This window comes from Myceligenerans pegani (assembly GCF_014892515.1).
GTDB classification, from domain to species: domain Bacteria; phylum Actinomycetota; class Actinomycetes; order Actinomycetales; family Cellulomonadaceae; genus Myceligenerans; species Myceligenerans pegani.
On record NZ_JADBGR010000071.1, the window covers coordinates 1 to 42,597 of the forward strand.

The following is a 42,597-nucleotide window of genomic DNA, read 5'->3' on the forward strand; positions in this document are numbered from 1 at the left end:
CGGCGGCGGCCGCGCCCACCGCCGACGCCGTCACCGCCAGCACGGCGCCCTCCACGGTCGCGGCGGCCTGCACCGTGGCGGGGTCCGCCCCGCGGGAGACGAGGAGCGCCACCTCGCCGTCCCGGACCGTCGCGAGCAGGCGCGCCACCTGTACGAGCGCCACCAGGCCGGTCAGGGCGAGAAGGACCAGCGCCACGAGGGCGACGGCGTCGGCCGCGCGGATCGCGGTGAGCGTGGTACGGGCCGTGTCACCGAGGCTGCCGAGGGCCTGGAAGCCGCGGATCGCGACGGCGTCGTCGTCGGCCAGGGCGGCGTCGAGGTCGTCGGCGAGGGTGACCGACCGCTCCAGGTCGGCGGGCGTGACCCGGTCCGCGTCCGGAACCACGAGCCAGCGGGCGAACGGGGTGGTGTCGAGGTCCTCCAGGACGCTGCCGGCGAGGAGGATCGGGCCGGCGACGGTGCCGTCGCCGCCGGTCGTGGTGAGCGGGTCGCCGAACCAGCGGGACACGCCGGCGTCGGTGAGCCGCCACAGTCCGGAGACGACCACCGAGGTTCCCGTGCCCCCCGGGTCCTCGTCGTCGGCACCCAGCCGGAGGGTGTCGCCGACCTCGATGCCCGCGGCCTCGGCGGCTGCGGCGTGGACCGCCACCTGCGGCGGCTCGCCCTCCGCTGCGTCCTCGGGCCAGGTGCCCTCGGTCGTGTCGGCGATCCCGGGATCCACGCCGACCCATTCACCCGAGGGGACGTCGCCCGGCCGTTCGGCGCCGGCGTCCGCGAGGAGCGCCGGGGTGGAGACCACCCAGCGGTCCTCCAGCAGCGCGCCGTTGCCGGCGACCGGCACCCCTTCGGTACGTGTCTCGCGGTACACCGTGTACGGCGTGCCCCCGAGGCGATCGTCGACGGCCTCCGCGACCCGCGCGTCCTGCGCGGCGGCGGCCGCGGCTCCGTCGGCGAGCCGCGTCACGAGGAGCAGCCCGCGCCCGGCGGGCGACGCGGCGGCGAGCCCGGTGCGGGCGTCGTCGACGCCGGCGGCACGGACGTACCCGACGGTGACGCCGAGACTCGCGGCCAGCCCCGCCACCAGCAGCCACACCAGCAGGAGCAGCCCGCGATGGGCCGCGCTCCGGCGGGCAAGAAGCGTGGAACGGCTCACGCCCGAGAGGTTAGCCGAGGAAACCGACATGCCCTGCACAACCGGTGCACGGCCGGACCGGCCGTGCCCGGCGGTGGCGCCCGCCGGCGGCGTGGTCAGCGCTGGGAGACCGGGGTGAAGGCGCGCTCGGTGGCGCCGGTGTAGACCTGGCGCGGCCGGCCGATCTTCGTGGCCGGGTCGTTCGCCATCTCCCGCCACTGGGCGATCCAGCCCGGCATGCGGCCGAGCGCGAACAGCGGCGTGAACATGGCGGGGTCGAAGCCCATCGCCTTGTAGATGAGGCCGGTGTAGAAGTCGACGTTCGGGTAGAGCTTGCGCTCCACGAAGTAGTCGTCGCTGAGCGCGATCTGCTCCAGGCCCTGGGCGATCTCCAGGAGCTCGTCCTTGGCGCCCAGCTTCTCGAGCACCTCGTCGGCGGACTTCTTCACGATGGCGGCACGCGGGTCGTAGGACTTGTAGACCCGGTGGCCGAAGCCCATGAGGCGGACGCCGTCGGCCTTGTTCTTGACCTTGTCCATGAAGGTCTCGACGGTCTCGCCACCGGAGCGGATCTTCTCCAGCATCACGAGCACCGCCTCGTTGGCCCCGCCGTGCGCCGGACCGGACAGCGCGTTCACGCCGGCGGCCACCGACGCGAACAGGGTCGCGTTCGAGGACCCCACCACCCGCACCGTCGACGTCGAGCAGTTCTGCTCGTGGTCGGCGTGCAGGATGAGCAGCTTCTCCAGCGCGTCGACGATTGCCGGCTCCGCCGCGTACTCGCCGCCCGGGCCGCCGAACGTCTGGCGCAGGAAGTCCGCGACGTAGCCGTTGGACGCGTCGGGCGCCACGAGATCCTGTCCGGTGCGACGGCGGTGCAGCGCCGCGGTGATCGTCGCGGTCTTCGCCAGCAGCATCGCCGTGGCGGAGTCGACCTGGGCCTCGTCGCGGGGGTCGACCACCTCGGGGTACCAGGCGGCCAGCGCGTTGATCGCGGCGGCCAGGGTCGCCATGGGGTGCCCGTCGGCCGGGAGCGCTGCCAGGAACGCGCCGAACCCGTCGGGCAGGCCCGCGTGCTTGCCGACCTTCTCCTCGAAGGCCGCCAGCGCCTCGGCGCCCGGCAGTTCCCCATCGATGAGGAGGGCGGCCACCTCGAGGAAGCTCGCCCCCTCGGCCACCTGCTCGATCGGGTAGCCGCGGTACCGCAGGATCCCCTGGTCGCCGTCGATGTAGGTGATCGCGGACTCGCACGACGCCGTGTTCGTGAACCCGGGATCGAGCGTGACGAGGCCGGTATCCCTGAGCAGCGTGTTCACCTTGAAGCCGCTGGCGCCCTCGCTCGCGGCGACGACGGACAGAGGTCGGGCGGTGCCGTCGACGACGAGTTCGACGGTGGACTTGGCGTTCGCCGGCGTGGTGGACGTCATGACTTCCTTCCTTGAAGCACGCGGTGCGCTGTCCCTTGTGAGGGAGCAGGGCAGCGTCGACCTGAAGCAAAACCGTACCGTGTCAAGGCTTTGTGAATCCAACCCGTAGGTCAAGAATTTGTGAGTCGGGACACAACGTCCGCCACCTGCGCGTCCGTCGCCGTGAGCGCCGTCCGCACATGATCCTCACCGGCCCGACCGTAGAGCCCGCCCGGCGCCACGAGCACGCCCCGCTCGGCGAACCGCTCGGCCCCTGCCCGCACCCACAGGTAAAGACCCGCTTCGGAGTGGTCCACGACGAGCCCCGCACGTTCCAGCGCGCCCGCCAGCGCCCGCCGCCGGGCCCCGTAGATCCGCCGCTGAGCGGCGACGTGCTCGTCGTCGCCGAGCGCCGCGACCATCGCGGCCTGCACCGGCGCCGGGACGATCAGCCCCAGGTGCCTGCGCCGCGCCAGCAGCTGCCCGACGAGTTCGCCGTCCCCCGCGACGAACGCCGCGCGGTACCCCGCGAGGTTCGACTGCTTGGACAGCGAGTAGGCCGCCAGCAGCCCGACGTGGGAATTGTCACAAACGCGCGGATCGAGGATGCTCGGCACGCCGCCCCGGTCGCCGGACCCGCCGGCGGGGGCCCACGGCCCCCAGCCGAGCTCCGCGTAGCACTCGTCGGAGACGACGACGGCGCCGATCTCCCGGGCCGCCGCGACGACCCGGCGCAGCTCGGCGACGTCCAGCACCCGCCCGTGCGGGTTGGCCGGGCTGTTCACCCAGACGAGACGCACGTCGTCGCGCCCGGCCCAGGCATCGACGTCGTCGGTGGCGAGCGCCGTCGCCCCGGCCGCGGCGGCGCCCACGGCGTAGGTGGGGTACGCGATCTCGGGATGGACGACGACGTCGCCCGGACCCACCCCGAGCAGCGACGGCAGCAGGCCCACGAGTTCCTTGGAGCCCACCGTGGGCAGCACCTGGTCGAGCTCGAGGCCGGGCACGCGGCGCCGCCGGGCGAACCATTCCGCGACGGCGGCACGCAGCTGCGGCGTGCCCGCCGTCGTGGGGTAGCCGGGTGCGTCGGCGGCGGCCGCGAGCGCCTCGCGGACGAGCGGCGGCGTCGGGTCGACGGGCGTGCCCATCGACAGGTCGATCATCCCGCCGGGATGTGCCCGCGCGGTCGCCTCGAGCTCGGCGAGGGTGTCCCAGGGGAACGTGATCCCGGAGAGGTCGGCGAGCCCCATGCTGCGCGGGCGAGCCGGGTCAGGCCTGCGGCGGGAGGGCCGCGATCATCGGGTCGTCCTTGTCGATCAGGCCCATCTTCGCGGCGCCGCCGGGCGAGCCGATCTCGTCGAAGAACTCCACGTTGGCGCGGTAGTAGTCCTTCCACTCCTCGGGGACGTCGTCCTCGTAGTAGATGGCCTCGACCGGGCAGACCGGCTCGCAGGCGCCGCAGTCGACGCACTCGTCCGGGTGGATGTAGAGGGAGCGGCTGCCCTCGTAGATGCAGTCCACGGGACACTCCTCGATGCACGCCTTGTCCTTGACGTCGACGCACGGCTGAGCGATCACGTAGGTCACTGCGGGACCCTTCCTCGGGGAACGTACTCGATGTACTCGGGCCGGACCGCATCTGCGGGTCGTGCCCGGTCCGACCCTAGTATTCCAGGAGCGGCGTGCTCGCCGCGTCCACCGTCTCATTCCTCGGCGAAGGCAGCACGTGAACTCCGACACACCCCGGCCCGTCCCGCCCGCCGGCCGGCCCTGGCGTGGGCTCGCTCCCGGGACGCGCGTCGTCGTCCGGCGGCGGCTCGCGGCGGCCGAGTCCGCCGCGGCACGCGCGGACCGCCGCGGCGGGGTCTGGACGGACGTCATCGGCTTCGTGCTCACGGTGTCCGACGACGGCCTGCGCGTGCGCACGGACCCGCGCCCCGGACGCGGGGAACCGCAGGAGCTCTGGATCCCGGCCGGCCTCATCACCTCGGCAAAGCCCATCCCCCGCCGACCGGAGCGCCACGGCTGACCGGCCGGCCGCCGCGCGCCTCACGCCTCAGCCGGGCACGATCGGCGGCTATGCGTTCGCCACCAGGCCCAGGTCCGCGACGTTCGGCTGGCCCGGGTGGTGCGGGACGATGCGCACCGTGTACCCGAAGGGGCCGGAGGACCCGAGGTCCACCTCGCCGGCGAACGCGTGCCGGCCGGCCTCGTAGGAATCGGTCAGGGCCAGCGGATCCGCGTCGAAGTCCTCGATCATGTCCGCCTCGGAGACCCGCCCGTGCACGATCTGCACCTCGACGTCGTCGGGGGTGAGCGAACCCAGCGAGACGTACGCCCGCACCGTGAGCCGGTCGCCCACCCGGGCGGCGTCGGCGATCCCGGCGGACTCCACGTGGTCGACGCGGACCTGCGGCCATCCCGCCCGCACCCGGGCCTTCCAGGCGGCGAGGTCCCGTGCCGCGGCGAAGCCGTCCGCGCCGAGCGTCCGCCCCGACGCGGCCGCCGGCGCGTACAGGCCGTGCACGTACTCGCGGACCATGCGCGTGGCCTGCACCTTCGGACCGAGCGTCGCGAGCGTGTGGCGCACCATCTCCAGCCAGCGCCCGGGGACACCGTCCGCCGTCCGGTCGTAGAACAGCGGAGCGACCTGCGACTCGATCAGGTTGTACAGGGCCGCGGCCTCGAGGTCGTCGCGGCGGTCGGCGTCGTCCACGCCGTCGGCGGTCGGGATGCCCCAGCCGTTCTCGCCGTCGTACCACTCGGCCCACCAGCCGTCCTCGATGGACAGGTTGAGGCCGCCGTTCAGGGCGGACTTCATGCCGGACGTGCCGGACGCCTCCAGGGGACGCAGCGGGTTGTTGAGCCAGACGTCGCACCCCGGGTAGAGGGCCTGTGCCATCGCGATGTCATAGTTCGGGAGGAAGACGATGCGGTGCCGCACCGCCGGGTCGTCCGCGAATCGCACGAGCTGCTGGATCAGGCGCTTGCCCTGCTCGTCGGCCGGGTGCGACTTGCCGGCCACCACGAGCTGGACCGGGTGCTCCGGGTGCAGCAGGAGAGACCGGAGCCGCGCCGGGTCGCGCAGCATCAGGGTCAGCCGCTTGTACGTCGGCACCCGGCGCGCGAAGCCGATGGTCAGGACGTCCGGCGAGAACACGTCGTCGATCCAGCCGAGCTCGGCGGGCGAGGCGCCGCGCTCGCGCCAGGACTTGCGCACGCGCCGGCGCACCTCCGCCACGAGCTCGCCGCGCATCTCGGCGCGCGCGGCCCACAGGTCGGCGTCGGACACCCGGCCGGGATCGAGCCAGCCGCTCGACGCCTCGGGCGCGGTCAGCTGGTCCAGCCCGAGCCGTTCGGCCTGCAGCCGCGCCAGGCGCGGCGCGACCCAGGTGGGCGAGTGCACCCCGTTGGTGACCGAGGTGATCGGAACCTCGCGGGCGTCGAAACCGGGCCACAGCCCCTCGAACATCTCGCGCGACACCTGGCCGTGCAGGAGCGAGACGCCGTTCGCGCGACCGCCGAGCCGCAGCCCCATGACCGCCATGTTGAAGACGGTCGGGTCGCCGCCCTCGTAGTCCTCGGCGCCGAGCGCCAGGACCCGCTCGACCGGCACGCCGTCCATCTGGTTGTCGCCCCCGAAGTAGCCGCTGACCAGCTCCTTCGCGAACCGGTCGATGCCGGCCGGCACGGGGGTGTGGGTCGTGAACACCGTCGCGGCGCGCACCGCCTCGAGCGCGTCGTCGATGCCGAGGCCCTGGGCGACCAGTTCCCGGATCCGCTCGACGCCGAGGAACCCGGCGTGCCCCTCGTTGGTGTGGTAGACCTCCGGCTCCGGCGCGCCGGTCAGCCGCGACCAGACGCGCAGCGCCCGCACGCCGCCCACGCCGAGCAGCAGCTCCTGCTGCAGGCGGTGCTCGCCGCCCCCGCCGTACAGGCGGTCGGTGACGACACGCGCCGCCTCGTCGTTCTCGGGCACGTTCGAGTCCAGGAGCAGCAGCGGCACCCGGCCGACGGCCGCCACCCAGATGTGGGCGTGCAGCCTGCGGCCACCCGGCAGCCCGAGCGAGACCTGGGCGGGCGTGCCGTCCTCCTCGCGCAGCACCGTCAGCGGCAGACCGTCCGGGTCCAGCAGCGGATAGGTCTCGAGTTGCCAGCCGTCGCGGGTGAGGGACTGCTTGAAGTAGCCCGCGCCGTACAGCAGACCGACCCCCACGATCGGCACGCCGAGATCCGACGCCGACTTCAGGTGGTCCCCCGCCAGGATGCCCAGGCCGCCGGAGTACTGCGGCAGCACCGACGTGATGCCGAACTCGGGCGAGAAGTACGCGATGCCGCGCGGGAGCTCCGCCCCGCCGGCGGACCGCTGCTCCTGGTACCACAGCGGATCGTGCAGGTAGCGGTGCAGCTCGGCCGCGGCCGCCCGCGTGCGCCCCACGAAGCCCTCGTCCGCCGCCAGGGCGGCGAGACGCTCGGAGCCGAGCGCCGCGAGGAACGCGACGGGATCGCCCTTCACATCCGCCCAGAGCTCGGGGTCGACCTCGGCGAAGAGCTCGCGCGTGGGCGCGTGCCAGGACCAGCGCAGGTTGTGGGACAGCTCGTCGAGTGCCGCGAGGGGCTCCGGAAGGACCGTGCGTACCGTGAATCGGCGGATCGCTCTCACGGGTACGAACCCTACGCACTCGCGGGCGGCGACACACCCGGTGTTCATGGTTCGCCTGACCACGCCCGATGGACGACGCGTGAACCTTGCGCAAGCCGTTGGCGTGCCCCCGTGCGCGCGGCAACCCGGGATCGATAGCGTGGCGGTGTGAGCAGCGTGCACAACTCGGCAGGCGGCGTCGGCCGCGCGAGAACCGGCGGCATCGGCCGCATTCCCGTCATCCAGGTCTCCCCGGTGGTCGAGGGCGGGCGATGGCCCGCCAAGGCCGCCGTGGGCGAGGTCGTCCCCGTGACCGCGACCGTGTTCCGGGAGGGGCACGACGCCGTCTCGGCCACCGCCGTGCTCGTCGCGCCGGACGGCACGGACCACTCGTGGGCGCCCATGACCGACGTCGCCCCCGGGCTGGACCGGTTCCGCGGCTTCCTGCAGCCGGACGACACGGGCGACTGGTCGTTCCGCGTCGAGGCCTGGAGCGACCCGTACGCGACGTGGACGCACGACGCCACCATCAAGATCGGCGCCGGGATCGACGTCGATCTCATGCTCGCCGAGGGCGCCCGCCTCTTCCGCCGCGTGCTGCGCCCGGCCCGGCGCGACGCCCTGATCGCGCCGCACCGCACGGCGGCCGACACCGAGTTGCTCGCCGGGACGCTCGCGGCCCTGGAGGACGACTCCCGCCCGGCCGCCGTCAGGCTCGCCGCGGCGACGTCACCCGAGGTGCGCGACGCCATGGCGCGGGCGCCGCACCGGGAGCTCGTGTCGGCGTCGGACACGTACCCGCTGCGCGTGGCCCGGCCGCTCGCCCTGGCCGGCGCGTGGTACGAGATGTTCCCGCGTTCGGAGGGCGCCCACCGGAAGCCGGACGGGACGTGGGTCTCGGGCACGTTCGCCACGGCCGCGAAGCGCCTGCCCGCGATCGCCGCCATGGGGTTCGACGTCGTCTACCTCACTCCCGTGTCCCCGATCGGCACCACGTTCCGCAAGGGGCGGAACAACACGCTCGACGCCGAGCCCGGTGACCCGGGCAGCCCGTACGCCATCGGCTCGCCCGACGGCGGCCACGACGCCATCCACCGCGACCTGGGCACCGAGGAGGACTTCGTGGCGTTCGTCGAGGAGGCCCGGGGCGCCGGCCTCGAGGTGGCGCTCGACGTCGCGCTGCAGTGCTCCCCGGACCACCCGTGGGTGACGGAGCACCCCGAGTGGTTCGTGGTCCGCGCGGACGGGTCGATCGCGTACGCGGAGAACCCGCCGAAGAAGTACCAGGACATCTACCCGCTCAGCTTCGACACCGATCCGGACGGGCTGTACGCCGCGGTCCTGGGCGTCATCCGCACCTGGATCGACCGCGGCGTGACCCTGTTCCGCGTCGACAACCCGCACACCAAGCCCCTCGACTTCTGGGAGTGGCTGCTCGCCGAGGTGCACGCCACGAACCCCGAGGTCATCTTCCTCAGCGAGGCGTTCACCAAGCCGGCCATGATGCAGACGCTGGCGCGGGTCGGCTTCCACCAGTCGTACACGTACTTCACGTGGCGCAACACCAAGCAGGAGATCGAGGAGTACCTCACGGAGGTGTCCGGGCCGCTCGGTTCCGTGATGCGGCCGAACTTCTGGCCCACGACCCACGACATCCTCACGCCCTACGTGCAGCACGGCGGGGTGGCCGGGCACGCGGTGCGCGCGGTCCTCGCCGCGACGGGCTCGCCGTCGTGGGGCATGTACTCGGGCTACGAGCTCGTGGAGAACACGCCGCGGCCGGGCGTCGAGGAACACATCGACAACGAGAAGTACGAGTTCCGGCCCCGGGCGTGGGAGCGGGCCGCCGAGTACGGGATCGCGTCGCTGGTCACGCGCCTCAACGCGATCCGCCGGGAGCATCCCGCGCTCCGCCAGCTCCGCAACCTGACCGTGCATCCCACGACGAACGACCAGGTAGTGGCCTTCTCGCGACGAATCGGCGCAGAATTCGTCCCCGGCGCGCGAAACGGTTCGAAGGGCAGCACCATGGAGCCAGGGGGCAGCACGGTCGCTGGGCGCGGCGCCGGCGTGGGCGCCGTGCCCGTCACCACCCCCGTACACGACGACGTGATCGTGGTCGTGGTGAATCTTGATCCCTGGAACTCTCAGGAGTCGCTCGTGCACCTGGACCTGAAATCCCTCGGCCTCACCCCACCGGAGGGCGACGCGGACGCCCCGTTCTACGTGGCGCACGACCTGCTCTCCGACGAGACCTACGGCTGGGGCGCGACCCCGTACGTCCGTCTCGACCCCGCCCACCGCGTGGCGCACGTCCTGCACGTGGCGCCCGCCGGCACGGACCCCGGTGGCACGGGAGGCATCTCATGACCACGTTCGGGCCGGGCGGCCCCGCCGAGCAACCGGACCGCGAGACGAGCCGGCCCGCGCCCGGCACCGAGCGGGAGGTGCCCCGGCCCGTCACCGCGCCCATCCCCGTGCAGGCGCTCCCGCCCCGGCGGCAGCCCCAGGTCGAGTCGCGCCGCCCGGGCCTGTCGGACGACCCGGAGTGGTACCGCAGGGCCGTGTTCTACGAGGTGCTGGTACGGGCTTTCTCCGACCCGGGCGACGCCGGGATCGGCGACCTGCGCGGCCTCATCGACCGGCTCGACTACGTCGAGTGGCTCGGCGTCGACTGCCTGTGGATCCCGCCGATCTACCCGTCCCCGCTGCGCGACGGCGGGTACGACGTCGCGGACTTCACCGCCATCGCGCCGCAGTACGGCACGGTCGACGACTTCCGCGACCTGGTCACGGCGGCCCACGAGCGCGGCATCCGCGTGGTGATCGACCTGGTCATGAACCACTCGAGCGACCAGCACCCGTGGTTCCAGGCGTCGCGGTCGGACCCGGACGGGCCGTACGGCGACTTCTACGTGTGGAGCGACGACCCGGAGCGCTACCGGGACGCCCGCATCATCTTCGTGGACACCGAGACGTCGAACTGGACCTTCGACCCGGTGCGGCGGCAGTACTTCTGGCACCGCTTCTTCAGCCACCAGCCGGACCTGAACTTCGACAACCCGCTCGTGGCCGAGGCGATGCTGGACGTGGCCCGGTTCTGGCTGCGCCTGGGTGTGGACGGGTTCCGGCTCGACGCCGTCCCGTACCTGTTCGAGGCCGAGGGCACCAACTGCGAGAACCTGCCCGAGACGCATCGCTTCCTGCGACGCGTCCGCAAGATGGTCGACACCGAGTTCCCGGGCCGGATCCTGCTCGCCGAGGCGAACCAGTGGCCGCAGGACGTGGTCGAGTACTTCGGCACCGAGGACGAGCCCGAGTGCCACATGTGCTTCCACTTCCCGGTCATGCCGCGGATCTTCTACGCCATCCGGGACCAGCGGGCGAACCGTCTGCGGGAGATCCTCGCGGACACCCCCGCCATTCCGGCGGGCGGGCAGTGGTCCACGTTCCTGCGCAACCACGACGAGCTCACCCTCGAGATGGTGACCACGGAGGAACGGGCCGCGATGTACGGCTGGTACGCACCGGACCCGCGCATGCGCGCGAACGTCGGCATCCGCCGCCGGCTCGCGCCGCTGCTGGACAACTCGCGCAAGGAGATCGAGCTGGCGCACGCCCTGCTGCTGGCCATCCCCGGTTCGCCGTGCCTCTACTACGGCGACGAGATCGGCATGGGCGACAACATCTGGCTGCCCGACCGCGACTCGTCGCGCACCCCGATGCAGTGGACCCCGGACCGCAACGCGGGCTTCTCCCACGCGGACCCGGGCAAGCTGTACCTGCCGCTGGTGCAGTCGCTGGTGCACCACTACCAGCACGTCAACGTCGAGGCGCAGCTCGCGCAGCCGACGTCGCTGCTGCACTGGGTGCACGGCATGCTCGCGGTGCGCCGCCTGCACCCGGCGTTCGGCACGGGCGCCTACCAGGCGGTCGACTGCGACGACGAGGCGATCATCGCCTTCACCCTCACCGCCGAGTCCGAGACCATCCTGGTCGCGGCCAACCTGTCCGCGACCGCGCGCTCCGCCACGCTGAAGCTCCCCCGGTACACGGGCTGGACGCTGACCGACGTCTTCGGCGGCGCCGGGTTCCCCGACGTGTCCGACGGCGGCACCGTCACGATGACCTGGGGGGCACGCGACTTCTACTGGCTGGTGCTCGCGCAGGGCGGCGTGGGCCACGCGAGCACGGGAGGAGTGTGACGATCATCGACCAGGCGCGGACCGTCATCGTGCACGACGGGGCCGGTCCCCTGCCCGACGGCGTGCTGCGCCTGCTCGACGGCTGGTTGCCCGGCCGGCGCTGGTACCCGGTACCGGGCGACGGCGTGCGCCACGTGCCGTGGCTCACGGTGGAGCTGGCACTCCCGGCCGGGGCGCCGCCGGACGTGGACGCGGACGTCCCCGGGCTCGCCGCCGGCCACGCGACCGTCGTCGTGCCGCTGCTGCGCCTGGCCGGGCCGGGCCTGGCCGAGGACGAGGGCGCGATCGTGATCCAGGTGCCGCTCGTCCTCGTCCGGGAAGGGAGCGGCCGGTCGCCGGGCGGGGGGCCGGCGCCGATCGGCGTCGTCGACGGCCCTGACGGCCCGCTCACCGTGTACGACGGCGGTGCCCACCCCGCGGCCTGGCACGCCTACCTCGCGGCGGCCCTCCCCACGCACCTGCCGCTCCCCACGGAACGGTCACGTCCTCCCGGGACCGCCGCCGGGCGGTCGGTGGGTTCGTCCCGATCCGCCGACGACGCGGACCGGCCGATCGTCCGGCCGGAGGGCGGGTGGCTGGACGGGGCGCGGCCGCTCGGCGGGGAACAGTCCAACACGTCCGTGCTGGTACCCGGGCTGCGGGCGGAGGTCCCGGGGTTCCCCGGGGAGCAGGCGGACGGTGTGATCCTGAAGATCCTGCGCACGGTCCCGCTGGGCCCGCACCCGGACGTCGTCATCCCGGAGGCGCTCACGCGGGCCGGCTGGGACGGCGTTCCCCGCTTCCTCGGCGCGGTCGAGCTTCCCGTGCCGCCCCCGGGGCCCGGGCCCGCCGCGGACTCGCTCGGCCCGGCCCCGCTCGGCCCCGACGTGCTCGACCCGGACGGACCCGGCCCCGACGTGCTCACCCCGGACGTGCTCGCCCCGGAACCGCCCGTGCCGGGCACGCGCAGCGCCGGCGCGCCCGGCACGGACCAGCCCGGCGCGGACCACCTGGGCGACCGGGAGGCCCACGCCCATCTCGCCGTCGTCTCCGAGCTCATCGCCGAGGCCGACGACGGCTTCGAACTGGCCTGCGCCCACGCCCAGGAGGGCGTCGCGTTCGACGAGCGCGCGGCCGAACTGGGCGCCGTCGTCGCGCACCTGCACACCGCGCTGGCCGGCGCCCGCCCGACGGACGCCACGCTGGACGCGAGCGGGTTCATGGGTGTGCTCCGGCGCCGGGCGGCCGAGGCGATCGCGGACGTCCCGGGGCTCGCGCCGTACCGCGGGGGTGTCACCGCCTTCTACGACGAGGTGAGCGGGCATCTCGCCCGGGTCGCCGCCGAACACCCGGTGCCGCTCCAGGCCATCCACGGCGACCTGCACCTCGGTCAGGTCCTGCACGCCCGCTCCGGGTGGAAGGTCCTGGACTTCGAGGGCGAGCCGCAGCGGCCGGTCGCCGAACGTACCGCACCGGATCTCCCGCTGCGGGACGTCGCGGGCCTGCTGCGGTCGTTCGACTACGCGGCCGCCGTCGGCGAGGCGACCGACCCGGAGTGGTCGGCCCGGGCTCAGCTCTCGTTCCTGGAGGGCTACCGGCAGTCCCTCGGCGAACCCGAGGGCCGGGACGAGGTCGGGTCGTCGCGGGACCACGGCGGCGCCGTGCCGGGTGCGGTGGTGCCCGGCGGCGCGCTCGACGTCGCCACGGCCTCGCTCCTCCTTCGTGCGCTCACCCTCGACAAGGCGCTGTACGAGGCCGTGTACGAGGCGCGCCACCGTCCCGGCTGGCTGCACATCCCGCTGAACGCGGTCGCCCGCGTCCTGGACCGCTGACGCCGGCCTCGTGGTCGTCCGGCTCCGAGGTCAGCGGAACGTGCCCTGCGCCACCGAGCCCTGGAGCCGGCGCTGGAAGAACACGTACACCACGAGGACGGGGATGACGGTCATGACCACGCCCGCGTACAGCGCGCCGAAGTCCACCGCGTATCCCGCCTGCGAGGCGAACTGCGCCATGCCCTGCGTCAGCACGTAGTTGTCGGTCTCGGTGTTCAGCGCCACGGGGAGCAGGAACTGGTTCCACAGACCGAGGAAGTTGAAGATCGCCACGGACGCCATGCCCGGCCGTGCCATGGGCAGCATGATCTGGAAGAACGTGCGCCACTCCCCCGCGCCGTCGACCTGCGCCGCCTCCGACACCTCGTGCGGCAGGCTCCGGAAGAACGAGTACAGGAAGAACACGGTGAACGGGAACGCGAAGGCCACGTACGTGACGATCAGCCCCGGCAGGGTGTTGAGCAGGCCCGCGTTCCGCAGCACGAAGAACAGCGGCACGATGGCGAGGAACACCGGGAAGGTGAGGCCCGCGAGCATGAGGTTGTAGATCACCTTGTTGCCCGGGAACCTGAAGCGGGCCAGGACGTACGCCGTCAGCGCGCCGAGCAGCATGACGAGGAACAGCGCGCACCCGACCACGACGATCGTGTTGAGGAAGTACCGGCCGATGCCCGCGTCGGTCCACGCGTTGACGTAGTTGTCCAGGCTCGGGTCCGCCGGCAACGAGAAGGGCGAGGCCAGGATCTCGCTCGTCGTCTTGAACGACGACACGAAGACCCACAGGAACGGCACGACGACCAGCACCGCGCCGAACATCAGCAGCACGTGGCTCGTGGTGGCCGCCGTGCGGTCGCCCGCCGTGCCCGACGCCGTCCGCCGCGGCGTGCCCGACGGCGGACCGCCGAGATCTCCGCGCGCCGGGTTGCCGGTCTGCTCCGCCACGACGCTCACAGGACTCCTCCTCGTGCTCCGCCGCGGCCACGCGCCTCGTTCCTCGGCCCGTACCCTCCGCGACGCCCTTCGCCGGCTCCGGTGCTCATGCGTGCCCCCTCACGTCGTCGCGCCCGCCGGTGATCCGGTCCACGAGGAACACCGCGCCGGCGAACAGCAGCGTCACCAGCGCGAGCACGACTCCCATCGCGGTCGCGTAGCCGAACTGCCCCTTGCTGAACGCCGTCTGGTACAGGTCCTGGCTGATGACGAACGTCGAGTAGCCGGGCCCGCCCCCGGGGTTCATCGCCTGCATGTAGACGAACGAGTCGATCGCGGCGATGCCCAGGTAGATCCACGCCGTGCGCACGTTGTCGCGGATGAGGGGCACGGTGATGGAGATCGCCGTGCGGAACCGGCCGGCGCCGTCGAGCCGCGCGGCCTCGTAGATCTCGCCCGGCACCCCCTTGATGGCGGCCACGAACAGCACGGTGTAGAAGCCGACGAAGCTCCAGATGATCACGAACATCGACGCCCCCATGGCGGTCCGAGAGTCGCCGAGCCAGGGGAAGTCGGTCATGCCGTCCAGCCCGATGCCGGTCAGGACGCCGTTCAGGAGGCCCCGCGAGGGGTCGTAGACCTGCGCCCACACGAGGCCGATGACGATCGCGGGCACGCAGTACGGGAAGAACGAGATGACGCGGTAGAAGCCCGCGCCCCGCACGCCGCGCACGCCGCCCGTCGTGGAGCCGCCGACGGTGACCATGGTCGCCACGCCGATCGCGAGCACGATCGTCACCGTCGGAACGATGACGGCCAGCAGGGCGCTGTTCAGCGCGGCGCGCATGAACTTGTCGTCGCCGAGCAGGCGGGCGAAGTTGTCGAGCCCGACGAACGCCATGTCGGCGGTGAACCCGCTCCAGTCCGTCATCGAGAAGTACAGGGCCTGCGCGAACGGCGAGATCACGAAGATCACGTACACCGTGAGCGGCAGGAGCAGGGCGACCGCGAAGAAGCTCGCCCTGTCGAAGGAGATCCGGCGGCGGCGCCGTCGGCGGCCCGGCCCGGGGGCGTTCCCGGGCCGGGGCGTCGCGACCGGCGGCACGACGCCGCCGGGGGCCGCCGGGTGTGACGTGCCGGACACGGTTCAGCTGACCTCGATCTTCTCGACCGAGTCGTCCGCGGCGATGTCGTCGCTGATCTTCTGCAGGCCGTCGGTGATGCCCTTGACGTCCATGTCGCCGGACAGGAACGCGTTCCAGACGACGAGCTGGTCGGCGTTCATGCCGTAGTAGTCGACGAACTGGTAGTTGAAGATGTTCTCGCCCGCGGCGTCGAGCATGCTGGTCTGGGAGACGAGCGCCGTGGACCCGAAGCCGTCCTCGGGCACGATCCCGCGGACGATCGTGGGTGCGAGGCGCGTCTCGGAGAAGTTGGTCGCGGCCTCGGCCGAGAGCATGGCGCGCAGGATCTCCTTGCCACCGGCCGGGTTGGCGGCCTCGCTCGGCACGATGAACGGCTCGCCGGCTCCGGCGCGGATCGCCTCGTACGGGAGCGTGGGGCTGTCGGACACGGTCGGCGTCGGGAAGCCGGTCATCTGGAAGTCGTTCGCGGTGGCGTCCTTCATCTCGTTCTCGATCCAGCCGCCCGACGGGTACAGCAGGGCGTCCTGATCGTTGCTCCACCGCGCCTGCGCGGCGGTGAACTGGGTGCCGGCGCCGCCGGGAACGAAGTAGCCCTTCTGCACGATCTCGTGCAGGGCCTCCAGCACGCCCTGCATCGCGTCGTGCGACCAGGCGTTGGGCTCCAGGTTCTCCAGGGCGAGCCGGACCTCGTCGCCGCCCTCCTTGATGGCGGAGTCGAGCGCCATCGTCTGGTAGTACGTGGCGGCCTCCTTGCCCCAGACGAAGAGCTTCTTGCCGGCCCGCTCCGCCTCCGCGCCGAGGTCGATCGCCTCCTGCCAGGTGGCGGGCGCCGTCCAGCCGTTCTGGTCGAAGAGGGAGGCCGAGTACCACACGGCGTACACGGTCATCACGTAGTTCAGGGCGACGAACCGGCCGTTGTAGGTGCCGGGATCCTTGACCGAGGGGTACAGCGTGTCGGCGATCGTGGTGCCCTCGTAGTTGGGCGCCTCGAAGACGTCGTCGAGCTCCTCGAGCTGGTCCGCGATCGTGTTGAAGCCGATCGAGCCGGCGCCGGAGTTGTCGACGAGGTCCGGCGGGTTGCCGCCGACGAAGCGGGGCTGCAGTTCCTGGGCGATCTGCGTGGACGGCGAGACCTCGAAGGTCACGTCGGGGAACTGGCCGTTCGCCTGCTCGGCCGCGAACTCGACGTAGTCGAAGCCGTAACCGCCGTTGAAGATGACGGCCTCGACGTCGGAGTCCTCGACCAGGCCGAACGGATTGTCGGCGGTCATCTCGCCGGCCGCGGTCTCCTCGCCGCCGCCACCGCTCGGGACCGCGCAGCTCGCGAGCGACCCGCCGAGTGGCGCCAGCAGGGCGGTGGCGACGGCGCCGCGCACGAAGGTCCGGCGATCCAACGCCGCCTGCGCCAGCCGACCTTCGGTGAACTTGTTCGTGGACATGCAAGTCTCCTCTTGTCGATCCCCGGTCGCACGGCTCTGTGCAAGGTGCGCGTGACGGCCGTGTCACCCCGGCAGAACGAATATGTTAGCCGTCCTACCACTTAGGGTGAACCTAGTCACAGAGCGCACGGAATAGCAAGCGTGTCACCGTCACGTCTCGGTAACGCACAGTTCAGGAACCGTCGGCGACCCCGCCGGCCGCGGCGGTGCCCGGACAGGTTACGGAGCGCCGACCAGCTGGTTGAGGGAGCGCAGGACACGGGGAGCCGTCAGGACGGCGGCGTCCGGCAGGGCAGCAGCCGCGCCACCCGCGTCCGGCAGAGCAGTCACCTCCGCCGAGCCGAGGCCGTCCGCCTCCGCCGAGCCGCCCACGCCCGCGAGGGCAGCCGCGCCGCTCGCCCCCACCCGCACGCCGAACGTCGTCGTCTCCCCCGGCAGCAGCGTGATCAGCGCCCGGTCCGCCACCGCGCCGGGATGCGCCTTGTCCGCGAGCAGCGTCAGGTCGCGTACGAGGTTCCGCGCGGTGACCCGGACCACGACACGCCCCTCGCCGGCCGGCTCGACCCGCGCGTCCAGGTCCGGCGGCGCGAGTGCCGAGTCGCGCGGCTCCGCGAAGAACCAGGTGCCCCGCACCCCGTCGACGCTCGCGACGATCAGCTCGCTCCCGGCGTCCCCCGGCGTCGCGACGTCAGCCGGGATGGGCACGGTCACCGCGCCGCGCGGCGCCGCGGCGAACGACGACTTCGCCGCGGCGAGCTCGGTGCCGTCGTAGGCCAGGCGCCGCACCACCAGGCCGCCGTCCCACGGCTCGTCCCGGTCGTTGACGACGACGGCGGCCAGGCCGGCGCGCGCGCCCGCGGGCCCGTGGTGGCCGGCGGGCACGGTCGCCGCGCCCGCACCGCCGTTGCCCACGTCCGCACCGCCCACATCCAAACCGCCCACATCCGCACCGCGGCCGCCCCCGTCCGCGACGTCGCCCGCGCCCGCCGGCCGCGGCTGCACCGTCACCAGCCGGTCGGCGTGCGCGTGCGCCAGCGCGTACAGCAGGGGCTTGGGCCGCTCGTCGCCGTCGACCGCCGCCCACGACGTCACCGGCCAGCAGTCGTTCAGCTGCCACACCACGGACCCCGTGCAGCGCGGGGCCCAGGATCGCAGGTGCTCGACCGCGGTCCGCACGGCGGTCGCCTGGTTCCACTGCATCGCCCAGTGCCAGTCCTCCATGTCGTCGGGCAGCGGGACGTGCGGCACGAGGCCGGCCGTGAGCTTCTTGTTGCCCTCCATCGCCTTCTGGTGCACCTGCATGCCCGGGGACTCGGGCGTCAGCGGGGTGTCGCCGACCGAGCGCCGCAGCGTGGTCCAGGTGGGCGGGGCCTGCCAGCCGAACTCGGCCATGAACCGCGGCACCGTGTCGCGGTAGTGGGGCCAGTCGAGCTGGTTCCACAGCTCCCACGAGTGCATGGAGCCGTGCTCCGGGTCGTTCGGATGGCGGTCCAGGCTTCCCGACCACGGGCTCGACGGCGTGTACGGCCGCGTCCCGTCCAGTTCCCCGACGACGCGCGGCAGCAGGTCCGTGTAGTACCCGAGGCCCCATGTCCTGCCGTCGAGGCGCAGCTTCCAGCCCCAGTCGTGGTAGCCCCAGATGTTCTCGTTGCTGCCGTTCCACAGGGCGAGGCTCGGGTGCGGCGCGAGGCGGGTGACGGCGTCGCGTGCCTCCGCCTCCACCTCGCCGCGCAGCGGTTCCTCCTCGCTGTAGGCGGCGCAGGCGAACGCGAAGTCCTGCCACACCAGGAGGCCGCGCTCGTCGCACTCGGCGTAGAAGTCGTCCGACTCGTAGAGCCCGCCGCCCCACACCCGCAGGAGGTTGAGGTTCGCGAACTCGGCCTGGTCGAGCCGCCGCGCGTACCGCGCGCGGTCGACGCGGTGGAAGAAGACGTCGTCCGGGATCCAGTTGGCGCCCTTGACCCAGACCGGGCGGCCGTTGACGACGATCGTGAACGGCGTGCCGTCGTCGTCCGGCGTCATGTCCAGCGCGACGGTCCGGAACCCGGTACGGCCGCGCCACCGGTCGAGCGGACGGGCGGCGTCCGGCTCCGTGCCGGCACCCTCGACGATGCCCGACGACGCGTCGCTGACCGGCGGGATGTCGCCACCCGACGTGTCCGACGGCGGTCGTGCCGCGGTGAGCGTCACCTCGACGTCGTACAGGGGCTGGTCGCCGTATCCGCGCGGCCACCACAGGGCGACGTCGTCCGGTCGCAGGTGGACGACGGCGGACGTCTGGCCGGGCTCGATCGCCACGGTGCCCGAGCCGCCCGGCAGGGCGCCGCCGCCCGGACCGCGCACGACCACGGACGCCTCGAGGCCCGGCGCCGGGGCGGTGGCCTGCTCGATGTCCACGTGCTCGATGTCCAGGTGCACGTCGAGCACGCCGGCCGGCGCCGGGCCCGACAGGTCCGCGGTGGCGAGCGGCCGCACGGCCGCGAGCCGCGCCACGGACCAGGACTCCAGGCGCACCGGCCGCCAGATGCCGGCCGTGGCCGCGTCGATCCCCCAGTCCCAGCCGAAGTTGCAGGCCGCCTTGCGGATCGCGTTGAACGGGTGGTGGTTCACCTGCGGGCGCTGCCCCAGCGCGAGGCTCTGCGCGTCGGCGTACCGCACCGGCGAGTCGAAGCGGACGACCAGTTCGTTGTCGCCGTCGCGCAGCACGTCCGTGACGTCGAACCGGTAGGTACGGTGCTGGTTCGCGGTGCGGCCGACCTCGGTCCCGTTCAGGGTGATCACCGAGACCGTGTCGAGGCCCTCGAGGACCAGGTCGTGCCGGTCGGCGGGAGCGCCGCCGTCGGGCCGCCACGGGAACACCGTGCGGTACTCCCAGTCGCACCGGCCGATCCACGCGAGGAGACGCTCGTTGTCGTCCACGTAGGGATCGGGCACGAGCCCCGCGGCCATGAGGTCGGTGTGCACCGTGCCGGGAACGGCCGCGGGCACGCCCCGGCCGTCGGGAGCGAGCGCCCCCGCGAGAAGCTCCGCCGGGGCGGGCCCGCCGGCGTAGCGCAGGGTCCAGCCGTCGTGCAGGTCGCGGACGCGGCGGGCGATGCGCCCGCCGCGTGAGACACCCGCCGGCGTGGCGCCGGCCGGCTCGTTGCTGTCGGTGGAGGTCTGTGTCACTTGGTGGCTCCGGAGGTCAGGCCGCTGTAGATCTGTCGCTGCAGCAGGAGGAACGCGATGAGGGTCGGGACGATCACCAGCACCGCACCGGCGGAGATGATCTCCCACTGCGCGCCGAACGGGCCCATGAAGCGGAACAGCGACGTGGAGACCACGCCGAGGTCCCGCGAGGGCATGTAGAGGAAGGGGATGTAGTACTCGTTGTAGATCGCGATGCCCTTGATGATCACGACGGTCGCGATCGCCGGGCGCAGCAGCGGGAACACGATGCGCGCGTAGATGGTCAGCCGGTTGGCGCCGTCGAGCATCGCCGCCTCGTCGAGGGAGCGCGGGATGGACCGCATGAACTGCAGGAAGATGTAGATCGACACGATGTCGGTCCCCATGAACAGGATGATGGCCGCCCAGCGAGTGTTGAACAGGCCGAGCCCGTTCACCACCTGGAACGTGGCCACCTGGGTGGTGACCGCCGGTACGAGCGTGGCGAGCAGGAAGGCACCCAGCACGAGGCGGCGGCCGCGGAAGTCGAACCGGTCGACGGCGTACGCGGTCATCGTCCCGATGAGGATGGTGCCCACGAGGGACACCGCGAGGATGATGGTGGTGTTGGCGAACCCCTGCAGCATCCCGCCACGGGTGAACGCGACGACGAAGTTCTCGAGGTTGAGCCAGTCGCCGGGCGGGGCCAGCGGGTCCGACGTCGCGAACTCCTCCCGGGTCTTGAACGCCGCCATGAACACGGTGATCAGCGGGATCACCGCGCAGGCGACGGCGATCAGGAGACTCGTGTACTTGAGCGCGATGCCGAGCGGTGTGGTCAGGGGGCGCAGGGCGCGCCAGGCGTTCCGGACGCGCCGGCGCGCGGCCTCGACGCGTCCGGGTTCGGGCAACGGCCCGGTCACCGCCAGGAGCGGCGACACGTACCGGATCGCTTCCCGGTCCGTCGCTTCGGGCCGTGTCGTGTCAGGCCGGGTCACGTCAGGTCCACCTTCTCGTCGGGGAAGATCCGGCGCTGGATCCACGTGATGACCAGGACGACCACCAACAGCACCACGGCCATGGCCGAGGCCAGGCCGAACTTGCCGAACTGGAACGCCTGCTGGACCGTCTGGATGACAAAGGTCGTGGAGCCGTTCGCCCCGCTCGTCATGATCCAGGGGATCTCGAACACGGACAGCGACCCGGAGATCGCCAGGATGGTCGTCAGGCCGATGATCTGACGGATGCCGGGCGCGATGATGAACCAGAACTTCTGCCAGCTCGTCGCGCCATCGATGTCGGCGGCCTCGTAGAGCTCGTTCGGGATGGACTGGATCGCGCCGAGGAACAGCACGAAGTTCAGCCCCATGAAGCGCCACACACTCGTCGCGGCGAGCGAGACGTTCACGAGCGACGGGTCACCGATCCACTGCGGCGGCTCGGCGACGCCCACGACGGCGAGGAGCGCGTCGAGCGTGCCCCCGGGCCGGAGGAGGAACAGGAACACCAGCCCGATCGCGACACCGTTGATGAGGTAGGGGAAGAAGATCATCCCCTTGAGGAAGTTCCGGAACCGCGTGTTGAAGCTCAGGATCGTCGCGAAGTACAGGGCGAGGACCATCTGAACCGCCGCGCCCGCCAGGTAGTACAGGCTCACGAAGAAGACCTTGAACATCTCCGGGTCGGTGAAGATCCGGACATAGTTGTCCAGGCCCACCGGCTCCTTGACGGGATCGAGCCCGTCCCAGGACGTGAAGCTGTACCAGACCATGTTGGCGACCGGCACGTAGGTGAACAGCACCAGCAGGCCGAGCGGCACGACCAGGAAGAGCCACGGCGTGATCGGCAGACCCCGGCTGGGGCCGCGGCCGGGCCCGGAGGCCTGGCCGCGGCTCAGGAACGCGCCGATCCGGCGGGCGCCGGTCGCCTTCTCGGCGCGCGCCGAGAAGGCGTCGGTGACGACTGCCATCGTCCCGCCGTCACTCTCCGACCGACGCGCGCGCGTCGGCCCAGCGCTGGTCGAGGTCCGCGAAGAACGACTCCTTGTCGCCGTCCGCGGCGCCGCGCGCGATGTCGACCATCTCCTGCCGGTAGATGTTCCCGTACAGGTCGATCTCGGAGGCCGCGACGATGTCGGCCTCGTACGACTCGCTGCCCGCCGGCGCCGGCTCCATCTCGACGTACTCGACGCCGGCCTCCTCGAAGTCGCCCAGGGTCTCCGGCTCCGGCCCGTCGACGAGCGGTGAGATGCCGCCCTCGTCGTACGCGTAGCCCGATTCCTTCGCGAACCAGTCGATCCACGCCCGCGCGGCGGCCTTGTGCTCGCTGTGCACGTTGATCGCGTTCTTGTAGTCGCCCGCGATCTGCGCGTGGAACGTGCCGTCCACCTGGTACGGGAACGGCATGTAGCCGATGTCGTCGGCCGAGCCGCCGGCGTCCTCGGCGGCCTGCTGCATCTGCGTGATCGCCCACGAGCCGAGCAGCATCGTCGCGACCTGACCGGTCCCGAGCAGGGTCTTGGACTCCTCCCAGTTCGTCGTCGTGGGGTCCTCCTCGGACAGGCCCTCCGCGACGATGTCGTAGAGGAGGCCGTCGGAGATGCCGTGCCACTCGTCCTCGGCCCACGGGGTGTCGCTGTAGGCGACGTGCGTGTTCTGGTACGCGGGGTCGCCCATCACGCCGCGGTTCCCGTCCCACTGGCTCAGCGGCCAGCCGTCGGCGTAGTTGGTGTAGTAGGGGATCGCGTCGGTCGTGTCGCGGATGGCGCGCAGGTCGTCGAGGAACTCCTCGGGAGTGGTGGGCAGGTCCGTGATCCCCGCCTCCGCCCAGACCTTCTTGTTGTAGACGAGGCCCTGCGTGTTCACCGTGATGGAGAGGCCGTAGACCTGGCCGTCGTACGCCTTCTCCTCCACGAGCCGGTACTCCTGGCTCATCTCCTCGACCGAGCCGAGCGGCTCGAAGAAGGTGGCGAACTGGTCCGGCTTGACGCTGTTGGGGATGAGCAGGACGTCGCCGTAGTCGTCCGTGTTCATCCGCACGGCGATCTCGCCCTCGTAGTCGGTGATCGCCTCGAAGTTCACGGTGACGTCCGGGTACTCGGCCTCGAAGTCGGCCTTGTAGTCCTGGAACACCGTGTCGACGATGTCGGTGCGCTGCGTGATGACCGTGATCTCGCCGGCGATCGCGCCGTCGGCGGCCTGCCCGCCGCCGGCCTGCGCGGAGCACGCCGACAGGGTCAGCGCCGCGGCCGCGAGCAGTGCCCCGCCCCGGAGGTGGTTCCGATGGGTCATTGTCGTCTCGATCCGTCGTCGTTGACTGGTGGACGGCGAGACATTAAGCGGTTAAGTCATCGTAAGTCAACCGGTTCGTCACGATCTGGCGACGGCCTCGGCCCGCGCCGACCCGGCCGGCACGACCCCGGCGGGCCGGCTGGCTAGCGGGCCGGCGGGGGCGGGACCGTCGAGCCGCGGACCACCAGTTCCGGGGTCGAGTCGCGGTACGACGCCGGCGGCTCGCCCGCCATACGCTCGAAGAGGCGGCGGGCCACGTGCGCGCCGTAGCTCGCGACGTCGTGACTCAGCGCCGTCAGCTGGGGATACGCCGCGCGGCACAACGGTGAGTCGTCCCAGGCCACCAGCGACACGTCGGCGGGTACCCGCACCCCCGCCTCGTGGGCGGCGCCGAGGCCCGCGAGCGCCATCGCGTCGCTGTCGTAGACGATCGCGGTGACGTCACCCCGCGCCAGGAGGTCGCGCGTGGCCGCCGCGCCGGCGTCGGGGGTGAAGTCGGCGTGCCGTACCGCCGTCGTCATCGAGCGGGCCGCGGCCTCGGAGGCGAACGCCTCGCCGCGAAGGTGCGTGTGCCCGAACTCGGGCGTCCCGGTCACGTGCCCGATCGCGGTGTGCCCGAGCCCGGCGAGGTACTCGACGCAGGACCGCATAGCCGCGGCGTCGTCCGTGTAGACGCTCGTCAGCCCGCCGGACAGGCTCGGGTCGCCGACGACGACGGCCGGCAGCGCGTCGGCGCCGAGGAACAGGTCGAGCCGCGGGTCGGACACGCGGGGGTCCACCATGACGATCCCGTCGACGCGCCGGGCGGCGCGCCACTTGCGGTACGTCCGCATCTCGGCGTCGATGTCGGGGGCGACCTGCAGGAGCAGGCCGTAGTCGCGCTCGGACAGCACGGACTCGATGCCCGCCACGAACTGCATGTAGAAGGACTCGAAGCCGAGGGTCTCGGGGGCGCGTGCCAGCACCAGCCCGATGGTCTCCGTGTGGGAGCCGGACAGCGAGCGCGCGGCGGAGCTGGGTTCCCAGCCGAGTTCGGCGGCGATCGCGAGGACCTGCTCGCGCGTGGCGGCCGAGACCCCGGGCCGCCCGTTCAGCGCGTAGGAGACGGCGGCGGTCGAGACGCCGGCCCGCCGAGCGATGTCCGCAATGGTGATCCGCCCCACGGGGACATCATGCCCGGATCCCCGGCGGACCAGTAACACGGTCGGCGCGCGGCGCCAGCTGTCGCGTCGGGGTACCCGGACGTGGAAAGGTGTGGCCATGGCCGATCTGCCTCCCGCCGACCTCGAGGCGCTGACCGCCGTCGCGCAGGGCTCGCACCACGATCCGCACTCCGTGCTCGGGCCGCACCCGCTCGACGAGGGCGGCCCGTTCGCCGTCGTGCGGGCGCTGCGTCCCCTCGCGGACGAGGTCGCGATCATCACCGACGACGGCGATCACCCGTGCGAGCATCAGGGCGCCGGCGTGTGGACCGCCGTCGTCCCCGCCGCGCCCGGCGCGGGACGCGACGCCTGGGCGGCCCCCGACTACCGCGTCCGGACCCGCTACGGCGCCACCGAGCAGGTGGCCGACGACCCGTACCGCTTCCTGCCGACGCTCGGCGAGGTCGACCTGCACCTCATCGGCGAGGGACGGCACGAGGAGCTGTGGAAGGTGCTCGGCGCCACCGTGCGGCGGTACCCGAGCGCGTCGGGCGAGATCGACGGCACGGGCTTCGCCGTGTGGGCGCCGAACGCGCGTGGTGTGCGCCTGCTGGGCGACCACAACCTGTGGACGCCGGTCCATCCGATGCGGTCCCTCGGGTCGTCGGGTGTGTGGGAGCTGTTCGTGCCCGGCGTCGCGGCCGGCACGCACTACAAGTTCGAGGTGCTCGGCGCCGACGGCGTCTGGCGCGCGAAGGCCGATCCGATGGCCCGGGCCACCGAGCTGCCTCCCGGCACCGCGAGCATCGTCACGGAGTCCGCCTACGAGTGGGGCGACGACGCGTGGCTCGCCGCGCGGACCAGGTCCGACCCGCACTCCGGCCCGATGAGCGTGTACGAGGTGCACCTCGGCTCCTGGCGGCCGGGCCTGTCCTACCGCGAGCTCGCGAACGAGCTGACCGCGTACGTGTCCGAGCAGGGCTTCACGCACGTCGAGTTCCTGCCCGTGGCGGAGCATCCCTTCGGCGGGTCGTGGGGCTACCAGGTGACCTCCTACTACGCGCCCACCTCGCGGTTCGGGTCGCCGGACGACTTCCGCCACCTCGTGGACCGGCTGCACCAGGCCGGGATCGGCGTCATCCTCGACTGGGTCCCCGCGCACTTCCCCCGCGACGAGTTCGCACTGGCCCGGTTCGACGGCACGCCCCTGTACGAGCATCCCGACCCCACGCGCGGCGAGCACCAGGACTGGGGCACGTACATCTTCGACTTCGGGCGCCGCGAGGTGCGCAACTTCCTCGTCGCGAACGCCACCTACTGGTTCGAGGAGTTCCACGCCGACGGGCTGCGCGTCGACGCCGTGGCGTCGATGCTCTACCTCGACTACTCGCGGGAGCCGGGCGAGTGGCGCCCCAACGTGCACGGCGGGCGGGAGAACCTGGAGGCGATCGCGTTCCTGCAGGAGGCGAACGCCACCGCCTACCGGCGCACGCCGGGCGTCATGCTGATCGCCGAGGAGTCGACGTCGTACCCGGGGGTCACGCGGCCGACGTCGTCGGGCGGGCTGGGCTTCGGGCTCAAGTGGAACATGGGCTGGATGAACGACACCCTCCGCTATCTCGCCGAGGACCCGGTCAACCGCCGCTACCACCACCACGAGCTGACCTTCTCGATGGTCTACGCGTTCTCGGAGCAGTTCGTGCTGCCGATCAGCCACGACGAGGTGGTGCACGGCAAGGGGTCGCTGCTGCGGAAGATGCCCGGTGATCGGTGGCAGCAGATGGCCGGGGTACGGGCCTTCCTCGCCTACCAGTGGACGCATCCGGGCAAGCAGCTGCTGTTCATGGGCTGCGAGATCGCACAGGACACGGAGTGGTCCGAGGGCGAAGGGCTGCGCTGGGAGGTGCTGGCCGACGGATGGCACGCCGGGGTGCAGCGCCTGGTCCGGGACCTCAACGCGGTGTACCGGGTCACCCCCGCCCTGTGGGAGCGGGACTTCGACGGCTCCGGGTTCGAGTGGCTCGACGCCGACGACGCCGACCGCAACCTCCTGGCGTACGTGCGGCGCTCGGCGTCGGGCGATCCGGTGGTCGTCGTGGTGAACTTCGCGGGCGTGCCGCACGAGGGGTACCGGCTGCCGCTGCCGGACGGCCCGGGGCACGGGCCCGACGCCGCCGGAAGTGGTCGCGACGGCGCGGCCGGGGGCACCAGCGGGGTGGCAGGTGCGACGGCCGGACAGGTCTGGCGCGAGGCCCTGAACACGGACGCCGAGATCTACGGCGGCTCGGGCGTGGGGAACCTGGGCCGGGTCACGGCCGAAGCGGTCCCCCACTACGGCCGCGACCGGTCGGCGTCGATCCGGGTGCCCCCGCTCGGCGCGCTGATCCTCGTCCCGGAGTCCGGCGTCAGTACAGGCTGATCGCGAGGCGCTGGCGGGCCTTGTTGACCCGCGGGTCGGCGACGCCGACGACCTCGAAGTACTCGAGCAGGCGGACGCGGACGGCCTCCTTGTCGTCGCCGTCGAGGCCGGGCAGCAGGTCCAGCAGCCGGCCGAAGGCGTCCTCGACCTTGCCACCGAGCACGTCCAGGTCCGCGACGGCGAGCTGCGCCGCCACGTCCGACGGCGCGTCCGCGGCCGCCTGGCGCACCGCGGCCAGGTCGGCGTCGTGGGTGCGCCGCATCAGCCGCACCTGTGCCAGGCCGGCCACCGCGTCGGTGTCCTTGGGGTCCTGCTTGATGGCCTTGGCGTAGGCCTCCTCCGCGGCGGCGAGGTCGTCACGCTCGATGGCGTCGTACGCCTCCTGGTGCAGCGGTGGCAGCGGCTTCTCCGCCTCCGGCTCCGGCTCGGCGGTCTGCCCGGCGTCGCCGCCGGCCGACGGCGCCCGTCCGGTCACGCCGTTCTGCTCGGCCGCGGCCAGCACCTGGTCGAGCACCTGGCGCACCTGCTCCTCGGACGCGTTGCCCGCGAACAGCGGCAGCGGCTGCCCCTGCAGCACGGCCACGACGGCCGGCACACCCTGCACCTGGAACGCCGCGGCGATCTGCGGGTAGGTCTGAGCGTCCACACGGCCCAGGAGGAACCTGCCGTCGTACTCGGCGGCGAGGCCCGCGAGGGTCGTGGCGAGCTCCGCGTTCGCGGCGTCCGTGGGCGCCCAGAGCAGGATCACCACGGGGTAGTTGGCGGAGTCCCGGACCACCTGCTCGAAGTTCACGTCGGTCAGGTCCAGCACGTACCCGCCGGCCTCGGGCGCGCCGCCCGGCTCGCCCGGGGGAGGCGCCTGCGGGCGCATCAGGGCGGACAGGTCGACGGCGCCGCGCGCGGCGGCGAAGCTCTCGGGGGCCGGGGTCGGCTGGTCGGGCGTGGTCATGGCCCTCATCCTACGAAAGCACGCGGTCTGCGGGTCACCCGCAGCCGGACATGTCCCCCGCCGACTCGACGTCCACCGCGACGTGCTCGACCCCGACCAGCCGGACCCGCTGCTCCGACCCCGCGGCCGGCACGTAGAGCGCGACGACGTCCAGGTACTCGGTCCGCAGGAGGTTGCTCTCCTCCTGATCCCCGTGGAGGGCGCGCTGCGTGTCCGTGAGGCTGCGCTTCTCGACCCGCGCGCACTCCTGGAGCTGGATCACCTGCGACGAGTCGATCGCGCCGAGCACGATCGCGCCGCCGTCGACCGTGCGCATCCCCCGCACGCCCCGGTCGGCGTCCCGCTCGGCGCTGAAGGAGTACCTGCCCTCCGAGTCCTCCCAGCCGTCCGTCTTCTTCTGCGCGGACTCCTGCTCGCGCAACAGGGCACGGAACTCGTCGTCCTCGACGCTCTCGGCGAACACGGAGTCGTCCTCCTCGGACAGGACGTCCGCGTAGGCGGCGACCGCCTCCGCCGGAGACATGGTCAGCGACTCGCCGTCGTCGGCCGCCACCGCCTCGGCGCCCACGGCCGGCTCGGCGAATCGCGGCAGCGTCTCGCTCTTCAGCAGCTTCACCCAGGCCCAGAGCTTGTAGTCGGCTCGCGCCGAGGCCTGCTCGAACGCGTAGAGCACGGGCGCCACGGTGTCGTCCGGCGGTGTGCTCACCGCGAGGCCGGTGCGTGGCCAGCCGGGCTCCGAGGGCAGCACCACCGCCTGCATGTCCATCGGGAGCGCGGTGACCCGCTCGTCGTCGCCGAGGATCCGGGCGACCTCGAGCTGGCTGGCCCGCAGTTCCCGCGCGGGGCCGGCGGCCCGGGCGGCCAGCGCCCCCGGGTCGCGTTCGGCGGTCGCCGTCCCGACCACCTCGGCCACGCGGCCGATGATCGCCGCTGCCTGGCCCTCGGTGACCACGGCGCCGACCGCGGCCGAGCCGGGATCGGGCACGGGCGGGCCCGGCGTGCAGCCTGCCAGCGCGACGCCGACGAGCGCCGCGACGGCGCCCGCGGTCGCGGGGCGGGGCGATCTCATTCGTTGGTCGCCGAGACCGCGATGTGCTCGAAGCCCACCAGGCGCAGCTTGTCGTCGGAACCCGCGGGCGGCACGTAGAGCGCGACGACGTCCAGGTACTTCGTGCGCAGCACGTTCGTCACGTCCTGGTCCCCGAAGAGGGCCTTCTGGGTCACGAACCCGTCCGACGGCGGCGCCTCGGCCTTGTCCTGGAGCTGGATCACCTGCGACGAGTTGATCGCGCCCAGCACGATCGCGCCGCCGTCGACCGTGCGCATCGCCTGCACGCCCTCGTCCTCGTCCGCCGTGGCGCTGAAGGAGTACTTGCCCTCCGACTTCTTCCAGCCGTCCGCCTTCTTCTGCGCGGACTCCTGCTTGCGCATCAGGTCGCGGAAGTCGTCGTCCTCGATGCGCTTGGCGAACTTGGAGTCGTCCTCCTCGGACAGGACGTCCGCGTAGGCGGCGACCGCCCTCGCCGGGGACATGGTCAGCGACTCGCCGTCGTCGGCCGCGACCTCCTCGGTCCCGGTGTCGGTCGACGCGAACTGCGGCAGGGTCACGCCGGGCAGCAGCCGGGCCCAGGCCCACAGCTTGTAGTCGCTGCGCGCGGACCGCTGCTCGAAGGCGTAGAGCACCGGAGCGGTGAGGTCCTTCGGCTGCGTGCTCACGGCGAGGCTGGTGCGCGGCCACTCCGGATCCGACGGCAGCATCACGGACTGCATGCTCATCGGGAGGTTCGTGACCTGCTCGTCGCTCTTGATCTTCCGCGCCACCTCGATCTGGCTCGTGCGCACCGTCAGGGCGGGCCCGGCCATGCGCTCCTCGAGCGCGCCGGTCTTCCTTCCCTTGGTGGCCGTCTCCACCGACTCGGCGACCCGGCTGATGATCGTCTTCTCCTGCTCCTCCGTCACCACGGCGCCGACCACCGCCGGTTCCGGCTCGGGCACGGGAAGCTCCTCGGCGCAGCCGGCGAGCAGGCCGACGGCGAGCAGCGGGGCGGCCGCTGCGGACGCACGTCGTGCGATGCGGCGGTTGGTCATCGGTTCTCTCCGTCCTTGATCCCCCACGCCTCGCGCCAGGCGGCCGCGCGGCTCGAGGCGGGCGGACCGGGCTGGGGCGGCTCCGGCTGTGGTGGCTCGGGCTGCTGCTGCGGCACGGCGGGCTGCATGCCCGTGTTCCCGCGCCGGGCGGCCTGTTCGGCCAGGCGCCGTTCCCGGCGCGTCATCAGCTTGCCCGGCGTTCCTGAGGAACCGCTGGACGCCGCGGCCTGCGGTCGCGCGGCGGCGGGAGCGGGTGCTGCGGGTGCGGGTGCCGCGGGGGCGGGCATCGGGGCCGGAGGCATCGGCGCGGCCGGAGGGGTGGCAGCCGGGTCCGGTGCGCCGCGGCGGCCACGGCGCCGCCGCAGGCTGCCCGGCGCGGGAGGACCCGCCGGCGCCTGATGCGCTCCGGGGTGCTCGGTCGGGCCCGAGGGAAAGGTGGGCTCGGACCGGCCAGAGCCCCAGACCCCGGCAGCGGCGGGGGCCGCGGGCGCGGCGGGGGCCGGGCGCGGAACGGTGTCGTGCTCGGGTTCGGACGGGGCCTCGTACGGTGGCGCCGTCGGCGCCGAGCCCCACGCCGGCGCGGTCGCGGGCGGGAAGGGTGCGCCGCTCTGCTCGGCGTCCTGGTCCTCGTCGGTGAGCGGGAAGGGTGACTGCTCGGCCGGGCCGGGCGGGAACGGAGCGTCGAGCTTCTCACCCGGCGCGGGCGAGTACGGCGATTCCTCGGGGCCGCCCGGGTGCGATCCGTCGTTCCGGGGCTCGAGCGGCTCGCGGACGGTCCTGGCGGACTTCCTCCCCTTGCCGCTCGCCTTGCTCTTCCGGCCACCGGGCTTCCTGCGGGCCCCGACGAACAGGAAGAGGCCCACCAGCACGAGGAATCCCCCGCCGATGACGCCGGGCCAGAGATACGGGGTGGTGACCGGGCGCGGCCAGGTCAGCTCGACCGTCGGCGCCTCGGCGCCCCTGCCGACCCCGGCGGCGAGGAGGACGTACGGACCCGGCTGGTCGGTGTACCGGAGGCTGACGCTGGTCTCGCCGCTCACCTCGGAGATCCACATGTCGGACCCGGCGGGATCGGGGCCGCTGGACGGCCTCTCGGCCGGTTCGGCGTCATCGCCCTCCTCCGCGCCCTCGCCACCCTCGGACACGCCCGCCCCGGGCACGACGGAGAGCTCGGACCAGTCCGCCATTCCGGTCACCGAGTCGTAGGGGTCGTCCCCGACCCAGCCGAGCACGTCCGTCTCGGTACCGATGGCAAGAGTGACCTTCTGCCCTTCGGGGACCGACGCGCGCACGGTGACGCTCTCGTCCACCATCCCCAGGACCCCGGGAACCGTGACCAGCATCGTCCCGTCGCCGCTCGGCGTCGCCGTGGCGACCACCGTGTCGGACTCGCGCAGGACCGTCGCCGTCGCGACGCCGTACCCCGCCCCGCCGAGACCGGCGAGGATCAGGAGGATCGCCAGAAAGCGTTGCACCACCCGTTCCCTTCGTAGGTGCCAAGGACCGACGGTCCAGCATAGGGTGGTCCGCTGTACGGTCGTCCAGCGGTGGGCGACGGCGGAGATCATCACGGTTCTTTCACCTGCTGTGTTCACACCCCGCCCGCGAATACCACGAATGCCATATTTCAAGCGGGTACACATCGAGCCACGCGACGCGTATCCTGGGCGCCGGACAGGCCGCAATTCTGCGGCATCCCTGGCCGGGGAACCACGGTCTTGCCACGGAGGTCTGCACGTGTCCGACGAGCGATCGCTCTTCCCGACTGTCATGCGCGGCTACGACCGCGACCAGGTGCACAGCCACCTCGACCGGCTCAACGCCGCGCTGGAGGAAGCGCGGCGACAGGTCGAGTCGTCGGACGCGCGCGCCTCCAAGCTCCAGACGGACCTCAGTGACGCCCAGCAGCGGCTCAAGGAGAGCGACAAGCCGTCGTACGCCGGCCTCGGCTCGCGGATCGAGATGCTGCTGCGTTCGGCGGAGGAGCAGTCGTCGGACATCCTCACCCAGGCGAACCAGCAGGCCGCCGACATCATGGCCCGGGCCAAGCTCTCCGCCGGCCAGGTCCGCTCGCGCGCCGAGTCGGAGGCCGCCGAGCTGCTCGCCAGCGCGCGCCGCGAGGCCGAGGAGATCCGCACCACGATGGCCGCCGAGGCTGACGGCCACCTCGTCGCGGCGAAGCGGCGTGCCGAGGAGCTCGTCGGATCGGCGGAGCGCGAGGCCGCGCTGATCACGTCCGGCATCGCCACCGAGGAGTCGGAGCGCCGGGCCAGCCTGGAGCGCGAGCTCGGCACGCTGCGCTCGACCGTCGAGCGCGAGACCACGGAACTGCGCGTCAACACGGAGCGGGAAGCCGCCCAGCTGCGCGCCAAGGTCGCGGCCGAGACCGCCGCCCAGCGCGAGAGCGCCGAGAAGGAGTCCACCGAGCTCCTGGAGCGCGCCCGCCGCGACGCCGAGCACCTCGTGGCCGAGGCGAAGCGCGAGGCCGCCGAGGCGTCGAACGCGGTCACCTCGGACCTGGAGGACCTGCGGGAGCAGGCGCGCAACGCGCTCGCCGAGGCCGACCTCGACATCGCCACCCGCAAGGAGCAGGTGGAGGCCGAGCTCGCGGAGCGCCACGCCAAGGCCAAGGAGGAGACCGAGAAGCTCGTCAAGGCCGCCGAGGAGCACGCGGCCGAGGCGGAGAAGCGCGTCGCCGTGGCCCTCGAGCAGGCCGAGAAGGTCCGGTCGGAGTCCGACGTGTACGTCAAGGATCTCGTCGCCGACTCGCGGCGTACCGCGGACCGCATCGTCGCCGAGGCCCGCGAGTTCGCCGAGCAGACCATCGCGGACGCCCGCGCCGAGGCGGAGTCGCAGCGCGCGGCCGCGCAGAACCAGCTCGAGGACCTCACCCGCCAGCACGACTCGATCAACGGCTACCTCGACGAGCTGCGCGGCATGCTCGGCGGCCCGCAGAGCGGCAAGGACGGCTCGGCGGCGCTCGCCACGGCGACGGGCGGCAGCCCTCTGACCCCGGCGCAGCAGGCTCGCTTCGGCGGCGTCGGGAAGGGCAAGAAGGACGACGAGGACTCGGGCGGCAAGCCCGCCGCCATCCCGCCCCGCTCACCCAACCCGGCACCGTCCGCGGACGAGGTCAGCTCGGCGACCGTGGTCATCCCGCAGGTCGACGGTGGCGACGACGAGTCGGAGAACGGCAAGTCGGAGAGCAAGGCCGAGGCGAACGCCTGACGCGTCACCCCCGGGCGGGCGTTACCGCCCGGCAGGCCGCCGGCGCCGGGTATTTCAGCGGTTCCGCACGCGTCGGCGGCTTCGCACGTGCTCGCGGTTCCGCACCCGCTCGTGCAGGTGCGTCAGCGCGGCGGCCACCGTCGCCGGATCCTCGACCGGGGCCATGTGGCCGGCGTCGGGCACCTCGGTCAGCGTGACGTCCGCTCCGGCCTTCTTCGCGGCGGCCACCATGTGCTCCGCCTGAGCGCGAGGGGACAGCGCGTCGTGCTCCCCCACCACGACGGCGACCGGTGCGTCGTACTTCTCGAGCACCGGGGTCCGGTCGGGGCGTGCCGCCATCGCGCGCTGCATCCACGCGATGCCCGCCGGCGACTGGGACCGGATCCAGCTCTCGAGGAGCGGGAAGAGATGGCGGCGCTCGGTGACACTCGTGGGTGACAGCAGGGCCGCCGGCATGCCGAGCACCGCGTCGACGGTCTGCGTCTCCTCGACGGCGTTCGCGATCCGGTGCCGGTTCGCCCGCGCGTCCTCGGCGTCGGCCACCGACTTCGTGTCGACGAGCCCGAGCCCGGCGACGAAGCCCGGGTACAGGTCGGCGAGTGCCAGCGCCACGTAGCCGCCCATCGACAGGCCGACGACGATGGCGTTGCCCACGCCCATCCCGCGCAGCGTGTCGTGCACGCGCTCGGCGCTGTGCTCGAGGCCGGGCGGCGCGCCGTCCAGATCCGAGTGCCCGGCGCCGGGAAGGTCGACGCCGATCGCGCTGACGCCGGGCGGCAGTGCCTCGGCGCACGCCGCCCACATGCGCACGTCCAGCGGGAAGCCGTGCAGCAGGACGAGCGGGAGGCCGATGCCCTCGCGCAGGTTGATGGTGTTCAGCGGACTCGTCCCAGTCATTGCCGCGCCTCCTTGCGGGGCCACCGCGCCCCGTCGCTCCGGGGCGACCACCGCCCCGCTTCCAGGTTAATGCCCGGCGCCGCGATCGCCGGAGGGCCTGCGGGGCCTACGCGGTCCCGAGAGGGCCTGCCCAGTGCGTCGGCAGCGGGAGCGGGTGCTCCGGTAGCACGTGGCCCACGATCTCGTCGAGCACCCGGCGCACGGCCGACTCGCCCACCCACAGGTGCTTCGCGCCGTCGACGCCGATCACCTCGGCCTGCGGCACCCGGGCGAACCTGCGGCGCGCCTCGTCCGGCCGGAGGTAGTCGTCGAGCTCGGGAACCAGCACGACGAGCGGCTTGCCGAACTCGGCCCAGCGGTCCAGGTCGGCGTCGGTCGCGCGGTGCAGCGGCGGTGACAACAGGATCGCGCCCCGGATGCTCGGGTCCGCGCCGTGCTTCAGCACCAGCTCGGTGCCGAAGGACCAGCCGACGAGCCACGGGTTCGGCAGCTCGCGGAACTCCGCCAGTTCGATGGCGGCCGCGACGTCGTACCGCTCGGCCTCGCCGCCGTCGAACTCCCCCTCGCTCGTGCCCCGGGGCGAGCTCGTGCCGCGCGTGTTGAACCGCAGCACGGCCAGGTCGGCCAGCGCGGGGAGTCGCCAGGCGGCCTTGCGGTACACGTGGGAGTCCATGAATCCGCCGTGCGTCGGCAGCGGGTGGAACGTGACCAGCGTGGCCGACGGCGTGCCCGGGGTGCCGTCGGGGCCGACCGGCCGCGCGAGCTCGCCCACGAGCGTCAGGCCGTCCGCGGTATGCAGCTCGATGTTCTCGCGATGCGCCGGGAGCACCGTCGTGGAGCGGATCTGATGCGGGGTCTGGGTAGTCATCGGAACTATTCTCACAGGCGCCGGAATGTGCATCGACTCCCGATCCGGCACCTCTCACAGGCGCCGGAAGGTGCGCCGGCCGCCGATCCGGCACCTCTCGCAGCTCGTCAGCGGAGGTTCGCGCGGCGGCGCCAGCAGTTGCTGTGCCAGTGCCGGCGCTGTTCGAGGCCGGCGTCGGGCCCGCCGATGACGTCGGACCGCCAGGCGACGACGTGGGCCGTGCCGGGCGGCACATCCTGTCGGCAGGCCGGGCAGACGTACGTCTTCTCGGAGGACCGGACGTGCTGGACCACCCATTCGCCGTCGGACGCGGACTCGCTGCGCCGGCCGCCCGTGGCCCGGTCGACGTCGAGCGGTCGGTGCTCGGCTCCGTAGGGTCGCTTGCTGGATCGGCGCTTGGACGGCATGCCGCCATTGTTCCAAAGGCCAGCCAGGGCGGGCCCGCGGCCGGCGTGGCCCGGTGTCCGCGCCGGCCCGAAGGCCCGGGCACGTGCCTGCCCGCGGGGGGCGACGACGGCCGCTGCCAGCACCGCCGGGAGTTTCACGACGGTCCAGGTGGTTCCCGGCTGGGCCCGCTACAGTGTGCCGGTCTGGCACTACCTACCTATCGAAGGACACAACGTGAAGCACCGCACCACAGCTGGCCTGGCGGCGTTCGCCCTGGGCTCCGCCCTCGTGCTCACCGGATGCGGTGACGGCGACAGTTCCGGCGACGCCGACGCCTCGGCGAGCCCGTCCGCGAGCGAGGCGGGTGCGAGCGCTGAGCCGGTCGTCGCGGGCGGCGTCTGCGAGCCGGAGGCGGCTCCGGAGCCCTCCGACGCTCCCGAGGCCACGGCGGCCGACCAGGAGGCCATCGAGGGCGTCGAGGTCACCGGTGAGAGTGGCAAGAAACCCGAGAAGGTCGAGTTCGAGACACCGCTCACCGTCGAGGGCCTGGCCGTCAACGTGCTCGACGAGGGCGACGGCGACGAGCTCGTCGAAGGCAACCGCGTCACCTTCCACGACTACATCGTCAACGGCGAGGACGGCGAGCAGACGAACCCCTCGACCTGGGACGAGGGTCAGGCCCCCCAGACGTTCACCCTCGGCGACCCGAGCTACCAGGTCCTCAACGAGCCGCTCACCGGCCTGCACGTCGGGGCGCGCCTCACGATCGCCATGCAGGGCATGGACGGGACCACCCAGGTGCACGTGCTCGACGTGATGGAATCGGCGTCGCAGCCCCAGCGGGCCGAGGGCACCGCCGTGGAGCCCGAGGAGGGCCTGCCGACCGTCGAGCTCGACGGCGACGGCGTGCCGACGGTGACGATCGCCGACGGCTACGAGGACCCGACCGAGCTCGTCGTGCAGCCCCTCATCGAGGGTGACGGCGCCGAGGTCACCAAGGAGGACCAGGTCACGGTCCAGTACCTCGGTTGCCTCCTGGACGGCACGTCGTTCGACTCCTCCTGGAGCCGCTCGTCCCCCACGTCGTTCCCGCTCACCGGCGTGATCCCGGCATGGACCAACGGCCTCGCCGGCCAGACGGTCGGCAGCCAGGTCCTGCTCGTGGCGCCCGCCGCGGAGGCCTACGGCGAGGACGCGAGCGCCCACGAGCTGGGCGGCAAGACGCTCGTCTTCGTGGTCGACATCCTCGCCGCCGAGCCGGCGGCCTGACCGACCGGCGCTGCCCGGCACCGCGCAGCAGAGGCCCCGGTACCGCAGGATCCTGCGGTACCGGGGCCTCTGCTCTGCCGGGACGGCCGGCGGGTTCCTGACGAGCTGTCAGAAGTCCCAGTCGTCGTCCTCGGTCTCCACGGCCTTGCCGATGACGTAGCTCGAGCCCGAGCCCGAGAAGAAGTCGTGGTTCTCGTCCGCGTTGGGACTCAGCGCCGCGAGGATGGCGGGGTTGACGTCGGTGTCCTCCCTGGGGAAGAGCGCCTCGTAGCCCAGGTTCATCAGCGCCTTGTTGGCGTTGTACCGCAGGAACGCCTTGACGTCGTCGACCAGGCCCAGCTCGCCGTACAGGGACTCGGTGTACTCCGCCTCGTTCTCGTACAGCTCGAAGAGGAGCTCGAACGTGTAGGCCTTGAGCTCGTCCTGCTCGGGCTGGGTCAGCTGCGCCAGGCCCTTCTGGTACTTGTAGCCGATGTAGTACCCGTGCACGGCCTCGTCGCGGATGATGAGGCGGATCAGGTCGGCGGTGTTGGTGAGCTTGGCCCGGCTCGACCAGTACATCGGCGCGTAGAAGCCGGAGTAGAACAGGAACGACTCCAGCATCGTGGAGGCGACCTTGCGCTTCAGCGGCTCGTCGCCCCGGTAGTACTCGAGGACGATCTCGGCCTTCTTCTGCAGGTGCGGGTTGCTCTCGGACCAGGCGAAGGCGTCGTCGATCTCCCGCGTCGACAGCAGCGTCGAGAAGATGGACGAGTAGCTCTTGGCGTGCACCGACTCCATGAACGCGATGTTCGTGTACACCGCCTCCTCGTGCGGCGTCAGCGCGTCCGGGATGAGCGACACCGCGCCGACGGTGCCCTGGATCGTGTCCAGCAGCGTCAGGCCCGTGAATACCCGGGTGGTCATCACCTTCTCCGGCTCCGACAGGGTGTGCCACGACTGGATGTCGTTGGACACCGGCACCTTCTCGGGAAGCCAGAAGTTCCCGACCAGACGGTCCCAGACCTCGAGGTCCTTCTCGTCCTCCAGGCGGTTCCAGTTGATCGCGCTCACGCGATCGATGAGCTTGAGCTTCCCTGTGGGTGACATGGCGGTTCTTTCTTCGGTGTACGACGGCGGCCGCGGCCGGGTGGTCAGGATCGGTGCGGGCGTGCCCGGCGTCGGCCGGGCACGCCCGTCAGCGCACTACAGCATGCAGCTGACGCAGTTCTCCACCTCGGTGCCCTCCAGCGCCATCTGACGGAGGCGGATGTAGTAGAGCGTCTTGATGCCCTTCTTCCAGGCGTAGATCTGCGCCTTGTTCACGTCGCGCGTGGTGACCGTGTCCGGGAAGAACAGCGTCAGGCTGAGGCCCTGGTCCACGTGCTGCGTCGCCGCCGCGTACGTGTCGATGATCTTCTCGTAGCCGATCTCGTACGCGTCCCGGTAGTACTCCAGGTTGTCGTTCGTCATGTACGGCGCCGGGTAGTAGACGCGACCGAGCTTGCCCTCCTTGCGGATCTCGATCTTGGCCGGCACCGGGTGGATGGACGACGTGGAGTTGTTGATGTAGCTGATCGAGCCCGTCGGCGGGACCGCCTGCAGGTTCTGGTTGTAGATGCCGTGCTCCATCACCGACGCCTTGAGGGCCTTCCAGTCCTCCCGCGTCGGGATCTCCACCCCGGCGTCGGCGAACAGGCGCGCCACGCGCTCGGTCGCCGGCTTCCACTCCTGGTCGGTGTACTTGTCGAAGTACTCGCCCGTGGCGTACTTCGAGTCCTCGAACCCGCCGAACTTCTTCCCGCGCTCGATCGCCAGGCGGTTCGACGCCGCGATCGCGTGGTAGGCGACCGTGTAGAAGTAGATGTTCGTGAAGTCGATGCCCTCGTCGGAGCCGTAGTGGATCCGCTCGCGCGCGAGGTAGCCGTGCAGGTTCATCTGCCCGAGACCGATGGCGTGCCCCAGCTCGTTGGCCCGCTTCACCGACGGCACCGACTCGATGCTCGTCTGGTCGCTCACGGCCGTCAGCGCGCGGATGGCGGTGTCGATCGTGGCACCGAAGTCGGGCGAGTCCATCGCCTTGGCGATGTTCAGCGAGCCGAGGTTGCACGAGATGTCGCGGCCGACGTGGCTGTACGACAGATCCTCGTTGAACGTGGATGCCGTCGACACCTGCAGGATCTCCGAGCACAGGTTCGAGTGGGTAATGCGGCCCGCGATCGGGTTCGCCTTGTTCACCGTGTCCTCGAACATGATGTACGGGTAGCCGGACTCGAACTGCAGCTCCGCGAGCGTCTGGAAGAAGTCGCGCGCGTTGATCGTGGTCTTGCGGATGCGGTCGTCCGCCACCAGTTCGTCGTACTTCTCGGAGATCGAGACGTCCGCGAACGGCTTGCCGTAGACGCGCTCGACGTCGTACGGGCTGAACAGGTGCATGTCCGCGTTCTTCTTGGCGAGCTCGAACGTGATGTCCGGGATCACGACGCCGAGGGAGAGGGTCTTGATGCGGATCTTCTCGTCCGCGTTCTCCCGCTTGGTGTCGAGGAACCGCATGATGTCCGGGTGGTGCGCGTGCAGGTAGACCGCGCCCGCGCCCTGCCGCGCCCCGAGCTGGTTCGCGTACGAGAAGGAGTCCTCGAGCAGCTTCATCACCGGGATGACGCCGGACGACTGGTTCTGGATGTGCTTGATCGGCGCGCCGTGCTCGCGGACGTTGCTGAGCAGCAGCGCCACGCCGCCGCCGCGCTTGGAGAGCTGCAGCGCGGAGTTGATGCCGCGCGCGATCGACTCCATATTATCCTCAATACGGAGCAAAAAGCACGAAACGGGTTCGCCGCGCTGGGCCTTGCCCACGTTGAGGAAGGTCGGCGTCGCCGGCTGGAACCGTCCCGCGATCACCTCGTCGACGATGTGCTCGGCGAGCTTCTCGTCGCCGTCGGCCAGGCCGAGCGCGACCATGGACACGCGGTCCTCGAAGCGCTCGAGGTACTTCGTCCCGTCGAACGTCTTGAGCGTGTACGACGTGTAGTACTTGAACGCGCCGAGGAACGTCTCGAACCGGAAGTCCTTGCTGTACGCCCGCTGGAACAGGGACTTCACGAACGGCCGCGAGTACTTCCCGAGCACCTCGGGGTCGTAGTACTGGTTCTCGACGAGGTGGTCGAGCTTCGCCTCCAGCGTCTCGAACTGGACGGTGTTCGGCAGGACGTGCTGCAGGAAGTACTGCCGGGCGGCCTCACGGTCCTTCTCGAACTGGATCTTCCCGTCCGCGCCGTACAGGTTCAGCATCGCGTTGAGCGCGTGGTAGTCCGGCTGGATGTCCTCCGGCGCCACCGCGCTCACGCCGAGAGCGGTACCTGCCGGGGCGGGTTCTGTGGTTGCTGTTGCCAAAATCGTGCCAATCCGTTGCGGACGCGGGTGACGTCCTGCGCTGTGCCCAGGAGCTCGAAGGCGTACAGGTACGGGACGTCGCACTTGGCAGCGATGATGTCCCCGGCGATGCAGTACGCAGCCCCGAAGTTGGTGTTGCCTGCGGCGATGACGCCGCGGATGAACGACCGGTTGTGCTCGTCGTTCAGGAACTTGCGGACCTGCCGCGGGACCGAGCCGCCCTCGTTGCCCCCGCCGTAGGTGGGAACCATCAGGACGTACGGCTCGTCGACCCGCAGGAATCCGTCGGCCGGGCGGAGCGGGATCCGGCGCACCGGGATGTCCAGCTCCTCGAGCCCGAGGCGCTGCACGAACCGGTGCGTGTTCTCCGAGACGCTGGAGAAGTAGACCAGGGATCCCATGGCTCCGACCCTGCCTTCAGGTGACGTCAGGCGTCGACCGTCTGCGTGGCGAGCTCCATGATCCGGTCGGGACGGAAGCCCGACCAGTGCGCGTCACCCGCCACCACGACGGGCGCCTGGAGGTACCCGAGGCCGCGGACCATCTCGAGCGCGTCGGTGTCCTGTGTGATGTCGACGACCGAGTACTCGATGCCCTTGCGGTCGAGTGCGCGGTACGTTGCGTCGCACTGGACGCACGCCGGCTTGCTGTAGACGGTGACGCTCATGTCCGCCCCTCCCCTTGGATGCCGTTGACCTCGAAGAACATCGGTGGAACTACACCGATGTGGTTTGCGCGGAGTCATATCTGCTCCGCTACGGAAAACACTACACCTAGTGTCTGACGCTCGCTCGACAACGACATCTTGTGGTTGGAGCCCACGACAGACCCCTGCGACGTGTACACCCAGTCGCCGGTTTCCGCTCGCGGACCATGCTGCCACGGCCGTCCGGCAGGCACCCGGAGGCGCGTCCGGGACCGCTCGCGAAGCGCTCGTCCGCGCCCGTCACGCGCCCCCCGGCGGGCGACACGCCGGACCTTCGGAGACCCCCGCGAAGGCCGCGCGCGGACCGCCGTCGGGCAGCGTCCGGAGCACGCGAGAGGCACCCCCAAAAGGGACTAACCACCCACCAACATCGCACGAACCCGAGTTGAACTCGCGGCGTGTCGCGCCCGCTTGGGCGTGTCTCAGAGAGCGTCCCAGACATGTTGTCACTTCGGGCCCATCTCACCTACCCGGCGTCGCGGCCCGGAGGACGTGGGCGGGGCCGGGTGGCCCGGAACGGGCGGGGCCGGACAGGCGTGCGCCGACCGCACCGACCCACCGGGGCGACCCCCACCAGAAGGTAGAGTCCTGCCCCGCGCCTCACCGCTCGGCGTGCACAACGGCGGGGCCGGACCTCCTCGGAGGTCGGCCCGGCCCCGCGTCCGTGTCAGCCGTCCGTGTCAGCCGTCCGCGTCAGCGGGGTTCGGTGTCGGTCACCGCGGGGAGTGCGCCCGTCGTGACCAGGCGGTGGTACCAGTGGGCGGAGTCTTTCCAGAGGCGTTCCTGGGTGTCGTAGTCGACGTGGATGATGCCGAAGCGGCGGTCGTAGCCGTAGGCCCACTCGAAGTTGTCCAGCAGGGACCAGGCGAAGTAGCCGCGCACGTCTGCGCCCTTGTCGCGGGCCAGGCCGAGTGCCTCGACGTGGTCGTGCAGGTACTGCACGCGGCGGGGGTCGTGCACGCGGGCGACGCCGTCGGTGACGGTGACCTCGTCGTCGAACGCGGCGCCGTTCTCGGTGACCATGAGCGCCAGATCCGGGTAGCGGTCGTGCAGTTGGAGGAGCAGGTCGGTCAGGCCGGCCGGTTCGATGTTCCAGCCCATGGCGGTGTGCGGGCCCGGCTGGGGCAGGAACTCCACGTCCTCGGCGCCGATCCACGGGTTGCCGGCGGAGTCCTTGTGCCCGTCGGCCTGCTGCCGCTGCCCCTGGCCCGACCAGGCGCGCACGCGGGCGGTGGAGTAGTAGTTCACCCCGAGCACGGTCAGCGGCCGGTGGATGGCCTCCAGGTCACCGTCGCGCACGAACGACCAGTCCGTCAGCGAGGCGGTGCGCTCCAGCAGGCCGGCCGGGTAGGCGCCCTCCAGCAGCGGCCCGAGGAACGACTCGTTGGCGATCTCGTCCGCCTTGCGCTTGGCCTCCAGGTCGGCCTGCGAGGACGGGTCGTCGGGCCGCACGACGTGCAGGTTGAGGGTGATCGACACCTTGGCCGACGCGCCCAGCACGTCCCGGATCTCCCGGACCGCCAGACCGTGGGCCAGGTTCAGGTGATGGATCGCCCGCAACGCCGCCACCGGGTCGCTGATACCCGGGGCATGCACACCCGAACCGTAACCCAGCAGGGCCGTGCACCACGGCTCGTTCAGCGTGGTCCACACCTCCACCCGGTCACCGAACTCCTCGGCCATGCGGCGCGCGTAACGCGCGAACGCCTCCGCGGTGGCACGATTCGTCCAGCCGCCCGCGTCCTGCAGTTCCTGCGGCAGGTCCCAGTGGTACAACGTGACCACCGGCTTGACACCCACGGCCAGCAAGGCGTCCAGCAGATCGGAGTAGAAGCCGATCCCCTCCGGGTTGAACTCACCACTACCCCCGGGCTGCACCCGCGGCCACGCGATCGAGAACCGGTAGGCGTCCAGACCCAGGTCCGCGATGTGCCGCACGTCCTGACGCCACCGGTGGAAGTGGTCGTCGGCCACGTCACCGGTGTCACCATTCAGAGTCTTGCCCGGCGTGTGAGAAAACGTGTCCCAGATCGACCGACCCCGACCACCCTCCCCCACACCACCCTCGATCTGATACGACGCCGTCGCAGAACCCCACACGAAATCGGCAGGGAAGGTACGGGTATCG

The 42,597-nt window shown here is 71.8% G+C and carries 32 protein-coding genes; 7 read left to right on the forward strand and 25 right to left on the reverse strand.

Annotated features, from left to right (window positions below):
- The 4 genes from IIE03_RS09330 to fdxA form a co-directional block, all read right to left on the reverse strand.
- A partial coding sequence (locus IIE03_RS09330; protein ID WP_225997509.1) for a hypothetical protein occupies positions 1 to 1,153 on the reverse strand: 1,153 nt, incomplete at its 3' end.
- A gap of 95 nt (positions 1,154 to 1,248) precedes the next feature.
- Entirely contained in the window at positions 1,249 to 2,559 is a 1,311-nt protein-coding gene (locus IIE03_RS09335) for a citrate synthase (RefSeq protein WP_192862484.1), read from the reverse strand.
- Between the two features lie 110 nt (positions 2,560 to 2,669).
- Positions 2,670 to 3,788, reverse strand: coding sequence for a succinyldiaminopimelate transaminase (gene dapC, locus IIE03_RS09340; RefSeq protein ID WP_192862485.1), 1,119 nt, complete (start codon positions 3,786 to 3,788; stop codon positions 2,670 to 2,672).
- 19 nt (positions 3,789 to 3,807) lie between these two features.
- Positions 3,808 to 4,125, reverse strand: coding sequence for a ferredoxin (gene fdxA / locus IIE03_RS09345; RefSeq protein WP_192862486.1), 318 nt, complete (start codon positions 4,123 to 4,125; stop codon positions 3,808 to 3,810).
- A gap of 139 nt (positions 4,126 to 4,264) precedes the next feature.
- On the opposite strand from fdxA, the gene IIE03_RS09350 reads away from it, so the two are divergent.
- Positions 4,265 to 4,567, forward strand: a complete 303-nt coding sequence (locus IIE03_RS09350; protein WP_192862487.1) for a hypothetical protein — start codon at positions 4,265 to 4,267, stop codon at positions 4,565 to 4,567.
- A 48-nt stretch (positions 4,568 to 4,615) separates the two neighbouring features.
- Here the strand turns inward: IIE03_RS09350 and glgP are convergent, their stop codons facing one another.
- A complete protein-coding gene (gene glgP / locus IIE03_RS09355; protein ID WP_192862488.1) occupies positions 4,616 to 7,201 on the reverse strand; it encodes an alpha-glucan family phosphorylase in 2,586 nt (861 codons plus the stop codon).
- A 147-nt stretch (positions 7,202 to 7,348) separates the two neighbouring features.
- On the opposite strand from glgP, the gene IIE03_RS09360 reads away from it, so the two are divergent.
- Genes IIE03_RS09360 through IIE03_RS09370 form a run of 3 tightly spaced genes read left to right on the forward strand, consistent with a single transcriptional unit; the run spans position 7,349 to position 13,196 of the window.
- Complete coding sequence (locus tag IIE03_RS09360; RefSeq protein WP_318842890.1) at positions 7,349 to 9,550, forward strand: alpha-1,4-glucan--maltose-1-phosphate maltosyltransferase; 2,202 nt, start codon at positions 7,349 to 7,351, stop codon at positions 9,548 to 9,550.
- Positions 9,547 to 11,385, forward strand: a complete 1,839-nt coding sequence (treS, locus tag IIE03_RS09365; RefSeq protein WP_192862489.1) for a maltose alpha-D-glucosyltransferase — start codon at positions 9,547 to 9,549, stop codon at positions 11,383 to 11,385. Before IIE03_RS09360 ends, treS begins: the two co-directional genes overlap by 4 nt.
- The gene (locus IIE03_RS09370; RefSeq protein ID WP_192862490.1) at positions 11,382 to 13,196 is read left to right on the forward strand and encodes a hypothetical protein; all 1,815 of its coding nucleotides are present in this window, start codon (positions 11,382 to 11,384) and stop codon (positions 13,194 to 13,196) included. Before treS ends, IIE03_RS09370 begins: the two co-directional genes overlap by 4 nt.
- Positions 13,197 to 13,226: 30 nt before the next feature.
- On the opposite strand, the gene IIE03_RS09375 is transcribed toward IIE03_RS09370, so the two are convergent.
- The 8 genes from IIE03_RS09375 to IIE03_RS09410 all read right to left on the reverse strand — a co-directional run bounded on the left by IIE03_RS09375 (position 13,227) and on the right by IIE03_RS09410 (position 24,310).
- Positions 13,227 to 14,021, reverse strand: coding sequence for a carbohydrate ABC transporter permease (locus IIE03_RS09375; protein ID WP_318842892.1), 795 nt, complete (start codon positions 14,019 to 14,021; stop codon positions 13,227 to 13,229).
- Between the two features lie 211 nt (positions 14,022 to 14,232).
- Positions 14,233 to 15,270 (reverse strand): carbohydrate ABC transporter permease, encoded by a 1,038-nt coding sequence (locus tag IIE03_RS09380; protein ID WP_318842891.1) that lies wholly within the window; start codon positions 15,268 to 15,270, stop codon positions 14,233 to 14,235.
- A 3-nt stretch (positions 15,271 to 15,273) separates the two neighbouring features.
- Positions 15,274 to 16,710, reverse strand: coding sequence for an N-acetylglucosamine/diacetylchitobiose ABC transporter substrate-binding protein (gene ngcE, locus IIE03_RS09385; protein WP_192862491.1), 1,437 nt, complete (start codon positions 16,708 to 16,710; stop codon positions 15,274 to 15,276).
- A 219-nt stretch (positions 16,711 to 16,929) separates the two neighbouring features.
- Complete coding sequence (locus tag IIE03_RS09390) at positions 16,930 to 19,878, reverse strand: glycoside hydrolase family 2 protein (RefSeq protein ID WP_192862492.1); 2,949 nt, start codon at positions 19,876 to 19,878, stop codon at positions 16,930 to 16,932.
- Positions 19,875 to 20,699, reverse strand: coding sequence for a carbohydrate ABC transporter permease (locus IIE03_RS09395; RefSeq protein ID WP_225997517.1), 825 nt, complete (start codon positions 20,697 to 20,699; stop codon positions 19,875 to 19,877). Before IIE03_RS09395 ends, IIE03_RS09390 begins: the two co-directional genes overlap by 4 nt.
- A gap of 152 nt (positions 20,700 to 20,851) precedes the next feature.
- Positions 20,852 to 21,826, reverse strand: a complete 975-nt coding sequence (locus IIE03_RS09400; RefSeq protein WP_192862493.1) for a carbohydrate ABC transporter permease — start codon at positions 21,824 to 21,826, stop codon at positions 20,852 to 20,854.
- Between the two features lie 10 nt (positions 21,827 to 21,836).
- Positions 21,837 to 23,147, reverse strand: coding sequence for an ABC transporter substrate-binding protein (locus tag IIE03_RS09405; protein ID WP_192862494.1), 1,311 nt, complete (start codon positions 23,145 to 23,147; stop codon positions 21,837 to 21,839).
- A gap of 143 nt (positions 23,148 to 23,290) precedes the next feature.
- Positions 23,291 to 24,310 carry a LacI family DNA-binding transcriptional regulator gene (locus IIE03_RS09410; RefSeq protein WP_192862495.1) on the reverse strand — a complete coding sequence of 340 codons (1,020 nt, stop codon included), beginning with the start codon at positions 24,308 to 24,310 and terminating at the stop codon, positions 23,291 to 23,293.
- A 97-nt stretch (positions 24,311 to 24,407) separates the two neighbouring features.
- Between IIE03_RS09410 and glgB the strand changes: the two genes are divergently transcribed.
- On the forward strand, positions 24,408 to 26,708 hold the full coding sequence (glgB, locus tag IIE03_RS09415) for a 1,4-alpha-glucan branching protein GlgB (RefSeq protein ID WP_192862496.1): 2,301 nt from the start codon (positions 24,408 to 24,410) through the stop codon (positions 26,706 to 26,708).
- Here the strand turns inward: glgB and IIE03_RS09420 are convergent.
- The 4 genes from IIE03_RS09420 to IIE03_RS09435 are packed head-to-tail and all read right to left on the reverse strand — an operon-like array spanning position 26,695 to position 31,220.
- Positions 26,695 to 27,657: a tetratricopeptide repeat protein gene (locus IIE03_RS09420; RefSeq protein ID WP_192862497.1), complete on the reverse strand. Its 963-nt coding sequence runs from the start codon at positions 27,655 to 27,657 to the stop codon at positions 26,695 to 26,697. The genes glgB and IIE03_RS09420 overlap by 14 nt on opposite strands.
- A 34-nt stretch (positions 27,658 to 27,691) precedes the next feature.
- Entirely contained in the window at positions 27,692 to 28,726 is a 1,035-nt protein-coding gene (locus IIE03_RS09425; protein ID WP_192862498.1) for a hypothetical protein, read from the reverse strand.
- Positions 28,723 to 29,745: a hypothetical protein gene (locus tag IIE03_RS09430; RefSeq protein WP_192862499.1), complete on the reverse strand. Its 1,023-nt coding sequence runs from the start codon at positions 29,743 to 29,745 to the stop codon at positions 28,723 to 28,725. The genes IIE03_RS09425 and IIE03_RS09430 overlap by 4 nt, the downstream gene beginning before the upstream one ends.
- Positions 29,742 to 31,220, reverse strand: coding sequence for a hypothetical protein (locus tag IIE03_RS09435; protein ID WP_192862500.1), 1,479 nt, complete (start codon positions 31,218 to 31,220; stop codon positions 29,742 to 29,744). The genes IIE03_RS09430 and IIE03_RS09435 overlap by 4 nt, the downstream gene beginning before the upstream one ends.
- 262 nt (positions 31,221 to 31,482) lie before the next feature.
- Here IIE03_RS09435 and IIE03_RS09440 point away from each other — a divergent pair, with 262 nt between their 5' ends.
- Entirely contained in the window at positions 31,483 to 32,973 is a 1,491-nt protein-coding gene (locus IIE03_RS09440; protein WP_192862501.1) for a DivIVA domain-containing protein, read from the forward strand.
- Positions 32,974 to 33,027: 54 nt separating this feature from the next.
- Here IIE03_RS09440 and IIE03_RS09445 read toward each other — a convergent pair whose 3' ends face one another.
- The 3 genes from IIE03_RS09445 to IIE03_RS09455 all read right to left on the reverse strand — a co-directional run bounded on the left by IIE03_RS09445 (position 33,028) and on the right by IIE03_RS09455 (position 35,145).
- Complete coding sequence (locus IIE03_RS09445; RefSeq protein ID WP_192862502.1) at positions 33,028 to 33,870, reverse strand: alpha/beta fold hydrolase; 843 nt, start codon at positions 33,868 to 33,870, stop codon at positions 33,028 to 33,030.
- 106 nt (positions 33,871 to 33,976) lie between these two features.
- Positions 33,977 to 34,738, reverse strand: a complete 762-nt coding sequence (locus tag IIE03_RS09450; protein WP_192862503.1) for an alpha/beta hydrolase — start codon at positions 34,736 to 34,738, stop codon at positions 33,977 to 33,979.
- Positions 34,739 to 34,845: 107 nt separating this feature from the next.
- The gene (locus tag IIE03_RS09455; protein ID WP_192862504.1) at positions 34,846 to 35,145 is read right to left on the reverse strand and encodes a hypothetical protein; all 300 of its coding nucleotides are present in this window, start codon (positions 35,143 to 35,145) and stop codon (positions 34,846 to 34,848) included.
- Positions 35,146 to 35,359: 214 nt separating this feature from the next.
- On the opposite strand from IIE03_RS09455, the gene IIE03_RS09460 reads away from it, so the two are divergent.
- A complete protein-coding gene (locus tag IIE03_RS09460; protein WP_192862505.1) occupies positions 35,360 to 36,394 on the forward strand; it encodes an FKBP-type peptidyl-prolyl cis-trans isomerase in 1,035 nt (344 codons plus the stop codon).
- A gap of 108 nt (positions 36,395 to 36,502) precedes the next feature.
- Here IIE03_RS09460 and nrdF read toward each other — a convergent pair whose 3' ends face one another.
- From nrdF to IIE03_RS09485, 5 genes are all read right to left on the reverse strand, one after another.
- On the reverse strand, positions 36,503 to 37,483 hold the full coding sequence (gene nrdF, locus IIE03_RS09465) for a class 1b ribonucleoside-diphosphate reductase subunit beta (protein WP_192862506.1): 981 nt from the start codon (positions 37,481 to 37,483) through the stop codon (positions 36,503 to 36,505).
- Between the two features lie 96 nt (positions 37,484 to 37,579).
- Positions 37,580 to 39,715 (reverse strand): class 1b ribonucleoside-diphosphate reductase subunit alpha, encoded by a 2,136-nt coding sequence (gene nrdE / locus IIE03_RS09470; RefSeq protein ID WP_192862507.1) that lies wholly within the window; start codon positions 39,713 to 39,715, stop codon positions 37,580 to 37,582.
- Positions 39,712 to 40,164 (reverse strand): class Ib ribonucleoside-diphosphate reductase assembly flavoprotein NrdI, encoded by a 453-nt coding sequence (gene nrdI / locus IIE03_RS09475; RefSeq protein ID WP_192862508.1) that lies wholly within the window; start codon positions 40,162 to 40,164, stop codon positions 39,712 to 39,714. The genes nrdE and nrdI overlap by 4 nt, the downstream gene beginning before the upstream one ends.
- A 26-nt stretch (positions 40,165 to 40,190) precedes the next feature.
- A complete protein-coding gene (gene nrdH / locus IIE03_RS09480; RefSeq protein WP_192862509.1) occupies positions 40,191 to 40,430 on the reverse strand; it encodes a glutaredoxin-like protein NrdH in 240 nt (79 codons plus the stop codon).
- A gap of 732 nt (positions 40,431 to 41,162) precedes the next feature.
- A partial coding sequence (locus tag IIE03_RS09485) for a GH1 family beta-glucosidase (protein WP_225997512.1) occupies positions 41,163 to 42,597 on the reverse strand: 1,435 nt, incomplete at its 5' end.

Excerpts from the sequence above, each read along its gene's own strand:
- dapC (WP_192862485.1), bottom strand. The coding sequence starts at position 3,788 with ATGGGGCTCGCCGACCTCTCCGGGATCACGTTCCCCTGGGACACCCTC.
- IIE03_RS09430 (WP_192862499.1), bottom strand. The coding sequence starts at position 29,745 with ATGACCAACCGCCGCATCGCACGACGTGCGTCCGCAGCGGCCGCCCCG.
- IIE03_RS09420 (WP_192862497.1), bottom strand. The coding sequence starts at position 27,657 with ATGACCACGCCCGACCAGCCGACCCCGGCCCCCGAGAGCTTCGCCGCC.
- nrdF (WP_192862506.1), bottom strand. The coding sequence starts at position 37,483 with ATGTCACCCACAGGGAAGCTCAAGCTCATCGATCGCGTGAGCGCGATC.
- glgB (WP_192862496.1), top strand. The coding sequence starts at position 24,408 with ATGGCCGATCTGCCTCCCGCCGACCTCGAGGCGCTGACCGCCGTCGCG.
- IIE03_RS09455 (WP_192862504.1), bottom strand. The coding sequence starts at position 35,145 with ATGCCGTCCAAGCGCCGATCCAGCAAGCGACCCTACGGAGCCGAGCAC.
- IIE03_RS09450 (WP_192862503.1), bottom strand. The coding sequence starts at position 34,738 with ATGACTACCCAGACCCCGCATCAGATCCGCTCCACGACGGTGCTCCCG.
- IIE03_RS09445 (WP_192862502.1), bottom strand. The coding sequence starts at position 33,870 with ATGACTGGGACGAGTCCGCTGAACACCATCAACCTGCGCGAGGGCATC.
- IIE03_RS09335 (WP_192862484.1), bottom strand. The coding sequence starts at position 2,559 with ATGACGTCCACCACGCCGGCGAACGCCAAGTCCACCGTCGAACTCGTC.
- IIE03_RS09425 (WP_192862498.1), bottom strand. The coding sequence starts at position 28,726 with ATGAGATCGCCCCGCCCCGCGACCGCGGGCGCCGTCGCGGCGCTCGTC.
- treS (WP_192862489.1), top strand. The coding sequence starts at position 9,547 with ATGACCACGTTCGGGCCGGGCGGCCCCGCCGAGCAACCGGACCGCGAG.
- nrdH (WP_192862509.1), bottom strand. The coding sequence starts at position 40,430 with ATGAGCGTCACCGTCTACAGCAAGCCGGCGTGCGTCCAGTGCGACGCA.
- ngcE (WP_192862491.1), bottom strand. The coding sequence starts at position 16,710 with ATGTCCACGAACAAGTTCACCGAAGGTCGGCTGGCGCAGGCGGCGTTG.
- nrdI (WP_192862508.1), bottom strand. The coding sequence starts at position 40,164 with ATGGGATCCCTGGTCTACTTCTCCAGCGTCTCGGAGAACACGCACCGG.
- IIE03_RS09400 (WP_192862493.1), bottom strand. The coding sequence starts at position 21,826 with ATGGCAGTCGTCACCGACGCCTTCTCGGCGCGCGCCGAGAAGGCGACC.
- IIE03_RS09405 (WP_192862494.1), bottom strand. The coding sequence starts at position 23,147 with ATGACCCATCGGAACCACCTCCGGGGCGGGGCACTGCTCGCGGCCGCG.